Here is a 56,280-nt window from a genome sequence, read left to right on the forward strand (position 1 = left end):
CCAGCTCATCATACGACGGACGAACACCTTCCCCCACAACAAGATCATCCCACAGTCCCGTTCACAGCCCAGAAACGACCTGAACAGTCACCGAACGGGTACAACGACCCCGCCTCGGAAAACACCGGAAAGCCAATCAGGGCAACCAAAGCAGCAGGCCTCAGATAGCCACCCGCCGAGCCCGTTCGATGTCCGGACCACGGTAGAGCCGCTCAGGAATCCCCGCCAGCGTTGAAGGATGCACCTGCGGCCCCAACCCGTAGAACTTCTGGAAACTCATGATCAACGGCCGCCAGGCGTCCGGGTCGATGCGGTCCTCTTCACCCACCATCCGGATCGACTCGTGCACGAATACCCGCTGCACCCGCACCTCGAAGGCGACCACTCCCCCGTCGTCACCGACCGGGTGCACCGCCTCGACGACGGCCTCCATGGCCACCGGGCATTCCGCGACCCGGGGCGGCTGCACGGTCGACGACGCCACCGGTGTCAGCCCGGCGCGCGCGAACTTGTCCGCCACGTGGAAGTACCCCCGCCGAAGCTTGCCGTCGGGGACCGGGTCCGAGCCGGTCGTCAGGGCCAGCCGATCGACCGCCGGGGCCATCGACTCCGACGGCAGGTTCAAGACTGCTTCCCGGGTGCGCAGCAGGTTCTGCGCCGTCTTCGACCGGACGCCCAGCCCGAGCACCGCCCGCCAGCCGAGCCAGAACGCCGAGGACATCGGGGCCAGATTGGCCGAACCGTCTTCATTGGTACTGGAAATCACCACCACCGGAGTACCGAAATACAGGATACCGGGCTCGATGGGCGTGTGCGCAACAGTGTTCACCCCCCGATCGTGCCGTCCACACGGGACTCGCCGCTGGCGGGAATCGGCCATCGCGATCAAGGGGCGGCACCGGCCAGAAGTGCCGCCCCCTACCGCTTACCGCGACGCTTGCGTCAACGCCCGCCGGGTCAGTACCCGGGCGAGGTGGCGGCGGTACTCCGCCGTCGCGTGGGGCTCGTCCGGCGGGTTCGTTCCTTCGGCCGCCAATGCCGCCGCGTCCTCGATCGATGCCCCGGCCGCCAAGGCTTCCTCGGTGGCCGTGGCGCGCAGGGGCACGCCGCCCATGTTCACCAAGCCGACGCGGCCGCCCACGACCGTCACCCCGACCATCGCCCAGTCGATCGCGCGGCGGGTGAACTTCTCGAAGGCCCAGCCCTGGCCCGTCTGGGCCGGGAGACGGATCTCCGTCAGCAGTTCCGCCGGCTCCAGCGGTGTCGTGAACGGGCCGAGGAAGAACTCCGCCGCCGGAATGCGGCGCTCCCCCGACGGGCCCTGGGCCACCAGGACCGCGTCGGAGGCCAGGACCGCCGCCGGGAGGTCCGCCGCCGAGTCCGCGTGGACCAGGGAGCCGCCGATCGTGCCGCGGTGGCGGACCTGGCGGTCGCCCACCTCGCCGGACACGTGGGCCAGCAGGGGCGCGTGCTCGAGCAGCACCGGGTCCTGCACCAGCGCGCTGTACCGGGACAACGCGCCGATGGCGACTTCGCCGCCCTCCAGCCGGACGTAGCGCAGCTCGTCGAGCGGGCCGATGTCCACCAGGTACTCCGGCGCGGCCAGCCGCAGCTTCATCAGCGGCAGCAGGGAGTGGCCGCCCGCCAGCACTTTCGCGTCGTCGCCGTGCGAGGCGAGCAACGTCAGCGCCTCGTCCACAGTGGACGCCCGCAGGTACTGGAACGAAGCGGGGATCACCGGTCCACCTCCTGATCCGACGCATCGACGACGGCGCTGACGATGTTGTGGTACCCCGTGCAGCGGCAGAGGTTGCCCTCGAGCCCGGCGCGGACCTCGTCGCGCGTCGGCTTCGGGTTGTCGGCCAGCAGGGACACCGCCGCCATGATCATCCCCGGCGTGCAGAACCCGCACTGCAGGCCGTGCTGCTCGCGGAACGCGCGCTGCACGGGGTGCAGCGCACCGTCCGAAGCAGACAGTCCCTCGACGGTGGTGACGGCGTGGCCGTCGGCCTGCGCGGCCAGCACCGTGCACGACTTGACCGACTCGCCGTCGAGCAGCACCGTGCAGGCGCCGCAGGACGTCGTGTCGCAGCCGATGTTCGTGGCGGTCAGGCCGGCGGTGTCGCGCAGGAAGTGCACCAGCAGCGTCCGGTCGGGCACCTCCTCGGTCACCGGCCGCCCGTTGACCTCGATCGAGACCTTCACTGCGCGCTTCCCTTCCGAGCTTCCTCAAGTGCCGCCCAGACCCGGATCGGGGTCGTGGGCATGTCCAGGTGCGTGACGCCGCGCGCGGAGAGCGCGTCCACCACGGCGTTGTGCACCGCCGGCGTCGAACCGATCGTCGCCGCCTCGCCGATCCCCTTGACGCCCAGCAGGTTCCGGTCGGTCGGGGTGGCCATGTCGACGAGCTCGAAGTCCGGCAGCTCGACGGCGGTGATGAACGAGTAGTCCGCCAGCGTCGCGGTCGTCGGGTTGCCGTCCTCGTCGTAGGTGACGACCTCCATGAGCGCCTGCGCCGCGCCCTGCCCGAGCCCGCCGTGGCGCTGGCCGCGGAAGGTGAGCGGGTTGACGATCGGGCCGGCGTCGTCGACGGCGACGATCCGGCGCAGCTCGACCTTGCCGGTCTCGGTGTCGACCTCGACGACGGCGAGGTGCGCGCCGAACGGGAACGTCGGCGTGCCGCCACCGAACCAGACGTCGGCGGTGAGCTTGCCGTCGGACGCCGTCTCGGCGACCTGCGCCCAGCTGAGCACGGAGCTCGACGGCGCGCCGCGGACCTGCCAGACGCCGCGCTCGGCGTCCAGTTCGAGGTCCTCGGGCGCCGCTTCCAGCAGCTCGGCCGCCAGCTCGCGGGCCTGCGTGATCACCTCTTCGGCCGCCTGCCGGATCGCCGAGCCGCCCAGCTGCAGCGACCGGGAGCCGAACGTGCCGATCGCCTTCGGCACCTCGTCGGTGTCGCCGTGCCGGACGGTGATCTTCTCCAGCGGGACGCCGAGCTGGTCGGACAGCAGCATCGCCAGCGACGTGCCGAGCCCCTGCCCGTGCGGCGAACTGCCGGTCCACGCGACGACCGAGCCGTCCGGGTGGATGTCGACGCGGCCGCTCTCGCCGCCGCCGTCGCCGCCGGTGATCTCGACGTAGGCGGCGATCCCCAGGCCGAGTTCCACCGGGTCGCCCGCCTCACGCCGCCGCCGCTGCTCGGCCCGCAGCTCCGCGTACCCGGCGGCCTCCAGCGCCTTGTCCAGCGCCGCCGCGTACTCGCCCGTGTCGTAGAACGCCCCGGTCGGCGACTGGTACGGGAACTCCTCCGGCCGGATGAAGTTGACCCGGCGGACGTCGGCCGGGTCCAGCCCGAGCTCGGTGGCGAACAGGTCCATCGCCCGCTCGACGGCGGCGGTCGCCTCCGGACGGCCCGCGCCGCGGTAGGCCGCGACCGGCGTGGTGTTCGTGACCACCGCGCGGCTGCGGGTCTGGACCCGCGGGAACCGGTAGACGCCGACGGCCATCAGCTCGGTCAGCGTCGGCAGGAACAGCGTCCGCGGGTACGCGCCCGCGTCCTGGACGACGTCGAGGCGGTACGCGAGGACCGTGCCGTCGCGCTTCCCGCCGATGGTCACGGTGTTGAGCTGCGCGCGGCCGTGCGTCATCGACGTCAGGTTCTCGCTGCGCGACTCGACCCAGCGCACCGGCCGCCCGAGCCGTTTGGCGGCCCAGCCCAGCACGGTCGCCTCGGGGTCCGCGCCGATCTTCGCACCGAACCCGCCGCCGACGTCCGGCGCGATCACCCGCACCGACTCCTCGCCGACGCCGAGGCTCGCCGCCAGCTGCATCCGGGCGATCTGGGCGTTCTGCGTGGACAACCAGGCCGTCAGCCGGCCGTCCGCGCCCCAGGCGCAGGACGCGCCGCGCACTTCCAGCGGCGCGGGGGCGACGCGCTGGTTGGCGATCGTCCGCGTGACCACGACGTCGCAGTCTTCGAAGATCGTGTCGTCGAACTCCTCCGCGCCGTTGACCTGCACGATGTTGCTGCCGGTGTCCGGGTACAGCAGCGTCTCGCCGTCCAGCGCGGCGCCGATGCTCGCCACCGCGTCCAGCGGCTCGTAGTCGACGTCGACCAGCTCGGCGGCGTCGGCCAGCTGGTAGCGCTCTTCGGTGAGGACCAGCGCGACGGGCTCGCCGACGTAGCGCACCACCCCGTCGGCCAGCCAAGGTTCTTGCACCGGTCCGGCCGCGTGCGGTTCGAGGCCGAGGTCGGCGGCGGTGAACACGCCCAGCACCCCGGGTGCCGCCTTCGCCTCGCTCACGTCGATGCCGCCGATCCGCGCGTGCGCGATCGGACTTCGCACGAAAACCGCGTGCGCGGCACCGGAAAGCGCTTCCGCCCGCAGATCGTCCACGTAGGTGCCGCCCGCGGTGATCAGGTTCTGATCTTCCTGGCGGACCACCCTGGTCCCGACAATGCTCATCTGGTCTCCTGCTCGCCGATACCCCGCCGATCATGCCCTCAGGGCGAGGACGACCGCCAGGCCCAGTCCGCCGATCCCGATCCCGATCCGCAACGGCGTCGCCGGCAGCCGGCGCACGAGCGCGGACCCCAGCCACGAGCCGCCGAGCGAGCCGAGGCAGACGGCGAGCGCGGCCGGCCAGACGACCTTGCCGGTGGCCGAAAAGACGATCGCGGCGAGCAGGTTCGCCGAGCCGGTGATCAGGTTCTTCGCCGCGTTGGTGCGGGCCAGCGGCTGGCTCCAGACGCTGACCAGCAGCGCGAGCATGAGCACGCCGGCGGCGGCGCCGAAGTAGCCGCCGTAGATGCCGATCAGGAACGCGACCACGCCGGTCGCCGGGCTGAGGCCGTGGTGTTCGGCGCCTTCGGCCAGCCGGCGCAGCCGCGGCCCGGCCATCAGCACCAGCGACGCGCCGCCGATCAGCCACGGCACGATGCGGGTGAACGCGTCGGACGGCGTCAGCAGCAGGATCAGCCCGCCGCACGCCCCGCCGACGGTGGTGATGGCGCAGAGCGGGACGAGCCGGCTTCGCTGCCCGGCCAGTTCGGGACGCGCGCCGGCCGCCGCGCCCACGGTGGTGCCCAGCATGGCGACGGTGTTGGTGACGTTGGCGGTCACCGGCGGCAGGCCGGCGGCGAGCAGCGCCGGGTAGGACACCAGCGACGCGAGCCCGGCGGTCGCCCCGGTCAGGCCGGCCCCGACGCCGGCCAGCACGAGCAGGAGCAGCACCCACGGGTCGGTGATCACGTTGTCATCCCACCACGCGCCCCCGGCTGTCGATCCGGGCCACCGCCGTTCGTCTCAGCGGTGACAACCGGAACAAGCGGAAGGACAGCTTCGATGCGTTCGATCACCGTCACCATGAGCGTCACCCTCGACGGCGTCGTGCAGGGCCTCGGCCGTCCCGACGAGGACACCCGCGGCGGCTTCACCCACGGCGGCTGGGGCACGCGCTACCAGGACGACGTCCTGGCCCGGGAGATGGCCAAGGGCATGAGCCGGCCCGGCGACATGCTGTTCGGCCGACGCACGTGGCAGGACTTCACCACCGCCTGGGGCGGGCGCACCGACGGGAACCCGTTCACCACGCACCTGGACGCCGCCACCAAGTACGTCGCCTCGACCACGCTCGACGACGCCGGTGCCTGGGAAAACTCGATCCTGCTGCGGGGCGAGGCGGCCGAGACGGTGGCCGAACTGAAGGGTCGCCCCGGCCGGGACCTGTCGATCATCGGCAGCGCGTCGCTGGTCCGGGACCTGCACGCCGCCGGGCTGGTCGACCACTACACCCTGCTGATCCACCCGCTGACCCTCGGGACGGGAGCCCGGCTCTTCGGCGACGCGCCGCCCACCGAGTTCGCCCTCACGAGCTGTGTTCCCACGACCAAGGGCGTCTTGATCGCGCGATATGACCGCCGGGTATAGAGCGTTATACGAATTACTCCGGGGGTTGTCCGAAACCGGACGGGATCGCGCGCGGGGCTTGCCCGGTGGGCGGACGGCGTCCCAGAATCCGCGCTGACAAGGTTGTCAACGAGCGGAGGCGGGCATGGGCGAGCTGGACCGGCGGCGAGCGCTCCGCCTGCTGGGCGCGGGCGGAGCGGCGGCCGCGCTGGCCTCGGGGCTGCTCCCGGGCCTGGCGCGAGCAGCGGCCGGCAGCGGGCCGCCCGACCCGGTCGCCGCGACGTACCTGCGCGTCCTGCTGCGGCACACGCGCTGGGCCGAGCAGCAGTTCGACCCGGCCGCGGGCACCTACCCGGCCCGGGACTTCACCTTCGCCGTCGTGCTCGGCAACGCCGTCCTGCTCACCCGCGACGGCTACGACGCCACGATCGCCGGCGTCGACCGGGAGACCCTCCGCGCGCACACCCTGGCCACGCTCCGGCGCTTCGCCGCGTCGAACCGGCTGGCCGGCGGGACCGAGTGGGGCCGGAAGCTGTTCTTCGACACCACCTTCCAGTCGTACTTCGTGCTCGCCGCCCGTCTCTTGTGGACGGACCTCGACGAGCCGACGCGGCAGAACGTCGAACGCATCACCGCCGGGCAGGCCGCCTACACCACCGCGCTCGGCACCGGCGACGACCCGGACTCCGGCAGCTGGACCCCGCACGGCCTGCTCGGCGGCCACGTCGGCGACACGAAGCTCGAGGAGATGGGCGTCTACGCCCAATCCCTCGCCCCCGCCCTCGCGTGGGCCGCCGACGACCCGCGGGCGGCCGAGTGGCGGACGGCCTTCGGCGCGTGGAGCCGCAACGAGGCCGGGCTGCCCGCCGCCGACCTGGCCAACCCGCGGCTCGTCGACGGCCGTCCGGTCAGCGCGAACACCGCCACCAACCTCTACGACACCTTCCTCGTCGAGAACCACGGTTCGTTCGGCCCGCACTACCAGGAAGAGCTCTGGCGCACCTCCGGCCGCAACGCGATGCACTTCCTCGCCGCCGGCACACCGCTGCCGGAGGTGCTCACCGCGCAGCCGAACGGCGAACTGCTCTGGCGCACCATGCTGCTGATGACCAGCGACGCCGGCGAGCCGCTGATGCCGATGGTCGCCGACCGCGAGCACCTCTACGGCCGCGACGTCATCCCGCTGGCCTTCCGCGCCCAGGTGCTCGGCGACCGGCACGCCGCCCGCGCCGAAGCCGACCTCGCCGCCCGCCTCGAGCCCTACCAGGCCTACCCGCCGGCCGACCGGCTCACGAAGTTCTCGGGCGAACCGAAGTACGAGCCGGAGGCGCGCGCCGAACTCGCCATCAGCTACCTGCTGCACGAATGGCGCGCCGCGCACGGCGGCCCGGTCGTCCCGGTGACCGGGCGCGAGTTCGACGCCCACGCGGCCGGGGTCGCCGACTTCGGTGCCGGGCCCGGCCTGCTGGCCCACCGCTCCCCCGCCGCCTGGGCCGGGACGGTCAGCAAGCCCGGGTTCGTGAAGTTCGCCTGGCAGCCGCACCACGACGACTGGCTGTTCGTGCTCGGCGGCGCGAACCCCGTGCTGCTGCCGTCGACGAACCTCGCGGTGCGGGAACGGCACGCCACGACGTACTCGAAGGTCCGCGACGGCTTCGACGGCACCGTCGGCCTCCTGCGCTTCGCCACCGGGTACGCGGCGCTGGCCACCCTGCCGACCGGCACCGCCGTCTACGCCAGCAGCGGGATCGCCGCGGGCGAAGGCGTGCTGGACGTCTACAACCTCGCGATGCCCGGCGTCCCCGGCCTCGACGGCGAGCGCACCTACACCGCCGCCGAAGGGACCGTGACAGTGAAGGCGGGCACTGCCCCGGCCGGCGCCCGGACCGACGAGCTGACCTTTTCCCCGGTCACCGCCCGGCACGTCCGCATGCTCGGCGTCGAGCCGGACCCGCAGTACGGCTATTCGCTCTGGGCGTTCGAGGTCGGCGACGGCCCCGACCTCGCGCGAGCCGGCACCGCGTCGGCTTCTTCGTCGTCTCCGGGAAAGGAGGCCAAGTACGCCATCGACGGCGACGCCGTGACCAGGTGGGCAGTGTCCACATCGGACCGGACGCGGGCGGACAGCTGGCTGGCCGTCGACCTCGGCGCCCCGGTGACCTTCGGCCGCGTGCGGCTGAGCTGGGAGGCGGCCGCGGGCCGGAAGTACCGGATCGAAACCTCGCCCGACGGCGTGACCTGGACGCCGGCGGGGAGCTACCCGGTGCCCGCACTGCGCAGCACCGGCGGCCGGCTGGACATCGACGGCCGGGCCGGGATCACCGTCGCGGGCCCGAACCCGCTCACCGTCACCGGCGACCGGGTCACGCTCTCCGACGGCCCGCCCGTCCGGTTCGTCGCCGAGCTGCGGCCCGGTCCGCCGCAGGCGTCCGGCCGGGTCGCCACCGGCGCGGCCGCGGTCGAAGCCACCGTCACCGACGGCTTCCTCGTGCTGCTCAACCTCGGCGACGCCGCGGTGCGCGGCACCGTGACCATCCCGGGCGCCACCCGCCGGCTCTACCGCGGTGAGCAGGCCGTCACCCGGACCGGCACGGAATTCTCCTACGCGCTGGCCGCGGCGGAGGGCCGCATCGAGCCCCCGCGGTTCACGCTGACCGGCCCCGCCGGGGTCAAAGCGGTCGTCCACGACGCGAGCCGGGTGGACCTCACCGCGCCGGCCGGGCTGCTGCCCGTGCTGGTCACGGTGACCCCGGACGGCGGGCGCGCCCGGCCGGTGCTGCTGCCGCCGCGCCGGACCGTGCCGGTCGTCTTCGGCGAACTCCGCCCGTACCCGCTGGCCGACCGCGCGCTCGGGCGGACCACCTTCCCCGCCGAGCCGCTGCCGCCGGGCATGTCCGCCCCGGCCGCGGCCGTCGACGACGACCCGGCGACCGCATGGCGGCCGGGCCCGGACGGCCGGATGGTCGTCGATCTCGGGGCGGTGACGGAGGTTTCCGCGGTCGAGCTGATCTGGACCCGGGGACGCGTCCCCGCCGCCACCGTCGAAACCAGCGTCGACGGCGTCACCTACGCGACGGCGGACACCGGACCGGCCCGGTACGTGGCGGTCCGGACGCGCTGGAAGGCCGGCGACGCGAGCCTCACGCGGTTGTCGGTCCGCACTTGATCGATCTCGGACACCTCGCGCCGGGCCCGCGGGCGAGTACCTTGGCACCACGGAGCTTTCCACCCGCCCGATCGGGAGGACGGATGCGCGTCACGATCGCCGAAGTCGCCCGCCGCGCACGGGTGAGCAAGACGACCGTGTCGCGGGTGCTCAACAACAAGGCCGACGTGGACGCGGCGACCGCGATCCGGGTGCGCGAAGTGATCGCCGCGACCGGGTACATCCCCAGCGCCGGCGCGGTCGGGCTGGCCCGCGGGGTGACGCGCACGGTCGGGATGCTGGTGCCGGGACTGACCTGGCCGTGGATGGGCGAAGTGCTGCAGGGCGTCGCCGACGTCGTGGAGTCGAAGGGCTACGGCCTGCTGCTGTCCACCGCCAACCGCGGCGCCGACTCCCTCGGCGAGTTCTCGCGGCAGGTCTCGGCGAAGGCGTTCGACGGGCTCCTGCTGGTGGAACCGCCGGACGCGGTGCGGCACCTGCGCGTGCTGCACGACTCCGGGCTGCCGGTGGTGGTGATCGACGACCGCGGCCGCCGTCCGGCGTTCCCGTCGGTGGGCACGGACAACCGGCAGGGCGGCGCGTCCGCGGCGCGCCACCTCCTCGCCACCGGCCGCACCCGGCTGGCCACGGTGACCGGCCCCCGCGACTTCGGCTGCACCGCCGACCGCCTCAACGGCTTCAACGAGGTCGTCCTCGACGCCGGCCGGACCCTCGACCCGCGGTTGATCATCGAAGGGGACTTCACGAGCGAAAGCGGCGAGGCGGCGATCCTCCAGCTCCTCGAAACGGGCCCGGAGTTCGACGCGGTCTTCGCGCACAACGACCTGACGGCGGCGGGGGTGCTGGCCGGCCTGCGCAAGGCGGGCCGCGCGGTGCCGGGGGACGTCGCCGTGGTCGGCTTCGACGACATCCCCCTGGCCGCACACACCCAGCCGCCGCTCACCACGATCCGCCAGCCGCTGCGGCTGATGGGCGAGACGGCGGCCGGGCTGCTGCTGGACCGCCTGGCCGGCGCGCCGGCGCCGGCCGCCCCGCTGATCGTCCCGACGGCGCTGGTGGTCCGCGAGTCGACTCAGGAGACGGTCAGCGTCGCCGACCGCGGCACGGTGCGCGAGGAATCACCGACGTAGCCCGGCGGTCACTGGTACACCCGCACGTAGTCGATGACCATGTCCTGCGGGAGCACGGTCCCCGCTCCCGGCGGCCCGGGGAAGTCGCCGCCGATGGCGTTGTTGAGGATCAGGAAGAACGGGTGGTCGTACACCCACGGCCCGCGCGTGCTCTCGACGGTGTCCCGGTTGATCGTCTCGAACGCGTTTCCATCGACGGAGAAGGTCATGTGCGAGGCGTCCCAGTCGAGGCCGAAGCGGTGGAAGCCGGCGGAGACGTCCTGGCCGAGGTCGAGCGGTGCGCCGATACCACCGGCACCGTTGTACGCCGGGGCGTGGATCGTCGAGTAGGCCAGGTTCGGGGACTTGCCGACGTGCTCCATGATGTCGATCTCGCCGCAGTTCGGCCACGGCGTGCCGCTGAAGAAGTTCGCGCCCAGCAGCCAGAACGCGGGCCACAGCCCCTGCGTGCCGGACACCTTGATGTTCGCCTCGACGTGGCCGTAGGTGAAGCTGAACTTGCCCGCGGTGTTGATCCGGCCGGAGGTGTACTGGCAGGTACCGCTGCCGCTGATCGGGTCGACCGGGCACGCGCTGCCCGGGGTGGCTTCCCGGCGGACCTGGATGACGAGGTTGCCGCGGCCGTCCTGCTTGGCGTTGTTGTTGTTCGTGTAGTACTCGAGCTCGTTGTTGACGCCGGGGCCGGTCTCGGCGGTCCACTTGCTCGCGTCCGGGTTCGCGCCCGCGGCGCCGTTGAACTCGTCGCTCCAGACCAGCGTGCCCGGGAAGTGCGGGGCCGGCGGCGCGGGCGGCGGCTGCGTCGGGTTGCCGCCGGTGCCGTAGACGTCGAAGCCCCACAGCGAATACCCGTAGCCGTTGGACCGGGCGGTGCCGTACATGCGGACGTACCGACCCGAGCCGTTGACGGTCAGCGTCTCCTTGAAGCCCTTGCCCGTGGTCGTCGAGTAGAGCGTCGTCCAGTTCGCGTTGTCGTTCGACACCTGGAGCTGGTAGGCGACGGCGTAGGCCGGGTCCCACTGCAGGACGACCTGGTGGATCGCCGCCGGAGCGCCGAGGTCGACGGTGATCCAGCCCGGGTCGACCCAGCCGGTGGTCGCGCTGGTCGCCCAGCGCGTGGCCGGGTCGTGGTCGAACGCCTTGGCCGGCAGGCAGCCGGGGCAGTTGCCGTCGTCCTGGTACGAGGACGCCTGACCGGACTTGCCGTAGGAGAGCAGGACGTCACCGGGCTGGGTCGTGCCGCCCCCGCCGTAGACCTGGAACTCCCACAGCGAATAGCCGTACTGCGTGGCGCGCTGGGTGCCGGTCAGCCGGACGTACCGGCCGCTGCCGGTGACGTTCAGGGTCTGCGTACCGCCGGTGGCGGTGGTGGTCGAGTAGAGCGACGTCCAGGTGTTGCCGTCGGCGGACGCCTGGAGCGTGAACGCCTTGGCGTAGGCGGCTTCCCAGTTCAGCACGACCTGGGACAGCTGCTGGCTGGAGCCGAGGTCGACCTGGAGGTACTGCGGGTCGCTGAAGCCACTCGACCAGCGGGTACCGGGGTCGCCGTCGACGGCGGCGGCCGCCGGGAACGCGGCGGACTCGGCGGAGGACGCCGTCACCGGACGGCCTTGGGAGAGCAGGACGGGCGCGGCCTGCGCCACCGGTGCGGTGAGCAGGGCGGCCAGGGTCAGGGCGAGGACGGCGAGAACCCGGGTCCTCGGCATGCGGCGTTGCATGGGCACCTCCACGGCGAACCGGCGCCGGGGCGGCCTTGCCCCGGCGCGGATCGGCTCACGTGGTCTCCGGCGCGGGTGTGGGTCCCGGCCGTCGGCACGCTCTTAGTTCAAGATATAAATAAAGAGTCGTAAAATGTCAACGGCCCAGCGCCGGGCGGTCGCGGCCGGCCCCGGACATTGGTCCGGGCGAGGAAAATCCGCGCCGGAGCCTTGACTCCGCCGAACCCGGCGCTGTTAACTGCGATCTCACCGACGGAACCGGTTCCGTGACCGCCAGCCGGGACGGCTCCGCCGCGACACACCCTTTCGGGCTGACTGGTTCGCGCTCCTCGCACCACCCGGTACCGCTCTTCCGGCTCACGGCGCCGGGCGGGTGCCCGGACGCGAACCCGCCGCACCACCCGACGCCGGCGCGAGCTGTGGGGCTCGCCCGGTCCGTTTCGCACGTCCTCCCCCCGATCAGCAGGCAGGCCGATGAGATCAACGACGTTCTCCCCCGTACACCGCCTCCTCGTCATCGCCACCACCTTCGTCACCGCGGTCACCACCGCGGCGGTGGTCGGCTCCGCACCGGCGCAGGCCGCCGCGTGCGGCACCACCAACCTCGCGCAGGGCCACCCCGCGACCGCGTCCTCGGCCGAGAACGGCGGGACACCCGCGTCCGCCGCGGTCGACGGCAACACCGGGACCCGGTGGTCCAGCGCGTTCGGCGACCCGCAGTGGCTGCAGGTCGACCTGGGCTCCGCGCAGCAGCTCTGCGACGTGATGCTCAGCTGGGAAGCCGCCTACGCGAAGGCGTTCAGCGTCCAGCTGTCCACTGACGCGACCAGCTGGACCACGGCGTACTCGACCACCACCGGCGCCGGCGGCACGCAGACGGTGGCCCTCACCGGGACCGCCCGCTACCTGCGGGTCTACGGCACCCAGCGGGCGACCGGCTACGGCTACTCCCTGTGGGAAGTGGCCGTGCACGGCAGCGGCGGCGGGACGACCATCCCGCCGACCGACCCGCGCAACCCGGACCTCGGGCCGAACGTGTCGGTGTTCGACCCGTCGACCCCGGCCGCGACGATCCAGAACCGGCTGACGCAGCTCGCGAACCAGCAGCACACGAACCAGTTCGGCAACGAGCGTTACGCCGTGCTCTTCAAACCGGGCAGCTACAACGCCGACGTCAACCTCGGCTTCTACGAGCAGGTCGCCGGGCTGGGTCTCTCCCCCGACGACGTCAACCTCAACGGTCACGTCCGCGTCGAGGCGGACTGGCTGCAGCAGGGTGACAACCCGGCCAACAAGGGCAACGCGACCCAGAACTTCTGGCGGTCGGCCGAAAACCTGTCGGTGACGCTGCCGGCCGGCCAGGTCGAGCGCTGGGCCGTCGCGCAGGCCGCACCCTACCGCCGGATGCACCTCAAGGGCAGCCAGATCCAGCTGTGGAACGGCGGTGACGGCTGGGCCAGCGGCGGCCTGATCGCCGACAGCAAGATCGACGGCGTCGCCGTTTCCGGGTCGCAGCAGCAGTTCCTGACCCGCAACAGCGAGCTGGGCGGCTGGCAGGGCGGCGTCTGGAACATGGTGTTCGTCGGCTCGACCGGCACCCCGCCGGCGTCGTTCCCGAACCCGCCGGAGACCGTCGTCGGCCAGACGCCGGTGATCCGCGAGAAGCCGTTCCTCTACGTCGACGGCTCGGGCAGCTACAACGTGTTCGTCCCGGCGCTGCGGCAGAACTCGTCCGGCACCAGCTGGGGCCACGGCGCACCGGCCGGGCAGTCGATCTCGCTCAGCGAGTTCTACGTGGCGCACCCGTCCGACTCGGCTGCGACGCTCAACGCCGCGCTGGCCGCGGGCAAGCACCTGCTCGTGACCCCGGGTGTGTACCACCTCGACCAGGCGCTGAACGTCACCCGCCCGGACACCGTGGTGCTCGGCCTCGGCCTGGCGACGCTGATGCCCACCAACGGGACCGCGGCGATCACGACGTCCGATGTGGACGGCGTGAAGATCGCCGGGCTGCTGATCGACGCGGGTGCGGTGAACTCGCCGGTGCTGGTGCAGGTCGGCCAGCCGGGCTCGAACGCCGGCCACGCGGCCGACCCGACGTCGCTGCACGACGTGTTCTTCCGGATCGGCGGCGCGACCGTCGGGAAGGCCACGCAGACGCTGGTGGTCAACTCGAACAACGTCATCGGCGACCACATGTGGCTGTGGCGCGGCGACCACTCGAACGGCGTCGGCTGGAACGTCAACACCGCGGCGAACGGCCTGGTCGTCAACGGGGCGAACGTGACGATGTACGGCCTGTTCGTCGAGCACTACCAGCAGTACGAGGTGCTCTGGAACGGCAACGGCGGGCGGACGTACTTCTTCCAGAACGAGATGCCGTACGACCCGCCGGACCAGGCGTCCTGGTCCAGCGGCGGCGGCCGGCAGGGCTGGGCGGCGTACAAGGTGGCCGACTCGGTGACCAGCCACGAAGGCTGGGGACTGGGCAGCTACTGCTTCTTCAACACGAATCCGTCCATCGTGGCCAGTCATTCGTTCGAGGTGCCGAACAACGGCGGCGTCCGGTTCCACAACCTGGTGTCGGTGTCACTCGGCGGGGTCGGCACGATCGCCCACGTCATCAACGATTCGGGTGATGCCGCGAACACCGGGCACCAGGTGAGCCCGCTGGTCTCCTACCCGTAACACGGCGGCGACGTACGCGTCCGGGCGGACCAGCCAGGCTTCGCCCGGACGCGCACCCAGCGCCCCGCCCAGCGGGATTTCCACCGACCGCACGCCCACCGCCCGCACGCCCGGCGTCGTCAGGAGCAGGAACCCCTGCCGCGCCAGGTCGCGCAACCGTCCACTCGCGACGGTGACGTCCGGGAGCAGCACGCCCGGTCCCGGCGGCGGCAAGGCGCCTCGCGGCGGCCGGCCCGCGAACGGCCGTTCCGGGTCGGGCGTGGTCAGCGGCGAGTCCACGTACCAGAACGGTTCCGCCAGCCGGCCCGAGTCGACCTGCTCGCCGGCGGCCGGGTCGTGCGCCGCCCGGGTGAGGACGTCGAGCCGGTGACGGCGCCGCTCGTCGTCCTGGGGCACCAGGAAGTCCATCGTCGCGGTGGTGACGGCCGCGTTCTCCACCGCCGCCGCGTGCCGCTCGGTGTGGTAGCTCTCCAGCAGCTCCTCCCCCGCGTCGCCGCGCAGGACGGCGGCCAGCTTCCAGGCCGCGTTCTCCGCGTCGGCCACGCCGGAGTTGAGCCCGCGCGCCCCGAACGGCGCGACGAGGTGCGCGCAGTCCCCGGCCAGCAGCACGCGCCCGACGCGCATCCGGTCGACGAGGCGCGTGTGGAAGCGGTACACCGACCGCCAGAGCACCTCGTAGGGCACCGGGCCGATGATCGCCCGGATCCGCGCCTCCATCGCCCCGCCCGACTCCTCGGCCGCGAGGTCGTAGTCCTCGGGCACCTGCCAGTCGATGCGGAACCGCGAGCCCGGGCACGGGTGGATGAGCACCTGGCGGCCCGGGTTCCACGGCGGGTCGAACCAGAACCGCCGCTCGGCCGCCCAGCCCGGCAGGTCGGCGCGGATGTCGCAGATCAGGAACAGGTCCCGGAACGACACCCCTTCGAGGTGCTGCCCGAGCGCCCGCCGCACGGTGTCGCCCCGCGCGCCCGCGCAGGCGATCGCGTAGTCGGCCTCGATCCGGCACGGCCCGGCTCGCGTCTCGCACCGGATTTCGACGCACCCCGGCTGGGTGAGGCCAGTGACGCGGTGGCCGCGGCGGACGTCGATGAGCGGCTCCCGCTCGATCAGCTCGTCCAGGACCTCCTCGACGCGGGCCTGCGACAAGTTGACGAACGGCGGCAGCGCCGAGCCACCGTCGGGGAGCTTCAGCGAAAACAGCTCGGTGGCGCGGTGGAACGTCCGCGCGGTCGTCCAAGTGAGGCCCTCCTCGGCCAGGCAGCCCGCGCCGAGCGACGCCCAGACGTCCAAAGTGTCCCGTTGCTGGCAGATAGCCTTGGACCCCACGGGATCGCGCACCTCGTGCTCGTCGACGAGCACGACCGGTACACCCCGGCGCGCCAGCAGCAGCGCGGCCGTCTGGCCGACCGGGCCGCTGCCCAGGACGGCGACCCTCATCCTTGGAGCTGGTCCCAGACTTCGCGGTCGCGCTCGGCCGTCCACACGACCGGCCGTTCGATGCCGCCGAGCTCGTCCCACAACCGGGAGACGTCGAAGGGCAGGCAGTGCTCGAAGATCGGCCAGTGCCCGTACTGGTCGTTCAGGGCCGCATGCGTGCGCTCGAAGGCTTCCTTGAGCGTGCCGCCGGCGTCGCGGACCGCACCGACCTCGCGGAGCATCGTGTCCAGGAAGTGCCGGGTCTGCGCGATGGCGGCGTCGACCGCCGCGCGGCCGCGGCTCACTCCGCCGCGGCCGCCGATCAGGGTCTCGGCCCCGAAGGCGGCCACCCGGTCCAAAGTGGACGACGCCCAGTCGCGGTGGAACGCGTCGCCGGTGTACAGCGCGGCTTCCGCTTCCACGAGGTCGCCGGCGTAGAGGATCTTCTGCCGCGGCAGCCACGCCACGATGTCGCCTCCGGTGTGCCCTCGCCCGCAGTACTGCAGGACGAGGTCGCCGCGGTCGCCACCGAGGTCGATCGTGAGCCGGTCGGAGAAGGTCAGCGTCGGCCAGGTGAGGCCGGGCACCGACTCCGCGCCCTTCGCCAGCCGCGGCATCCGGCCGAACTCGCTTTCCCAATCCTCCTTGCCGCGCTCGGCGACCAGGGCGCGGGTGTTCTCGTGCGCGACGATCACGTCGGCGTCGAACGCGGACGCGCCGAGCACGCGCACGGCGTGGTAGTGGCTCAGCACCAGGTACCGCACCGGCTTGTCGGTGTGCTCCCGCAGTTTCGCGAGCCACTCCCCGGCCGCGACGGGCGTGGCCAGTGCTTCGAAGCAGACGAGGAAGTCCTCGCCTTCGATCGCGCCGATGTTCGGGTCGCCCTCGGCGGTCAGCGCCCAGACGCCGTCCGCGAGGTTCTCGAGGGTCTGCGCTTTCTCCGCCAGGTCGGCCGAAGAGGCGAAGGCTTTCTTCGTCACGGCGAGCGCTCCTTGATCGTCAAAGGATTGACTATCGGGCCAGGCTAGCCCGCCGGACCACGGCGGGGAACCCTCCTTCCCCTAACCTGTCCGGCATGACCGACCGACCGGCCGACCTCGACTACCTCTCGTTCGTCGACTACGCGATCGGGAAGACGCAGGCCGAGCTGCCCACGACCGACCCGGTGGCGATGCGCCTCGGCCTCACGCTGCACCGGCTGGCCGGCGCGCTCGTCTACGACTGGGAGTCGACGGTCCACCGCCCGCGCGGCTGGAGCTGGGCCGGCTTCCGGGTGCTGTTCGTCCTGTGGCTGGCCGGCCCGCTGGAGTCCCGCCACGTGGCCCGGCTCGCCGGGATGAGCCGCGCGGCGGTGTCCGCGCTGGTCAAGACCCTGGAGCGGGACGGCCTGGCGACGCGCACCGCGGTCCCCCACGACCGCCGCGCGGTGCAGCTGGCGCTGACCGAAGCGGGCCACACCGCGGTGACCGACGCCTACCAAGAGCACAACGAGCGCGAGCAGGCCTGGGTGGCATCCCTGACCCCGGCGGAACAGACCACCCTGATCGGCCTGCTGGAGAAACTCACCACGAGCCCCGCGGCCGCGGCGGCCCAGCGCCTTACCTGACCCTCCAGGTACGCAACCCGACCCTCCAGGCACGCGAACCGGCCGCCCGGGTACGCGGCCCGGCCGCGTGGGTCAGCTGGCCAGGCCGGGCAGGCTGAGCGTGTGCCCGGTCTGCTCGGCCTTCGCCCGCAGGTACCGGACGTTGTTCTCGGTCGCGAACACCCCCGTCGGGACCCGGTCGCGCACCGCGATCCCGGCCGCCCGCAGCTGGGCCGCCTTGTCCGGGTTGTTCGACAGCAGGTCGACCCGGTCCACCCCGAGCGCACCCAGCATCTGGGCGGCGACCGTGTAGTCGCGGGCGTCTTCGGGCAGCCCGAGCGCGGCGTTCGCGGCGTAGGTGTCGAGGCCGCCGTCCTGCAGGGCGTACGCGTCGAGCTTGTTGTACAGGCCGATTCCCCGGCCCTCCTGGCGCAGGTACAGCAGGTACCCGCCGGTCTCGGAGATCCGCGCGACGGCCTCGGCCAGCTGCGGGCCGCAGTCGCAGCGCGCCGACCCGAAGACGTCGCCGGTCAGGCATTCCGAGTGCGGCCGCACCAGTGGCACCTCGCCGGGCGTGCCCAGGACGAACGCCAGGTGCTCACCGCCGTCGGCCAGGCCGCGGAAGGTGACGGCTTCGGCGTCGACCGCGATGCCGCCGTCGAGCCGCAGCGGGATCCGCACCCGCGTCCGCACCCCGGCCGTCATGCCCTCGCCCCTGGAATCACCCACAAGATCGACCCTACACGAAGTTCAAATTCGAACACCGGCCCCCGAGCACCGTGCCTGGAGGGTCGACACGCGTGTTTAGACGGTCGACACGCGTGATCAGCAGGACGACACGGCCACTTCCCCGCCCGTGCCGTGTCGACCCGGGAATCACGCGTGTCGACCTTCTGATCACGTGTGTCGGCCCTCCGATCACGCGCGCCGGCTCGAACCGGACGGTGCGAGGCGGGAAAACCGGTGGCGGCCGGGTCGTATTCTCGGGGGCATGATCCCCGGTGCCACCGCCGCCTCGTTCCTGTTGGTCGTCGTGCTCGGGGCGATGTCGCCCGGGCCCGACTTCGTCGTCGTGACGCGCTCGGCGCTCGCCGGCGGGCGGCGGGCCGGGATGGCCGCCGGGCTCGGGATCGCGCTCGGTGTCTTCGCCTGGGTGGTCGCGATCGCCCTGGGTGTCGCCGCCGTGCTCACCGCGTCGGCGGTCGCGTTCACCGTGGTCAAGCTGGCCGGCGCGGCCTACCTGGTGGTCCTCGGCGTCAAGGCGTGGCTGGCCGTGCGCCGCGGCGAGTACCGGGACCTCACCGAGACCACCGGGACGCGCCGGCTCGAGGCCGGGGCCGCCTTCCGGCAGGGCCTGGTGACGAACCTGCTCAACCCCAAGGTCGCCGTGTACTTCCTGGCCCTGCTCCCCCAGTTCCTGCCCGCCGACGGCTCGACCCTGCAGACGCTCGAACTGGCCGCGATCGCCACCGCGGGCACGATCCTGTGGTTCGTCACCCTCGCCGTCGTGGTCGGGGCGCTGAAGCGGTTCTTCAGCGCCGGCCGCGTCCGCCGGGGCCTCGACGCCCTCCTGGGCACCGTGCTCGTCGCCCTCGGGCTGAAGGTCGCCGCCGAAACGGCGTGAGCCCGGCCCCGGGCTCACGCCGTCCACTCAGCCGAGCTGCTCCGACGCCAGCCGCGTGCCCTCGACCCGCGCCGCGATCTTCGCGAACGCGATGTCACGCGAGGTCGACGTGTCGTCGGCGAACGGCGAGAACCCGCAGTCGTCGCAGGTGCCCAGCCGGTCGGCCGGCACGTACTTCGCCGCGGTGAGCACCCGGTCCCGGACCTCCTCCGCGGTCTCCACCCGCGGGTCGATCGGGTCGATGACCCCGACGAAGACCCGCTGGTCGGCCTTGAGGTGCTCGGCGATCACCCGCAGCGCCCGCTCCGGGTCGGCTTCGCTGGCCAGCTGGACGAAGAAGCGGCCGGCCTTGAGGTCGAACAACGCCGGCAGCAGGCCCGCGTAGTCGACGTCGAGGCTGTGCACGGAGTCCTGGTCGCCACCCGGGCAGGTGTGGACGCCGATCTTCGCGCGCTCCTCGGCGGTGAACCGGTCGAGCACGGCGTTGTTGAGCTCGACGAACTGGCGCAGCAGCCCGCCGGACGGGTCGAGCTTCAGCGACAGCCGCCCTTCGGTGAAGTCGATCTGCACGCTGTCCGCGCCCGCGTCGAGGCTGCCCCGGATGTCCGCCTCGGCCTCGTTCACCAGGTCGGCGACGAACTGGTCTTGCGAGTACCCATCGATGCCGCCGGCCGGGTAGATCAGCGACACGGCGGACGCGGCGATCACCGCCTGCTTGACGGGCCGGTCGGTAAGCGTTTTCGCGCGCGTCAGGTACGAGTCGGCGTGCGTCGCGTAGCGGAACGGGCCGGCGGTCAGCCGCGGCAGCTGCCGGGTGTGCCCGTCGGCGAACGGGATGACGACGCCGTCGGGCGCCAGGGCTTCCAGCCCGGCCAGCGGGTACGTCGCGAAGCTCGGCTTGCCCTGCTCTCCGTCGGTCAGCACCGGCGAGCCGGTCTCCTCGAACCGGCGGATGGTGTCGGCCAGCGCCCGGCTCTCGAGTTCGGCGAGCTCGGCGGCGTCGAGCCGGCCCGCGGCGAACTCGCCGAGGCCTTCGACGAGGTAGGCGGGACGCGGGATGCTGCCGATCGGTTCGGTGGGCAGGGTCATGAAAGTCCTCCGGCTGGTTGACGGGCCCGGCCGGTCACCGGCACGACGGCAGGACGTGGCCACCCGGCCGCCCCCACCCGCCGTCCGGGCCGTGACCGGCGACGTTCTCGGGGCAACTTAACGTGGCCGGAGCCGGTCACAGAGCGCGGATCACCCGGTCGGACCAGAGAAAAGCACGAAATGAGAAGGCGTTTGGCGGTTCGCCAGGAGGACGATTGGGTATTCGCTACGGCGATACGGCGGGTTCGGCGCCGAAGGAGGCCCGATGCTCAGTCACCACGACCGCACCGAGCTCGAGAAGATCGAGCGCACCCTGGAGCTCAGCGACCCGGATCTGGCTGCCGCGTTGCGCGACGGCCGGCGCCCGAAGTCGCGCGGGCTCCGGAGCGCCGTCCTGATCTTCTTCGATATCACCGCCGTGACGCTGCTGGTCTTGGGCTTGGTACTGCCCGACCCGGGCGTGACGCTGTGCGGGATCATCGCGCTCACCGCCACCGTCTGGACCCACGTGGCGCGGCACCGGATCTGAGGCAGACTGGGCGGGTGAAGTGGGTCCTGCACGTCGACCTCGACCAGTTCATCGCCGCGGTCGAGATCGCCCGCCACCCGGAGCTGCGCGGGAAGCCCGTCGTGGTCGGCGGCAACGGCGACCCCGCCGAGCGCGCGGTCGTCGCGACGGCGTCGTACGAGGCCCGCGAGTTCGGCGTCCAGTCCGGCATGCCGCTGCGGATCGCCGCCAAGCGCTGCCCGGACGCCGTCTTCCTGCCCAGTGACCCGGACGCCTACCTCGAGGTGTCGGCGCGTGTGATGGCCGCGGTCCGCGAGCTGCCGGTCGTGGTCGAGGTGCTGGGCTGGGACGAGGCGTTCGTCGGCGCGGAGACGGCCGACCCCGAGGCGCTGGCCGCCGCGATCAAGGAGGCGGTGGCGCGCGAGACGGGCCTGTCGTGCGCGGTCGGGATCGGGGACAACAAGCTGCGGGCCAAGCTGGCCACCGGGTTCGGCAAGCCGGGCGGGATCTACCGGCTGACGCGGGAGAACTGGTGGGAGGTGATGGCCACCCGCCCGACCGACGCGCTGTGGGGCATCGGCGGCAAGACGGCGAAGAAGCTTGCCGAGCTGGGCATCACCACGGTCCTGGACCTGGCCGGGGCCGACCCGGCGGAGCTCGCCGCGCGGTTCGGCCCGAAGACCGGCCCGTGGCTGCGGCTGCTCGGCGGCGGCATCAGCGACGCCGAGGTGAGCGCGACCCCGTGGGTGGCCCGCTCCCGCAGCCGCGAAACAACGTTCCAGCGCGACCTGACGGACCCGGCCGAGATGGCAGCCGAGGTCACGGCGCTGGCCCAGCGCGTCGCCCAGGACGTCCTCGACGAGGGCCGCCCGGCGGCGCGGGTGGCGGTCAAGGTGCGGTTCGTGCCGTTCCTGACCCACACGCACAGCATCACGCTGCCGGAACCGACGTCGGACGCGGCCGCGCTCGACCGAGCGGCGCGGGAGGTGCTCGGGATGTTCGAGCTGACCCGGGCGGTCCGGCTGCTGGGCGTGCGGGCCGAATTCCCCCGCGAGGACTAGCTCTCCGGATCTACAGCCCGTCCGGCAGCGGCAGCGGCCGGTCCGGGTCCAGCTCGACGCCGCCCGCTCGCAGGGTGTGGTCCAGCATCGCCCAGATCGTGCCGGTGAGCTGCGCGGTCAGCTGGGGCAGGCTCAGCGCGCCCGGGTGGTCGAGCCAGCGGGTCGTCGCCGATTCGACGTAACCGACCAGGCCGAACGCGATGGTGTCCGCCGGGGCCGGGTCCAGCCCGAGCGCCGTCAGGTAGCCGGTGAACAGCCGGCTGAGGTGGCGGGCGATCGCGCCGCGGACGTCCGGGCGGTCGTCCGCGGCGCCCGGCTGCGCGCGGGCCAGGTAGCGGTGCAGGTGGGCGTGCTCGGTCAGCCAGCGCAGGTGCGTCGAGATCACCGTGGAGATCATCTCGTTCGGCGAGCCTTCGGGGTGCCAGAGCGGCGCCAGGTCGGCCGTCACCAGCTCGGCCGCCCGCTGGGCGATCGCCCGCCGGAGGTCTTCCGCGCCGTCGAAGTGCCGGTACAGGCGGGTGCGCGCGACGCCGGCGCGTTCGGCGATCTGCTCGGTGGACACGTCCGGGCCGTGCTCGGCGATGGCGGCCAGCGCGGCGTCGACGAACTCCGCGCGCCGCCGTTCCTGCTGGCCCGCCCAGCGCGTCGCCCGTCCGTCGACCTTGGTCACGGCGAAAGCCTACTCACGCGCCGCCGGGCGGTGTACGCTCCCGAAGTAGCTAGTACACCGCGTACCCCCTACTTTTTTCGGAGGCCGCCATGGGCGTCGAGGCCCAGGACCGGGACGTCACCGCGGCTCGCCTGCTCAAGAGCTCGGCGAAGAACAGCTACGACCCGCACGTCGACATCGACTGGGACGCGCCGCTCGCCGAGGGCAAGGCGTACATGCCGCTCGAGCGCGTCTCCCTCTACGGCACGGAGCTCTGGGCGAGGCTGACGCCGGAGCAGCGGATCGAGCTGTCCAAGCACGAGATCGCCAGCATCATGAGCGTCGGCCTGTGGTTCGAGATCGTCCTGATGCAGCTGCTCGCCCGGTACGTCTTCGACCTGGACGCGCGCACCGAGCACGCGCAGTACGCGATGACCGAGATCGGCGACGAGACGCGGCACTCGGTGATGTTCGCCCGCACCGCGCAGCGGCTCGGCGTCCCGCGGTACGGCGTCCCCAAGGTGGTCCACCGCGCCGCGAAGGTGTTCGGCGCGACCGCCGCCGGCCCGTCGATGTTCGCCAGCGTGCTGGTCGCGGAGGAGACCACCGACCGGCTCCAGCGGTCGATGATGGACGACGACGGCATCCAGCCGCTGATCCGCTCGGTCAACCGCATCCACGTGGTCGAAGAGGCCCGGCACGTCCGGTTCGCGAAGGAGGAGGTGCTGCGCGAGACCCCGAAGCTGTCGAAGGCGGCCCTGCAGCGGCACCGGCTGCGGACCGCACTGGTGGCGTTCGGCGTGATCGACAGCATGGTCGACGCGCGGATCTACCGCAGCGTCGGGATCGACCCGCGGGAGGGCCGCGCGGCAGCGCTGGCGAACCCGCACTTCCACGAGACCCGCCGCTGGATGGCGGAGAAGATCGTGCCGTTCCTGCGCGACGCGGACCTGATCGGCGGCCGCTCCGAAGGCATCTGGCGGCGCGCGCACCTGCTCTAAATCCTTCGCGCCGGGGTGCCGGCTTCGGCCAGGATGGCCCGGTGATCACGATCAGGACGGCCCGCACCGGCGACGAAGCCGCGCTCGCCGAGATCGACCGGCGAACCTGGACCTCGGCCATGTCCCCCGCTCCCCCGCCGCCACCCGGCACACCCTTCTTCGACGGGGACACCCGGCCCGAAGACGTCCTGGTCGCCGAGCAGGACGGCGTGGTGACCGGGTACGTCCGGCTCGCCGAAGGGTTCGCCATCCCCGCCCACCGGCACGTCCGGGTGATCGGCGGGCTCGCCGTCGACCCGCGGCGGCAGCGGCTCGGCATCGCGCGCCGGCTCGTCGACGCCGCCGTGGCCGAAGCGCGGGAGCGCGGCGCCCGCAAGCTGACGCTGCGGGTGCTGGGTCACAACACCGGCGCCCGCCGGGTCTACGAACGCTGCGGGTTCGTCGTGGAAGGCGTGCTGCGGGGCGAGTTCCGCATCGACGACACCGACGTCGACGACGTTCTCATGGCCCGCTCGCTCGCTTGACAGCCTCGCCGCGGCTTTGCCATCCTGGTTCCGGGCCGAGAGGCGCTGCGACGGAATCCTTTCCGCCACGCTCGGCCCGGAACACGACTCCAAGGGCGCCTCCCGTGCGGGAGGTGCCTTTCTCGTTGTCCGCAAGGACTTCGTGCTGCCTCCCGAGCGTTTCGCCGACGAACTCCGGAGTGCATCGAAGCATGAGTGACAAACTGCAGAACCGCAATGGCCTCGACTTCGCCGTGGCCGACCTCGCGCTGGCCGACGCCGGCCGCACCCAGCTGCGGCTGGCCGAGCACGAGATGCCCGGCCTGATGGCGATCCGCCGCGAGTACGCCGCCGCGCAGCCGCTGAAGGGCGCGCGCATCGCCGGGTCGCTGCACATGACCGTGCAGACCGCCGTGCTCATCGAGACCCTGGTGGCGCTCGGCGCGCAGGTGCGCTGGGTGTCCTGCAACATCTTCTCCACCCAGGACGAGGCCGCCGCCGCGGTCGTCGTCGGCCCGCAAGGCACCGTCGACGCCCCGGCGGGCACCTCGGTGTTCGCGTGGAAGGGCGAAACCCTCGAAGAGTACTGGTGGTGCACCGACCAGCTCTTCGCCTTCCCCGGCGGCCAGTCCCCGAACATGATTCTCGACGACGGCGGCGACGCCACGCTGCTCGTCCACAAGGGAGTCGAGTTCGAGGCGGCGGGCGCGGTCCCGCAGCCGTCCGAAGAGGACCCGGAGGAGTACCGGATCGTCCTCGAGACCCTCCGCGCGAGCGTGGCGGCCGACGGTGACCACTTCACCCGCATGGCCAAGGAGATCCGCGGCGTCACCGAGGAAACCACCAACGGCGTCAAGCGGCTCTACAAGCTGGCCAAGGACGGCGAGCTGCTCTTCCCGGCGATGAACGTCAACGACTCGGTGACGAAGTCCAAGTTCGACAACAAGTACGGCATCCGGCACTCCCTTGTGGACGGCCTGAACCGGGCCACCGACGTGATGATCGGCGGCAAGCGCGTCCTCGTCTGCGGCTACGGCGACGTCGGCAAGGGCGCGGTCGAGGCGCTGCGCGGCCAGGGCGCCCGGGTCGCGGTCACCGAGATCGACCCGATCTGCGCGCTGCAGGCCGCCATGGACGGGCTGGACGTCGTCGAGCTCGACGACGTCGTCGAGACGGCCGACATCTTCATCACCACCACCGGTAACTTCGGCATCATCTCCGCCGCCCGGATGAGCCGGATGAAGCACAACGCGATCGTCGCCAACGTCGGGCACTTCGACAACGAGATCGACATGGCCGGGCTGGCGAAGCTGCCGGGCGTCGTGAAGAACGAGATCAAGCCGCAGGTGCACGAGTGGACCTTCCCGGACGGCCACGCGATCATCGTGCTGTCCGAGGGGCGGCTGATGAACCTGGGCAACGCGACCGGGCACCCGTCCTTCGTGATGTCGAACTCGTTCACCAACCAGGCGATCGCGCAGATCGAGCTGTTCACCAAGCCCGGCGAGTACGCCACCGACGTCCACCGGCTGCCGAAGCACCTCGACGAAAAGGTGGCCCGCCTGCACCTCGACGCGCTCGGCGTGAAGCTCACCAAGCTCACGAAGGCGCAGGCCGAGTACATCGGCGTCGACGTCGAAGGTCCGTACAAGCTCGATCACTATCGGTACTGATCCAAGATTGCTCCATTCGCCGTAGTTTGGTTTATCCGGAAACTGGCCATCCTCCCCTCGAGAGAAGCGCATCCGCCCGGACGGCACGGAGCCGGGCCGGGTCTCGTGCGAAGGAGTGTGTCAAGTGATCGTTCTCGGTGTAATTCTCCTGATCATCGGGTTCATCGTCGGTATCCCGGTGCTGTACACCATCGGCATCATTCTCGCGGTGGCCGGTGTGGCGCTGGCCATCCTGGGCGGCACCGGCCGCCGGATCGGCGGGCGGGCGCACTGGTACTGATCTCGAAACTCCGCCACGGCCTGGCGCGCGTCAGCAGCAATGCTGGCCGCGCCAGGCCGTTCGGCCTTCCTGCACCGCCACCCCGGCGATCGCGAGCGAGACGAGGGGGTCGGCCCACCACCAGCCGAACAGGGCGTTGAGCAGCAACCCCGCCAGCAGGACCGCGGAAAGGTAAGCGCAGAGCAAAGTCTGCCGCGAATCCGCCACCGCACTGGCGGAGCCCAGCTCCCGCCCGGCCCGGCGCTGCGCACCCGACAGCATGGGCATCACCACGAGGGAAATGGCCGCGAGCACGATTCCGGTCCGCGAAGTTTCCGGCGAAGCGCCGGTTAAAAACGCACCGACAGCCTCCCCCGTCACGTAAATCGCGAGCGCGAAAAAGGAAATCGCGATCCCTTTCAACGCCCGCCGTTCCCGCGCGCGGGGATCGCGACCGGAAAACTGCCACGCGACCGCGGCCGCCGACGCGACCTCGATCACCGAGTCCAGCCCGAAGCCGATCAGCGCCCCGGACGAAGCCGCGGCGCCGGCCGTGAGGGCAACGACGGCCTCGACGACGTTGTAGGTGATGGTCGCGGCCACCAGCAGCCGGACCCGCCGCACCAGCACCACCCGGCGATCCGGCCCGGCCCCCGGCGGCGCGCAGCACCCGCCGGCGCAGGCCCCCGCGGCCGGTTCCGGCGTCATCGCGCCACCACTTCGTCTTCGCAGGCCGCCCGCGGTTCGACCGCCAGGACGACCTGGACGAGTTCCCGCAGCGCACGGGCCAGGTGTTCGTCGGCGATCTCGTACCGCACCTGACGACCTTCGTAGCCGGCCACCACGAGCCCGCAGCCGCGCAGGCACGACAGGTGGTTCGAGACGTTGGACCGGCTCAGCCCGAGCTCCCCGGCCAAGCGTCCCGGATAGGCGGGCCCTTCGAGCAACGAGGTCAGGATCCGGCAGCGGGTCGGGTCCGCCAGCGCGCGCCCGATGCGGGCCAGCGCCGACTCACGCGTCTCACAGGTCACCATGCACTGAACTGTACAGCCGCGGCTGACCTATCCACAACGGACACCACCGCAGCGCCACGCCACCCGGAACACCGGGAAACCCGGAAAAGAAAGGGTCCTCCGGCTCCGAGGGGGAGGGAGAGCCGAAGGACCTCGTTAGTGTTAGCACATCGCCCAGCCCCTGTACACAGCTGCATACACGATCGTGTCACCGTCTTGACGCCATCCGAACGCCGTGCAGGCCTCCCCGGCCGGTGCGGAACCCGGCCGGGAAGGCCTGGACGGATCCTGGCGGGAGGCTCAGGAAGCGTGGCGCAGCAGGGTTTTCCGCGGCGCGGTGGCGCAGCCGCACCCGCCGCCGACGCCCCGGCAGTCGACGATCAGCGCGTGCCGCACGCGGTCACCGTCCGCACAGGCCGGATCGGTGCACTCGGCGAATCCACCGTCCGGGTGGACCACCAGCGTGCCGTGGCAGTGCTCGATCCCGGCGCCACAGGAAGCACACTCCATGACCGGCCGCCTTTCCGCGCTCGTGGACGACGTGCACCCCACGGTAGATCCGGGTGGCACGCGGGCACGGTACCCGGGCGGCGTGTCGGCGCAACCACCCGTCCGAACACGACTCAGGCGGGCTTCGGCGCCCGCTTGCGGGCCGCCGGCTTCTTCTTCGCCGGTTCGCCGTCCTCTTCGGACGCCTCCGAAGAGGACTGACGAGACTTCTTCGCGGCGTCCACACTGGCCTGCAGCGCCGCCATCAGGTCGACGACGTCGGCCTTGGCGGTGACCGCGGCCGGCTTGGTCGTCTCGTCGCCGGCGACCTTGGCCTCGATCATCTCTTCCAGGGCCTCGCGGTAGTGGTCGTGGTACTTCTCGGGCTCGAACACCGGCTCGGCCAGCGAGTCGATCAGCGACCCGGCCATGGTGAGCTCCTGCGGCCGGATCTGCGGCGGGTCGTCGCGCAGGAACGGGAAGTCGGGTTCGCGGACCTCGTCCGGCCACAGCATCGTCGTCATCACCAGCACGTCGGCGTGCACGCGCAGCACCGCCATGCTCTCCCGCTGCCGGACCGCGACCTTCGCGATGGCCACCTGGCTCGACTTGTGCAGCGCGTCCCGCAGCACGATGTACGGCTTGACCGCGTTCTTCTGCGGCTCGAGGTAGTAGGTCCGGTCGTACTGGATCGGGTCGATCGACTCGAGCGGCACGAACTCCAGCACGTCGATCGTGCGCTGGGTGGTCAGCGGCAGCTCCGCCATCTCCGCGTCGGTGATCACCACCATCTCGCCGTCGGGCAGCTCGTAGCCCTTGGCGATCTCGGCGTACGGCACTTCCTGGCCGTCGATCGTGCAGAACCGCTTGTACTGGATGCGGCCGCCGTCGGCCTCGTGCACCTGGCGCAGGGAGACGTTCTTGTTCTCGGTCGCCGCGTACATCTGGATCGGAATGCTGACCAGCCCGAAGGACACCGAGCCCTTCCACATCGCCCGCATGCCCGTACCTCCGAGGTCCGCCTTCACGCTACGTGACAACCGTAACCCGAATCGTCCCTCGACGACAGTCTGATCTAGACCTCTGCCAGGTATTTCTCCCAGAGCGCCGGATCCATGAACCACTGCTCGAAGTCGGTGGGATCGCCGAATCCGTTCACGAACCGCCGGGCCACCGCCGGGTTCTGCCCGGCCACGCCGAGGATCTGGAGCACGTGCGGGGGCGGCGGCAGGAGCAGGGCGTTCGTCCATTCGGTCACGTGCCGGGCGTACTCCCAGTAGCGCTCGAACGTCGCTTCCATCCACGTCGCGTCGAACGGCCGGTCACCGTGGGAGACGATCGCGTCGAGGTAGGTCGCCGCGCAGTGGCTCGCGTTGTTCGAGCCCTGTCCGGTGATCGGGTCGTTCGCCACGACGACGTCGGCCATGCCCAGCACGATCGCCCCGCCCGGCAGGGTGCCCACCGGGTGGCGGACCACCGGCGGGTACCCGCCGGCCAGGGTCGCCTTGGCGTCGGTCAGCTCCGCGTCGCGGCAGCGGTCGTACTCCCACGGCACGAACTGCCGCATCAGGTCCAGCACCCGCCGGAAGTGCTCGTCCGGGCCCGGGTGGTCGTCGAAGCAGTCCAGCGGCCCTCCGGGCACGCCTTCGAAGAAGAGGATGTCGCAGTTCCCGCTCAGCGTGTACGCCGGGATCATGAACAGCTCGCCGACGCCGGGGACGATGTTGAACCGCACCCCCACCTTGTCCGGGTGTTCCGGGCGCCGGCCCACCCCGTGGGCGTAGACCAGCGAAAGCGCGCGCATCGGCCGCGTGTACGGCGAGCGCTCGGGCACGCGGTCGAACAGCTGGACCAGCTCGCCCTTGCCCGCCGAGATGATCACCAGGTCGTACAGCCGGGACAGCGCGTCCAGCTCGGACGTCATCACGCCGTGGATGACGAGCTTGCCGCCGCGGTCTTCGAACAGCTCCAGCCAGCCGGCCATCTTCACCCGCTGGTCCACCGACTGGGCGGGCTTGTCGAGCTCGGCGAACCAGTCGAGCGCGCGGCCGCCGTCCGGCGCGGCCACCGAGACGCCGAGGCCCTCGACGTCGACCGTCTCCGCTTCCCACAGGTTGATCCCGAGGTCACGCTCGTGCTGCAGCGCGTCGTGGAACATGCACTGCGTCGACATCACCCGCCCGGACCGGATCTCCTCCGGCGTCCGCGCGGACATCACGGTGACGTCGTAGTCCTTCGCCTGCAGCCCGAGGGCCAGCTGCAGGCCGGACTGCCCGGCGCCCACGACCAGGACCTTGCGCATGGGGACCTCTTCACCTTCCGGGGGACTCAGGCGTGCGGGGCGCTGCCGGCGAGCTCGCGGCCCACCGGACCGGAGAGCACCGCCAGTGACAACGTGTGACCGACCAGTTCGGTCAGGGTGGCGATTGTCGACGCGCGGTCGCGGGCGTCGCAGGTGACCAGCGGGACGCTCGGGTCGAGGGCGAGGGCGTCACGCACCTCGTCGAGGTCGTGCACCGGCTTGCCCTCGAACTGGTTGACCGCCACGACGAACGGCAGCTCCGAGTCGTTCTCGAAGTAGTTGATCGCCGCGAACGACTCGTCGATCCGGCTGGTGTCGACCAGCACGACCGCGCCGAGCGCGCCGCGGCTCAGGTCGTCCCACAGGAACCAGAAGCGCGCCTGCCCCGGCGTGCCGAACAGGTACAGCAGCAGGTCCGGGCGCAGCGTGATCCGGCCGAAGTCCATGGCGACGGTCGTGGTCGACTTGCCGCCGGGCGGGATCTCGTCGATGCCCTCCCCGGCCTCGGTCATCCACGCCTCGTTGCTCATCGGCGGCACTTCCGACACCGCGCCGACGAACGTGGTCTTGCCGACACCGAAGCCCCCGGCGACGACGATCTTCGCGGAGATCGTCAGCAGATCGCCCTCAGGCGGGGAGCCGCTTGAGCCCATCAAGGATCCTCTCGAGCACGTTGGTGTCGTGGTGGTAGGCGTGCGCGGTCGGGTGCACGAACACCGCGCCCTGGGTGGCGAGGTCGCCCAGCAGCACCCGCACCACGCCCAGCGGCAGGTCCAGCCCGACCGAGAGCTCGGCGACCGAGCAGCGCAGCCGGGCGCGTTCGTAGAGCGAACGCGACTCCGGCATGAGCGTGTCGCTCAGCGCGGGGTCGTACCGCGGCACCGAGATCAGCGTCTCCACCAGCAGCTGGTGGCGCGTCCCGGTGCGGCCGCCGGTGAGCGCGTACGCGCGGATCCGGCGGCTCCGGCGCGGCAACGGGGTGTCCGACGTGGACACTGCAGGCACGGGCATCACATCCTGTTGCAAGCCGGGGCTTCGCCCCGGGCCGGGGGCTTCGCCACCCGGACCCCCAAAAGACTCGTGTTGCAAGCCGGGGCTTCGCCCCGGGCCGGGGGCTTCGCCACCCGGACCCCCAAAAGACTCGTCAGGCACGGGCGTCACATCCGGGGCCGGCGTGCGGTCAGCACCTGCCGCAGCTCCGCGCGCACCTCGGGGGTGAGCGCGTGGCCGGCGTTGGTGATGAACTGGGTCATCTCGTAGGCGACCACCTTCATGTCCGCCTCGCCCGAGGTCAGCACCGCGAGCCCGGCACCGGATCCGATGCCCATGAACAGGAAGTAGCCGTGGGTGAGCCGGATGATGATCTGCTCGCAGGCGCCCTTCCCGAACAGCGCCGCGCTGTTGCCGGCCAGCGAAAGCAGGCCGCTGGCGATCGCCGCGAGCTGTTCGGCCTCGGCCTCGCCGACCGAGTCCGACGCGGTGAGCGGGAAGCCGTCCACGCTCATGATCAGCGCGTGGCTGACGCCGTGGACCTTGCGCACGAAGTCGTCGAGCAGCCAGGCGAAGTTCGCCGTGGCGGAGTGGGGAGCGCTCACCGGGCGGTTCCTCCGGGCGTCTCGTCCTGGCGGGTGCGGTTCTCCGCGAGCGCCGCCTGCTCGCCGTCGGCGAACGCCCCGAGGTCGGCGAGCAGCCGCTCGTGCCCGCTCGCGGTGGTGTCGCCGGCCGGGGGCGGCGGTGGTGGCGGTGGTTCCGGGGCGGCCCCGCGGATGCTGCCGGGCACGCGGCGCGGCAGGCCGTTCGCCGTGATCCCGCCGACGGTTCCCGCGGTGATCGGGCGCGGCCGCGGGCTGGGCTTGCGCGGCGGCTCCGGCGTCTCCCGGGAGAAGGTGCCGGCGCGGCGCCGCGGCAACCCGCCGACGGTGGCCGGCTCGCGGCCGGCTCCGCCCTCGGCCGGTTCGGCCGGGACATCGCCATCCGCGGCTCCGCCCGGCGTCGAGGGCTCCACCCCCCGAACACCCGGACCGAAGACGGTCCGGGTGCCCGACCACGCGTGCTCGGCGAGCTCGGTGACGACCCCGGTGGGCAGCAGCACGGTGGCGACCGTGCCGTGCGGGCTGCGCCGGTCCAGCCGCACGGTGACACCGTGCCGGGCGGCCAGGCGGGCGACCACGGCGAGCCCCATGTGCCGCGCCGCGGCGTCGTCGAGGTCACCGCCCGCGGCCAGGCGCGCGTTCAGGTCCCCGACGCGGTCGGCCGGGATGCCGATGCCCTCGTCCTCGATCCGGACGAGCACGCTGCCCTGCTCGGTCAGGTGCGCGCTGACGTGCACCGGCGAACTCGGCGAAGACTGGTTGGCGGCGTTGTCGAACAGCTCCGCCAGCACCCGGCCCAGGTCTTCCGCGGCGAAGCCGACGACGCCGAGGTTGACCACGCGGCCGATGGTGATCCGGGCGTAGTGGTTGATCGACGACATCGCCTCGCGCATCAGGTCGAGCACCGAGGTCGCGCGGGCGGCGTCGTCGGCGGTGTCCTGCCCGGCGAGCACCCGCAGGTTCTCCGCGTTGCGCCGCAGCCGCGTGGCGAGGTGGTCGAGCTGGTAGAGCTCGGCGAGGCGGTGGTGGTCCTCCTCCCCCGCTTCCAGCTCTTCCAGCCGCGCGAGCAGCTGGTCGAGGAGGTTGAGGTCACGCAGGGCGACGCTGGCGCAGATCTCGGCCAGTACCCCTTCGCCTTCGCCGGACGGCTCCGCGACCGGCTCCGGCCGGGTCAGCTCCACGAACGCCGGTCCCGCCGGGGGCGCGTAGCCGGGATGCTTCGGGGGCGCGGTGAGGAACTGCGCCGCGGCGACGCGCGAACGGTCCAGCAGGACGCGTGATCGATCCAGGAGTTCCCGGGCCCGGCTCGCCATGTGGTCCCACTTCTTCCGTGCTGAGGTGCGGATGCTGCGCCGGCCCACGCGGCGGCGACGCGGGACATGCAAGCAGAAAGGTTCGTGGGATGTCCACAGCCGGTCCCCGCGCGATCGCCCTGCGTGATCATGAATCCGGAGTGTCGCTGCTGGTGAGCGCAGTGGATTAGGCCATTCGGTTTATTTTTGCAAATTGCGGGTCGCAACAGAGCGCACACGGCGGCCGTCCCCGCAGCTGAGGCGGGCCCTGGCCCCGAAATCCCAGGTCGTGCCCGATTCGTCCGGAAATTGCGTGCCACGCAGTTTTTTGCGGGGCACGCAAGTTTTTCGCTACACTCCGTTCATGCCGCCGGATGAACCACCGAAGCTGACCCTCCGGGAGCGGAAGAAGCGCGAAGCCCGCCGGGCGCTCGCGCAGGCCGCGCTGCGGCTCACGCTGGAGCGGGGGCTGGAGAACGTCCGGGTGGAGGACATCGCCACCGAGGTGGGCGTCTCCCCCCGCACGTTCAACAACTACTTTTCCAGCAAGGAGCAGGCGGTCTGCTCGGTGGTCATCGATCGCCACGAGGGGATGCGCGAGGCCCTGCTCGACCGGCCGGAGGGCGAGCCGCTCTGGGAGTCCGTCAAACAGGCGGTACTGGAGCAATATTCACGTGAGGGCGAGCCGGATCGCGCGTATGTTGCGCGTATCCGGGAGCTGATGGGCCAGCTCGTGCTGCGTGGCGAGTTCCTCAACGCCCACGCGGCGGTCGAGCGGGTCCTCGCCGAAACGATCGCGAAACGGGTGGGCGGTGTGGACCACCTGCTGTGCCGGCTGATGGCCTCCTCGGTGGAAAGTGCCGTCCGCGTCGCCTTCGTCAACTGGTTCACCGAAGGCGAACCGCTCCTGCCGACCCTGGAGCGGTTGCTGGACGAGCTGGCCGCCGGGATGCCGACCCTGACCGGCGGCGCCGAAGCAACACCCGACCCGAACACCACCACTCCACTGGGGGAATCGTTGTGCTAGTCAAGCTCCTGCGCACTCACCTGCGCCCGTACCGGGGGACGCTGTGGGTGATCGTCCTGCTGCAGCTCGTGCAGACGATCGCCATGCTCTACCTGCCGACGCTGAACGCCGACATCGTCGACAACGGCCTGATCAAGGGCGACATGCCCTACATCCTGCGGGTCGGCGCGATGATGCTCGCCGTCACGCTGGCCCAGATCGTCGGCTCGATCGGCGCGGTGTACTTCGGCGCCCGCACGGCGATGGCGATCGGCCGGGACATCCGCGCCGGGGTCTTCCACCGGGTGCAGGACTTCTCGGCGCGCGAGGTCGGCCAGTTCGGCACGCCGTCGCTGATCACCCGCACCACCAACGACGTCCAGCAGGTCCAGATGCTGGTCCTGATGACGCTGACGCTGATGGTGTCCGCGCCGATCATGTGCGTCGGCGGCATCATCCTGGCGCTCAACCTCGACGTGCCGCTCTCGTCGCTGCTGCTGGTGATCGTGCCCGTGCTCGCCGTCTCGGTCGGGATCATCATCGCCAAGATGCGCCCGGCATTCCGGCTGATGCAGGTCCGGATCGACCGGATCAACCAGATCCTGCGCGAGCAGATCATGGGCATCCGGGTGATCCGCGCGTTCGTGCGGGACAAGCACGAACGGCAGCGCTTCGACGTCGCGAACGACGAGCTGCTCACCGTCTCGCTGCGGGTCGGGCGGCTGATGGCGCTGATGTTCCCGATCGTGATGCTGGTGATGAACGTGTCCAGCGTCGCCGTGCTGTGGTTCGGCGGCCAGCGGATCGACTCCGGCAGCATGCAGATCGGTGCCATGACGGCGTTCCTGTCCTACCTGCTGCAGATCCTGATGGCCGTCATGATGGCCACCTTCATGTTCATGATGGTGCCGCGCGCGGAGGTCAGCGCCGAGCGGATCAGCGAAGTGCTCGACACCGAGTCGAGCGTGCGCCCGCCGGTGTCGCCGATCCGCCCCGGCGCGGTGCACGGGCACCTGGAGCTCTCGGGCGTGGAGTTCCGCTACCCCGGCGCGGAAAAGCCGGTGCTGTGCGACATTTCGCTGATCGGGCGGCCGGGTGAGACCACCGCCGTGATCGGGTCGACCGGCACGGGCAAGACCACGCTGCTGAACCTGATCCCGCGGCTGATGGACGCCACCCGCGGCACGGTGAAGGTCGACGGCGTCGACGTGCGCGACCTCGACCCGGCGCTGCTCGCCCGCGCGGTCGGGCTGGTGCCGCAGAAGCCGTACCTGTTCGCCGGCACGGTGGCGAGCAACCTGCGCTACGGCAACCCGGACGCGACCGACGAAGAGCTGTGGCACGCGCTGGAAGTGGCTCAGGGCAAGGACTTCGTCGAAGCGATGGCCGAGGGCCTCGAAGCGCCGATCGCCCAGGGCGGCACGAACGTCTCGGGCGGCCAGCGGCAACGGCTCGCGATCGCCCGGATGCTGGTGCACAAACCGGAGATCTACCTGTTCGACGACTCGTTCTCGGCGCTCGACTACGCGACCGACGCGGCCCTGCGCCGCGCGCTGGTGTCGGAGACCAAGGACGCGACGGTGGTCATCGTCGCGCAGCGGGTCAGCACCATCCGGGGCGCCGACCGGATCATCGTCCTCGACGAGGGCCGCGTCGTCGGCACCGGCACCCACCACGAACTCATGGACGGCAACGAAACCTACCGGGAGATCGTGCTGTCCCAGCTCACCGAGCAGGAGGCGGCGTGAGTACCACGGAATCGCCCGAAGCCGCCGTCACGGAGGCCGGGGAACGGCCGACCGCGCAGCGGCACAAGAACACCGGTGCCGCGGCCGCCGGACCGGCCGCCCGCTGGATGAGCGGCGGCGCGCCGGCGGAAAAGGCCCTGGACTTCAAGGGTTCCCTCAAGCGGCTGCTGCGGCTGCTGCGACCGCAGCGGGCCATCCTGATCGCCGTCCTGGTACTCGGCGCGGCCAGCGTCACGCTGACCGTGATCGGGCCGAAGATCCTCGGCCAGGCCACCGACGCCATCCTCGCCGGCGTGCTCGGCAAGCAGGTGCCGCCGGGGGTCACCAAGGAGCAGATCGTCGCCGGCCTGCGGGCCCGCGGCGACGGCACGCTCGCCGACATCTACAGCCGGGTCGACCTGGTGCCCGGCGTCGGCATCGACTTCGACAAGGTCGGCCAGATCCTGCTGACCGTGCTGGCGCTGTTCGTGATCTCGTCGTTCTTCGGGCTCATCCAGGCCCGGCTGACGACGACGCTGGTGCAGCACGCGGTGTACCGGCTGCGCCAGGAGGTCGAGGACAAGTTCGCCCGCCTGCCGCTGAAGTACTTCGACCGCCAGCCGCGCGGTGAGGTGCTTTCCCGCGTCACCAACGACATCGACAACCTGGCGCAGTCGCTGCAGCAGACGCTGTCGCAGATCGTCTCGTCGCTGCTGACGGTGGTCGGCGTGCTGATCATGATGTTCCTGATCTCGCCGCTGCTGGCGCTGATCGCGCTGCTCACCGTGCCGCTCTCGGCGGTCGTGGCGGCGAAGGTCGGGAAGCGGGCGCAGCCGAACTTCATCAAGCAGTGGTCGACGACCGGGAAGCTCAACGCCCACGTCGAGGAGATGTACACCGGGCACTCGCTGGTCAAGGTGTTCGGCCGCCGCGACGAGTCCGCGGCGATCTTCGACAAGCAGAACGAAACGCTGTACCAGGCGAGCTTCAAGGCGCAGTTCATCTCCGGGATGATCCAGCCGGCGATGATGTTCATCGGCAACCTCAGCTACGTGCTGGTGGCCGTGATCGGCGCGCTGCGCGTCGCGTCGGGCAACCTGACGCTGGGCGAGGTGCAGGCGTTCATCCAGTACTCGCGCCAGTTCAGCCAGCCGGTCACGCAGATCGCCAGCATGGCGAACCTGCTGCAGTCCGGGGTCGCTTCGGCCGAGCGGGTGTTCGCGCTGCTCGACGCCGAGGAGCAGGCCCCGGAGCCCGAGCACCCGGAGCGGCCGGCCGAGATCCGCGGACGCGTCGAGTTCCAGGACGTCTCGTTCCGCTACCTGCCGGAAAAGCCGCTGATCGACGACCTCTCGCTGACCGTCGAACCCGGTCAGACGGTGGCGATCGTCGGCCCGACCGGGGCGGGTAAGACGACACTGGTCAACCTGCTGATGCGGTTCTACGAGCTCGACAGCGGGCGGATCACGCTCGACGGCGTCGACATCGCGAAGATGCACCGCGAGGAACTGCGCGACCAGACCGGCATGGTGCTGCAGGACGCGTGGCTGTTCGGCGGCACGATCGCGGAGAACATCGCCTACGGCGCCGACGACCCGACCCGCGACGAGATCATCGAGGCGGCACAGGCGACGTACGTGGACCGCTTCGTCCGGACCCTGCCGGACGGCTACGACACGGTGCTCGACGACGAAGGCGGCACGGTCAGCGCGGGTGAGAAACAGCTGATCACGGTGGCGCGGGCGTTCCTGGCCAAGCCGGTCATCCTCATCCTCGACGAAGCGACCAGCTCGGTCGACACCCGCACCGAGGTGCTCATCCAGCGGGCGATGAACTCGCTGCGCAGCGGCCGCACGAGCTTCGTCATCGCGCACCGCCTCTCGACGATCCGCGACGCGGACGTGATCCTGGTGATGGAGAACGGCCACATCGTCGAGCACGGCGATCACGAAACGCTGCTGCACAGCGGGGGTGCCTACGCCCGGCTGTACGCGGCGCAGTTCGCCGAAGCCATGGCCGAGACGGACTGAGGCCGGCACCCCGGTACCCTGGACGCTCTTCGAGCGGAAGGGGTACCGGGGCGGCCATGGCCGACAATCTCGAGGAATACCGCCACAAGCGAGCCCGCGACCGTACCCCCGAACCCTGGCCGGACGGCCCGCCGGTCCCCGGGGACGACAACCTCTTCGTCATCCAGGAGCACCACGCCACCCGGCTGCACTGGGACTTCCGGCTCGAGCGTGGGGGCGTGCTGGTCTCCTGGGCGGTGCCGAAGGGCCTGCCGCTCTCCCCCGGCGTGCCCCGGCTCGCCGTGCACACCGAAGACCACCCCCTGGAGTACCTCACCTTCTCCGGCGAAATCCCCGCGGGCGAGTACGGCGGCGGCCGGATGACCGTGTGGGACACCGGGACGTACGAAACCCTGCACTGGAACGACCACAACGTCGAGGTGGTCTTCCACGGTGCCCGCACGCGCGGCAAGTACCTGTTCCGGAACCGGCACGACGAAGACGGCCGCGACTGGACCCTGCGGCGTCTCGACCCCGCCGAACCCGGCCACGAAGACGCGCCCGAATTCCTCGAGCCGATGACGGCGGAACCGGGTGAGCTGCCGCCCGACGACGACGAGTGGGCCTACGAATTCGCCTGGGGTGGCCTGCGCACGATGCTGCTGGTCTGCGGCGGCCGCGTCACCGCGCACGACGACACCGGCGCCGACGTCACCGACCGCTATCCCGAGCTGCACAAGCTGGGCGAGCGGTTCGGGTCGACGGAAGTGCTGCTGGACGGCGAAATCGTCGTGATGAAGGACGGCAGGCCCCACGCCGCCGGCCTCGACCAGCGCCGGCGCGCCGACAGCGCGGCCGCCAAGCGCCTCAAGACCGGCTGCCCGGTCTTCTACTTCGCCTCCGACGTCCTGCACCTCGACGGCCGGGCGACGCTCGAGCTGCCCTACACGAAGCGCCGCGAACTGCTGGACGGCCTGGCGATCGAGGACCGGCACTGGCAGGTACCGCGCTACTACCTGGGCGGCGGCGAGGCCGTCGCCGGCGCGAGCCGCCAGCACGGTCTCCCCGGCGTCGTCGCGAAGCGGGCCGACAGCCCGTACCGTCCCGGCGGCGGCCGGGGCGACTGGCTGCTCGTCGAAAGCTGAGCCGCGGCCCGTCAGTGCGGCCGCGGCACCGCCGTCAGGTTCCCGCGGCGGGCCCGCCGCAACAGCGCGACCGCGACCGCCACGCCGGCCACGCCGCACCCGGTACAGGCGATCATGCCCGCGTGGAACCCGGCGAGCGCACCGGCCGGCCCGGGCGTCGCCGCCATGCTCGTCGCGATGATCGTGGACACCACCGCCACCCCGAGCGCGCCGCCGACCTGGAACGCCGCCACGTTGATCCCGGAGGCGATGCCCGCGTCGGGCGGGGCGACGCCGGCCAGGGCCGCCGCGGTCAGCACGACCGGGCCGACGCCCAGCCCGAGACCGAACAGGACCAGCCCGGGGAACACCGTCGTCAGGTACGCGCCGTCGAGCGAAATGCCGATCAGCAGGGCGCTGCCGATCCCGAGCAGCAGGAACGCCGCGACGGCCACCGCGCGGAGGGTGAGCCGGGCCAACGCCTTCTGCGCTCCGTAGGCGCCGACGACGCAGGCGATCGGCATCACGGACTGGCTGAGGCCGAACTCGATCGGCGTGTAGCCCAGCGAGCCCAGGGAGTACTGGGAAAGAACGACCGACATCCCGTAGGCGAGGATCGCCATCAGGACCGTCAGCACGTTGCCGCCGAGCACGACCGGCGATCGGAACAGCCGTGCGGGCAGCATCGGCGACGCCGACCGCCGGTCGACGGCGATCGTCAGCCCGGTCAGGACCAGGAAGACCACGGCGAGCCCGAGGATGGGGAAACTCGTCCAGCCCAGTTCGGGCGCCTCGACGAGCAGGTACACGAGCAGGCCGAGCGACGCCGTGCTGAGGACCGCACCGGCGACCCCGAGGGTGCGGTGTGCGGAGAGGTCCCGGCTTTCGCGCAGCAGCACCGGGCTCAGCACGAGCATGAGCACCGCGATCGGCACGTTGACGAAGAACAGCGACGGCCAGCCGAACCAGCCGAGCAGCGCCCCGCCGAGCAGCAGGCCGATGGTGGCGCCCATGGCGGCGATCGCGGACGACACGGCCAGCGCCCGGTTCCGTTCGCGGCCTTCCGGGAACATGTCGGTGAGGATCGCCAGCGCCGTCGGGGCGATCAGCGCGGCCGAAACGCCGTGCAGCGCCCGTGCGACCAGCAACAGCGCGCCGCCCGTGGCGAGGGCCGACAGCACCGACACGACGAGGAAGAGCGCGGTGCCGAGCATGAACACCTTGCGGCGGCCCAGCAGGTCGGCGGCCCGGCCGCCCAGCAGGAGCAGTCCGCCGAAGGTGAGCAGATTGCCGGAGAGGATCCACTGCGCCTCGACCGGGGACAGCCCCAGGTCCGCGGCGATCAGCGGGACACCCACGATGACGCTCTGGGCGTCGAGGATCACCATGAAGTTGGCCGCGCAGAGCAGCACCAGCGCTGCCCACCGGCGAGGATCCGCGGGCCGGGCGGCCACATCCGGCCGCCTTGGTTCCGTGAAGGTCATTTTTGCACTCCTAGTGTCGGTCCGACCTCGGTGCGTGCGTTCCGACCGTACGGATCGAGCCGACACCGGCTCGTCTTCTTCGCTGCGCACGGCACCGCGGATCGGCCGCCGGGAGCGGCGGCGCGGAACCTCCCTCAGTCGCGGCGAACCAGCGTCGCCAGGGCCAGGACCATCACACCCGGTGACCGGGGCCTGCCGCGCCGCCCTCGGTGCGCGCAGGCCCCGGCCCGGTCAGCAACCGCAGGTGTAGTACGTGATGTCCCAGTGGTTTCCCTCGTCGCAGTAGAGGTTGCCGGACGCCGCCTGCCACTGCGGGTAGCCGTCGCCGCGTACGCCGGCGTAGGAAAAGCTGTTCTTGATGTAGGCGTCGATGCAGCTGTTGTGCGCGATGTCCACCTTGTAGCCGTTCCAGTGGCTGTAGGTGCCGGACGCGTGCCCGGTCTCGGTGCCGCCGGTGATGTTGACGGCGCAGCCGCTGGCCCGCTTCAGCGTGATGACGCCGCTGACCGTGCTCTGGTTGATCTGCTCGTACGACGTGCACGTCGAGTTGCTGCGGCTGGTGCAGCCGCCGCTGGACGAGTGCGTCACGCCGGCCGCGGACAGCTGCGACGCGGCCTGCGCCTGGGTGAGCTTGGTGACCTCGACGCTCGCCGACGCGGTGCCGATGGTCGCGAACACCCCGGTCGCCGCGGTGGCGGCCAGCGTCAGTGCCGCCCGCGCCAGCATCGGTTGTCCCGGCATGAGTTGCCTCCCTCTCCTGCGACGATCCGGACGCCGGTGAGCCAAATCGGGCCGGCCATAACTTCGCCAAACTCCGGGCGCCGCATCCCCGGCCGGGACGCCGTCAGATCCTGATCTTCGTCAAGACTTCACGAGTCCGGTCGTGGTCCGGGGACGCGCTGGTGACGGCGTCGAGTTCGCGCAGCGCCCGCAGTTCCCACAGCGGGAACCCGAGCTCCCGGAACAGGCCGGCCGAGGTGCGCAGCAGCCGTTCCGCTTCACCGCCGAGACCGTCTTCGGCCTCGGTCCGCCCGAGGCTGAGCAGGGCGTACCCGGCGCCTCGGCGGTCGCGCAGCTCCCGGAACACCTCCAGCGCGAGCAGCAGGTGCCGCCGAGCGCCCGCCGGATCGCCCGCGCGGCGGCGGGCCTCGGCCAGGCTGCGGTGGGTGTAGGCGGCGGCGTGCCGGTGCCCGATCTGCTCGAACAGCACCAGCGACCGCGTCAGGAAGCCGTGTCCGTCGGCCAGTTCCCCGGCGTCGGTGTGCAGGTCGCCGAGGCTGCGCAGGACGTGCGCCTCCCAGTGCCGTTCGCCGGTGCGGACGGCGCCGCCGAGTGCGCCGGCGAGCAGGCCGGCCGCCTGGTCGCGGCCGCCGTGGCGGCGCAGGACGTCGGCGTAGCGCTTGGCGGCGTGGTCGTGTCCGCGGCCGTCGTCGCAGTCCCGGGCGAGCAGCATGCTCACCTCGAAGCTTTCGACGGCGCGCCGCACGTCGCCGACGTCCTCGGCCAGCGAGCCCAGCTGCGCCGCCGCGGCCGCCTGCCCGCGGCGGTCCCCGCACTCGCCCAGCAGCGCCAGTGCTTCCCGCAGCTCGGCCTCGGCGGCGCCCGGGTCACCGCCGTCGAGGTGGACGTCGGCGAGCGCGGCCAGCACCGCGCCGGTGCCCCGCGGGTCGGCCAGGGCGCGGTAGCGCTGCTCGGCCAGGACGAAGCAGTTCCGGGCCCGGTGCCCAAGGCCGTGCTGCCAGTGCACCGTGCCGAGGTTGTAGAGCTTCTCGGCCTCCGCGCGCGGGTCGCGGCGGCGGCGCGCCGCGGCCAGCCCGAGCACCGACACGGCGTGGGCGGCGTGGCCGAGCCACGGGCGGCCCGCCAGCGCGGTGCAGGCGTCGGCGAGCCGTTCGGTCAGCTCGTGCCAGCCGTGGGCCCCCGCCAGCCGGACGGTGGCGGCGAGGTGCCCGGTCTCTTCGGCCGCCCAGGCCGCCGGGTCGGCGGCGATCCGCCGGGCGACCGCCGGATCCGGCTTCGGCAGGCCGGGTGCCGGACGGCCACGGGCGTGCTCGGCGTACGCCAGCGCGACCTCGCACGCCCGGCGCACCGCGGCCTGATCGAGGTCCGCCGGCCGCTCGGCCAGCACCAGGCGCACGAACGGGGCCACCGCCCAGCGCACCCCGGCCGGGCCGGCCAGGTGCGTGGCGGCCAGGTCGTCGAGGCGGTCACGGGCCTCGGCGAGGGACCGGCCGAGCAGTGCCGCGGCGCACCAGTCCGGGACGGCGGCGCCGAAGGCGGCGAGCTGCCGCAGCAGCGACACCTCGGCGGCCGACCGCTCCCGCAGCGCCGAAGTCACCGCGGCGCGGACGTCGAGGTCGCCGGCGCTCAGCTCGTCGAGCCGGCGGCGGTCGTCGGCGAGCCGCGCGGCGAGGTCGCCGACGCGCTCGTTCGGCCGCGTCGCGAGTTTGACGCCGGCGATCCGGACGGCGAGCGCGAGCCCGCCGCAGTGCTCGAGAAGCCGGTGCACCGCTTCGGGTTCCGCCCGCAGCCGCACCTCGCCCGCGATCGCCGCGAGCAGCGTCCAGGCGTCCTCTGTGGACAGTTCCGGAACCGGGATCGCCCGCGCCCCGCACAGCCCCGGCAGCCGGTGGCGGGTGGTGACCAGCGTGGCGCAGCCGGGCCCGCTCGGCAGCAGGGCACGCACCTGGGCCTCCGACGCGGCGTCCTCGAACAGCACGAGCAGCCGCCGGTCGGCGGTGTAGCCGCGCCAGAGCGCGGCGAGCCCGGCGCGGTCGGCCAGTTCCGCCGGGGTCGCGCCGAGCCCGCGCAGGAAGCCGGCCAGCACGGCCGCCGGTTCGGCCGGTGTCCCGTCCGGGGCCCGCAGCGAGGCGGTCAGCTGGCCGTCGGGGAACCGGCGGCGGGCCCGCCAGGCGGCCTGGACCGCCAGCGCGGACTTGCCCGCCCCGGCGGCGCCGTGCAGCACGACCGGGGCCGGGCCCCGCAGCGCCCGGGCGACGTCGGCGAGCTCGGTCACGCGGCCGGTGAAGTCGGGCACCGCGGCCGGGAGCTGGGCGGGCGGCCCCGGCGTCGTCCACTCGGTGCCGGCGATCCGGCGGTACACGGCGACGAGGTCGGCGCCCGGCCACACGCCCGCCTCGTCCCACAGGGCCCGCCGGGTCCGGCGCAGCACCTCCAGGGCCGACTCGCGGCGGCCGACGGCACCGAGCGCGGCGGCGAGGCGGGCGGCGAACCGTTCGTCGGCGGGCCGGGCCGCGACCACCGGGTCGAGCCGCTCGACGACCGACCGGCCGTCGCCGTCGGCGAGCTCCAGCTCCACCAGCTGCAGCAGCGCGGCCGAGCGCCGGTCCTCCAGCCACAGCTTGTGCGCCTCCAGCAGCGGCCCGCCCGCGATGTCGGCGAACGCGTCGCCCCGCCAGCACGCCAGGGCCCGCTCGAGCGCGCGGCGGCGCTGGGCCCGGTCGTCGGCGCCCGAGGCGAGCAGCGCGAGGAAGTCGTCCGCGTCCAGCTCCCCCGGCTCGACGGTCAGCGCGTAGCCCCGGGGCCCGGACCGGAGCCGCTGCCCGGCCTCGGCGGCGCCGAGGCCGGGTGAGAGCGTCTTGCGCAGCTTCGACACGGTGACCTGCACGATCGCCGCGGCGCTCGACGGCGCGCCGTCCGGCCACAGCTCGTCGACCAGGGTGTCGCGGCCGACGAACCGGCCGGCGCGGGTGAGGAGGACGGCGAGCAGCCGCCGCGGCTGGGCCGCCGACGGCAGCGGGACGGAGGCCGTCAACGGGCCGAGGACCTGGAACCGCACGGCTACAACACCCCACCCGCGAGATCACCTGATCGAGCGAGCTGAATCTAACCTTCCGGCGCGCCGGCGGAACCCCGCTCACCCGGATGGCGGAAGACGTTCGCCTCAGGCGTACGCGAGCAGCTTCGCCAGCAGCGCCGGGTTCTCCTTCAGTCCTTCGCGCAGCGTGTGTTCGCGCAGCGGCGTCAGGTCGCCGTACGGCTGGTTCGCCCAGTCCAAGGGGCCCTGCGGCGGTTCGGGGTCGTATTCGATGCCGAACTGGATGGTCGTCGCGATCCGGCGGCCGGCCAGCCGCTCCACCAGGTGCAGGGCCAGGTCGATGCCGGCCGAGACGCCCGCCGCGGTGATCACCGGGCCGTCCTCGACCCACCGCCGGGCGACCGGGGTCGCGCCGAGCCCGGCCAGCAGGTCCCGGAACATCCAGTGCGTCGTCGCCTGCCTGCCGTCCAGGAGCCCGGCCGCGCCGAGGACGAGGGAACCGGTGCACACCGACGTCACCAGCTCGGCACCTCCGGCGGCGGTGCGCAACCAGGCGAGGAGGTGCTCGTCGGCCATCGCGTGCAGCGTCGGGACGGTGCCGCCGGGCACCAGCACGGCGAAGGGCGACGGCACCTCGTCGAACGTGTGGCCCGGCGCGATCCGCAACGGCGTGTCGGTGCCGACGGTGTCCTTCGTGACGCCCACGACGACGGTCCGGTACCGCGAGTCCAGCTGCGCCAACGCACTCAGCACCTGCAGCGGGCCCACGAGGTCCAGCGGCGTCAGGCCGGGGTAGACGACGAAGGCGATGGTCTTCTGCTCATCGGTCATGCCGTTCACGGTGGCGTTCGTGCGGGTGGCGGGCGGCGCGGATGTCCGAATTCCTGCGAACCACGTCCGAGCGCCGGTCCGGCTGCTAGCGTTCGATCATGCCAGGCTCACCCAGACGGGTCCTGATCGTCGGTTACGCCGACGCCGAGCTGCTGGACATCGCCTGCCCCGCCGATGTGTTCGACGCCGCCAACCGGCTCGGCGCGCGACCACCGTACGACCTCCAGCTCGCCTCGGTCGACGGCCACGGCATCCGCACCTGCTCCGGGCTGACGCTGCAGCCGCACCTGCGGCTCGACCAGGTCGCCGGCGACCTCGACACGCTGGTCGTCGCGGGTGGCTGGGGCAGTACGGCCGCGGCGGCCGACGAGCGCGTCCTGGCCCACGTCCGGCGGCTCGCCCGCACCAGCCGCCGGGTCGCCTCGGTGTGCACGGGCGCGGAGGTGCTCGCGGCGGCCGGGCTGCTCAACGGCCGCCGCGCGACGACGCACTGGCGGTACGCCGCGCGCCTGGCCCGCGACTACCCGTCGGTGATGGTGGACCCGGTGCCGCTGTACGTCCGCCACGGCAACGTCTACACGGCGGCGGGCGTGACGAGCGGGCTCGACCTGACGCTGTCGCTGGTGGAGGCCGACCACGGCCCGTCGCTGGCCCGCGAGGCGGCCCGCGCGCTGGTCACCTACCTGCAGCGGCCGGGCAACCAGGCCCAGGTCAGCCTGTTCCTGGCCGGGCCGCCGCCGGAGCACCGCGAGGTCCGCGACCTCACGGCGTACATCGCCGAGCACCTCGACGACGACCTCGGCACCCCGGCGCTGGCGGCCCGCGCGGGCATCAGCACCCGCCAGCTCACCCGCCTCTTCGACGCCCACCTCGGCACCACCCCGGGCCGCTACGTCCGCACGATCCGCACGGAGCACGCCGCCCGCCTCCTCTCGGGCACGGACCTCCCGCTGGCGACGATCGCCCGCCGCTGCGGCTTCGGCTCGACGGAGACGTTGCGCCAGGCCTTCCTCGACCACTTCGACACCCCACCGTCGGCTTACCGCCGCGTCCACGTCCGCCAGGCCTACGGCTGACCCTCGTGTCGTCCCGCCAATCACGCGTGATGCCTCTCCAATCACGCGAGGTGCGGTTCTGAGCACGGCGTTGCCGTGCGGGAGGGGACGACACACGTGATTGCGGGGACGACACGCGTGATTGGCGGGACGACACGGCGCATCGGGACGAACCGGGCCGTCGGCGGCCCCTCGCGCGGGGTGCGGAAACCCGCTGTCAGGATGTGCGGGTGGACCGCCCCGACCTCGACGACGACGAAACCGGCCCGATCCGCCGGATCACGGACGAGGTGTCCCTTTCGCCGGGCCACGGAACGTCCGGAACGCCGGGTACGCCCCGGAAACCCGCCCGCCGCACCCCGGCCGAGGGCACCCGCCGCGCGGGCGACGCCGACCGCCGCCGAGCCGACACCGGTCCCCAGCGCACCGCCCACTCCGGATCGCTGCGGGTCCCGGCCGAGCCCGGTCGCGCCGCCACCCCGCGACGCCGCGGGGACACCGGGCCGCAGCCCATCCCTGCCGACACCGCCGCACCGCGCGCACGTCCGCAGCCAGTCCCTGCCGACACCGCCGCACCGCGCGCACGTCGTGGGGACACCGGGCCGCAGCCAGTCCCCGCCGACAGCGACCGCCCCGCGGCCCGCCGCGGGGACACCGGGCCACAGCCGGTCCCCGGGACCGCCGCGCGGCCCCGGCGCAAAGCCGTGGCCGCCACTCCCGAAGCCGGACACGGGCACGGCCATGGACACGGCCACGGCCCCGCCGCCCCGGCCTCCCGGCGCGTGCGGCTGCTCCTGATCTGGCTGCTCGCCCCGCTCGCCGTGGCCACCGTCGTCGGCATGATCGTCCTCTACCCCTGGGGCAAGGCCGCCCCCACCAGCGTCGTCCCGCAGGGCACGCCCGTGCACGCCGACATCCGCACCACCGCCACCGGCCCCTGCCTCGCCCAGGGCCAGGTCCAGGTCGGCGACCAGACGGACCCGAACGCGAAACCCTGCCTGACCGTCGAACTCACCATGACCGACGGTCCGGCCGAAGGGAAACCACTGCGGCTGACCGTGCCCATCGAGCCCAGCACCCCGCGCTTCGCCACCGGGGACGCCGTCGTGCTCGCATACAACGGCGGGAACGCCGGTGATCCGGCCAGTTTCCAGCTGGTCGACTTCCAGCGCGGCACCCCGCTGCTCGTGCTGGCCGCCCTCTTCGCCGTCGCCGTGCTCGTGCTCGGCCGGTGGCAAGGCATCGCCGCTCTCGTCGCGCTCGGGCTGTCCTTCGTCGTCATCGCGCTGTTCATCCTCCCGGCCATCCTCGCCGGGGAAAATCCCCTGGTCGTGGCCATCGCCGGGGCCGGCGCGATCATGTTCATCGCGCTCTACCTGACCCACGGCCTCTCCGCGAGAACCTCCGCGGCGGTGCTCGGCACCCTCGTCAGCCTCGCGCTCATCGGGGTCCTGTCCGCGATCTTCTCCGCCGCGGCCTCGCTCACCGGGCTCGACGACAGCACCTCGACGCTGATCGGTTCGCTCGGCCACGGCATCGACGCGCGCGGCCTCCTGCTCGCCGGCGTCGTGATCGGCGCTCTCGGCGTGCTCGACGACGTCACCGTCACCCAGACCAGCGCGGTCTGGGAGCTCCGCCGCGCCAACCCGGACCTGACCTGGCGCGAGCTCTACAGCTCCGGCCTGCGGATCGGCCGCGACCACGTCGGCTCGGCGGTCAACACCCTCGTGATGGCCTACGCCGGGGCCGCGCTGCCGGTGCTGCTGTACTCGTCGATCTCCGGCGTCGGGCTCGGCGCGCTGCTCGGCAGCGAGGACATCGCGCAGGAGATCATCCGGACCCTCGCCGGCAGCGTCGGCATCGTCGCGGCCGTCCCGGTGACCACCGTCCTGGCCGCGCTGATCGTCTCCCGCGAGCCGGCTGGCCACCTCAGCACGGCGGCGAAAGCGGCCCCGGCCTCACTCAGTCCAGCGTCGCCACGAACCGGCTGACGGCTTCCATGGTGAAGCGCTGCACGTACTTGCCCGACGGCGCCACCGACGCCAGCCGGTAGAGCGGGCGCTCCGCGACGCCGGAGCCTCGGGCCTCCGCCTTCAGCTCGGCGACCAGGAGCTCGCCGAACACGATGCCGTTCGCCTCGGTGTTGTTCATCAGCGCGTTCGCCAGCTTCCGCAGCTGCATGATGCCGAGCTCGCGCCCGCCGGTCCCGGAGAAGACGGCGAGATCCACCTTCGCCACCTTGCCGCGCTGGCCGGCGTTGACCAGCAGGCTCACCGTGCGGTTGCCCCGGACGTCGCCGATGACGAGGTCGAGGCGGGTCGCGGTCGACAGGTCGACACGGCGCAGCCCCCAGGTGCGCACGAGCAGCGTCGAACCCTCCAGCCAGACGCGGCGGCGGATGCTGACCGCCATCACGTACAGCAGCGGCAGGGCGATCACCAGCGCGACGACCAGGCCGGTCACCGTGCCGCCGATCAGCCCGGCGATCCCGCCGAACGCCGCCGCGACGATCAACACGCCGATCAGGCCCGAAATGCCGCGGCGACGGCGGCCGCGCGGATCCTCCTCGAACAGCGCGATTCGCTCGGTCATCGGTGCGCCCCCGTCCCGGCGAGGAACGGGTTGCCCGCGCGTTCCCGGCCGATCGTCGTCGCCGGGCCGTGGCCCGGCAGCACCACCGTGTCGTCCGGGAACGCCGCCAGCAGGTCCCGCAGCGCCGCCGTCACGTCCCCGCGGCCGATCGACCCGGCGAACAGCGTGTCGCCGGTCAGCGCGACCCGGCCGCCCTCGGGCGTCTCCAGGCCCAGCACCACCGATCCCGGGGTGTGGCCCGGCACCGGCCGGACATCGACGTCCAGCCCCGCGTACACGCCCGGGGAAAGGGGCACGCTGTCGCCGTCGTACAGCGGTGCGTCGGCCGGGTGCAGGTGCAGCGGGACGCCGTGTTCGGCCGACAGCGCGGCCGCCGAGGCGACGTGGTCCGGATGCCCGTGGGTGGCCAGCAACGCCGCCGGGACCAGCCCGTGCTCGCCGAGCGCGGCGGCCAGCGGCGCGGCCACCTCCTGGCCCGGATCGACGACCACGCACGGCCCGCCGGCGGCCGCCGCCAGCAGGTAGCAGTTGGCCTGCAGCGGGCCGCTGCCGAACCCGACGACGAGCACCGAACGCCTCCCCGGACTTCCGCGCCGGATGGCGCCGATCACGATCGGGTTGAGACTAGCGGGCCCTGTACATGGTCCTCACAGGCTGTGCCCATACACTGCCGCTACCTCAAACGTGTGAGACGAGCGGAACCTGGGAGGGTACGGGGTGGCGACCAACCAGCAGCGCCGCGAAGCTGCGAAGCGCAAACTCGAGCGGCAGCTCGAGCGCCGACTGGAGCAGCAGAAGCGACGCCGGATGATCGGGGCTGGGGTAGTCGGCGTGGCCGTCCTCGTCGTCGCCGGTGTCGTGGTGTGGATCGTGAGCGCGAACAGCGGCGACAGCGCCAACACCGCGGCGTCGTCGTCCTCGGCCGCTCCGCCGCCGACCGACCTCCAGATCCCGACGCAGCGCACCGCGCTGCCGAAGCGGGCGACGCCGTTGCCGAACCCGACGACCTGCGACTTCAAGGCCGACGCGACGGGCAAGGCGCCGAAGAAGGTGAACCCGCCGGACGGCAAGAACGTCCCGTCGACCGGCACGGTGAACGTCACGCTCAAGAGCACCGCGGGCGACATCCCGCTGACGCTCGACCGGGCGCTCGCCCCCTGCGCGGTGCAGAGCTTCATCAGCCTCGCCCAGCAGAACTTCTACAACGACACCATGTGCCACCGGCTCGGCACCGAGGGCCTGCAGATGCTGCAGTGCGGTGACCCGTCGGCCACCGGCGACCCGACCCAAGACGGCCAGGGCGGCCCGGGCTACACGATGCCGGACGAGGCGTTCCCGGAGATCAAGTACGGCCGCGGCATCCTCGCCATGGCGAAGACGCAAGCCCCGAACTCCGGCGGCAGCCAGTTCTTCATGGTCTACGGCAGCGCCGACGGCCTCCCGGCGGACTACTCGGTGTTCGGCAGCATCAGCGACGAGGGCCTGAAGGTGCTCGACGCGGTGGCGAAGGCCGGCATCGCGAACCCGAACCCGCAGGACGGCACCGGAGCGCCGACCAAGCAGGTCAAGTTCACGGGCGTCACCGTCCAGTAGTGCCGCCCCGCTTCGAGCTGAACGGGGATCCGCTCGGCCCGGACGCCGCACTCGCGGGAATGGTCTCCTACGGCCACTTCACCGCGATGCAGGTCCGGGACGGGCGGGTCCGCGGGCTCGCCTTCCACCTCGAGCGCCTCGCCGCGAGCACCAGGCTGCTGTTCGGCAGCGAGTTCGACGTCGGCCTGGTGCGGTCCCACGTCCGGCAAGCGGTTGACGGCGAAGCCGCGCTTTCGGTCCGGGTCGTCGTGCTGACGCGGTCGTTCGACGAGCCGATGACCCCGGAGATCCTGGTCCGGACCGGGCCGCCGCGCCCGCCCGACCCGGCGCCGCTGCGCCTCCGGACCGTGCGGTACCAGCGCGATCTGCCACAGGTCAAGCACCTCGGCACGTTCGGCCTGATCCACGAAACCCGCCAGGCCCGGTTGGCCGGCTTCGACGACGCGCTGTTCGTCGATCACCAGGGCCGGATCAGCGAAGCCTCGATCTGGAACGCCGGCTTCCTCGACGGCGACACGGTCGTCTGGCCGGAAGCCGCGGTGCTGCCGGGGATCACAATGCTGGTGCAGCAGGAAGCCTTGCGCCGGCTCGGCGTCCCGCAGGAGACGCGGGAGGTCCGGCCCCCCGACCTCCGCGATTTCGACGCCGTGTTCCTGACGAACTCCGAGACACCCGGACGCGCGGTCGCGTCCGTCGACGACCTCGTGCTGCCGCCCGCCGACCACGCCGTGGCCCTGCTCGCCGAAGCGTACGAGACCGTGCCGTGGGACAAGATCTGAACCACGTCCGCACCCGCCCCGTGTAGGGGGCAACACCGGAGGCCCGCCGGGTCGCCGGGGAGAGGTGCCGACGATGGTCGAAAACCGGGTTCCCGCGGTCCGCCGCGTCCTCGGGCGGGCCGGTCAGGCCGGCTGCGCCGGAGTCCTCTTCGCCGTGCTCGCCGGCGGTCCCGCGTTCGCCCAGACCGATCCGCCGCCGGTCAAGTACTACATCGTGCCGCACGCCGACAACCCCGAGGACATCACGCTGTTCAAGATCGCCGAACGCGCGCTCGGCGACGGGCGCCGCTTCCCCGAGATCTTCCAGCTCAACCAGGGACGGCCGCGGCCGGACGGCACGCCGTTCACCGACGCCGCGGCGATCGAGCCCGGTCAGGTGCTCCAGCTGCCCGAGGACGCCGTCCAGAAGCCGGGCGTGCAGTTCGGCCCGCTGCCGGCTCCCGCACCCGTTCCTCCGGCGGCCAAGCCGGCTCCGGTGGCCAAGCCCGCGCCGGCCGAGGAGACGTCCGGTCTCGGCGTCGGCCTGGCTTCGGCCGTCAGCGGCACCGGCGGACTGCTGACCGGCCTGCTCGCCGGGCTCTGGTGGCGGCGCCGCCCGCAGCTGCTCCCGCCGACGCCGTTCGAACCGCAAGCGCGCGAAGAGGACGACTTCGGCAGCGGCTCGGTCAGCGGCACCCTGCCGCTCCCGATCGTCGTCCCCGAGCCGCGCCCGGACGTCGTGCTGCGCCCCGAGCCGAAGACCACCGAGCTCGCGATCATCGTGCTGGACACGGCGGAAAACCAGGTGATCGCCGCGGTGCGGCCGGGCTCGCGCTTCCACTTCCGGATCGGCCCGCAGCCGGACTTCGCGGACTCCGCCACCGTGCTCGTCGTCGACGGCGAAGGCGACCGGCCCTGACCCCCGGGCGTGCGTGCCCGGTCACTCTGCGCTGAACGGATCAACCGGCGCCGGAACACTGGCCATCGGGGCGCCGGGCCCGCGATAGTCGTCCCATGACCCGGGATCCGTTCGGCACCCTCCGGAAGGCGCTGTGGATCGGTGGCGCACCCTGGACCGGCAAGTCCACCGTGGCGCGGCTGCTGGCCGAGCGGCACGGCCTGACGGCCTACCACCACGACGAGCGGGCCCGGCCCGGGTCCCCGCTGCCGGACGACCTCCCGGCGGGCGACCAGCTGGCCGCGCTGCTGGCCGAGTTCGGGCACCGCTTCGACCGCGCCCTCGACGACCTGCGCGCGCTGACCTCGCCGCGGCCGGTCGTCGCCGAAGGCCGGGGACTGCGGCCGGAGCTCGTCGCCCCGCTCGTGGACTCCCCCGGCCGCATGGTGGTGCTGGTGCCGACCGAGCTGTTCCGCCAGCACCAGCTCAGGCACCGGCCGGACGCACCCGCGATCCCGCAGCAGCGCACCCGGCTCACGCGTGACCGGATGCTCGCCGCCCAAGCCGTGCGGGCGGCGCGGGACCTCGGCATCCGCGTCATCGAGATCGACGGCAGGCTCGGCCCCGCCGGTGTCACCGACGTCGTCGCCGAGCACTTCCGCGCCTACCTGGACGGCTGAGGCTCAGCGGAAGGTGAACCGCGGCGGGCGCCGCGCCAGGAACGCGGCGACCCCCTCGGCGTAGTCCTCGCCGTGCAGGGCTTCTGAGCGGATCTCCTCGACCTCGGCGTCCGGGGTTTCCTGCCCGGCGACGATCTTTTCGATGATCCGGTTCATCCCGCGGATCGACGCCTGGGACCGCGCGCACAACGTCTCCGCGAACGCCCGCGTCGAGGCTTCGAGGTCCTCGGCCGGGAAAACGTCGTTGAGCAGGCCGATCTCGCGGGCGCGCGCGGCGGTGATCAGCTCACCGGAGAGGAGGAAGTACTTGGCGTGGGCCGGCCCGACGAGCGAGACGAGCTGGCGCGTCGAGTCGAAGTGGTAGACGATGCCGAGCTTCGCCGGGGTGATGCCGAACCGCGCGCCCTCGGCGGCGAACCGGAAGTCGCAGGCGACCGAGACCTGGCAGCCGCCGCCGATGCAGTTGCCCCGGATCATCGCGACCGACGGCTTGCGCATCGCGGTGAGGGCGGCGACCGCGCCTTCGACGGCCTTGTCGTAGCTCGCCGCGCCGTCGGCCGTGGTGCGCAGCTCCCCGAACTCACTGATGTCGGCGCCGGCCGAGAAGTGCTCGCCGGCACCGGCGATCACCAGCACTTTCAGTGCCGGGTCGGCCTCCACCTCGGCGACCACGTCCGGGATCGCCGCCCACATGCCGTAGGTGATGGCGTTCATCTTCTCCGGCCGGGCGAAGGTCAGGCGGGCGGCTTCGCCGTCGCGCGTCAGGTCGAATCCGTCGGTCATGAACCGCACCCTAGCTTCTCGCCCTCAGCGAAACCGGCGGTGTGTGACGCGGTCGGGTGGCTAGTTTGGGGCCATGGCGGCGATCGAGGTGGGCGGGACGGCGTTCGGCTACGACGACGTGGGAGAGGGGCCCGCGGTCGTGCTGCTGCACACCGCATTGGGCGACCGCCGGATGTGGGACGCGCAGTTCACCGAGCTCGCCGCCACCCACCGGGTGATCCGCTACGACCGCCGCGGGTTCGGGGAAACCCGCGGCGAAACCGGTGAACACGCCCACTACGAGGATCTGCTGGCGTTGCTCGATGCCCGGGGGATCGAGCAGGCCGCGCTGGTGGGCGCGTCGATGGGCGGGGCGTGCGCGCTGGACGCCGCCCTCGCCGCACCGGAGCGGATCACCCGGCTGGTGCTGCTCGGTTCGGGTCTCACCGGGCACACCTGGCCGGACCACATGCTGGCGGACATCGCGCGGCTGACCGCTGACGTCATGCCCGCCGACCGGTACGCCCGCTACCAGGCCCGGCAAGGGGACGTCGACCCGGCGGACGTGCGGGCCATGGTGGAGGCCAACATCCGGTACCTGGTCGCCGGGCCCGCGCGCGAGGTCTCCGCGCTGCCGGGCGAAATGCTCGCGCTGGTCCGGGAAATGTGCTCGCAGGTGTACCGCCACGACTGGACTGCTCCACAGTGGACGGAGCGGATCCCGGAAACGCGGCACCGGCTCGCCGAGATCACCACGCCGGCCCTGGTGGTGATCGGGACGTCGGACGCGCCGGGGCTGGTGGAGCTGTCCACGCACCTGGCGGAGTCCTTGCCGCACGCCGAACTCGTGGAACTGGCCGACACCGGGCACCTGCCGTCGATGGAACGGCCGGACGAGGTCAACGCCCTGCTGCGGAAGTTCCTGGCCGCCCGGTTCTAGTCCGGCTCGACGCGCTCGACCAGCTGCTCGCTCCAGGACCGGATGGCCGCCGCCTGGTCGGGGGTGAGGTGGTCGAGGACGGACCGGCGGATGTTGGCGCCGTGGACCCTCGTCGCGCTGCCGGCCAGGCGGCGGCCCTCCTCGGTGAGCTCGATCCCGGTGCGCCGGCCGCCGGCCCCGTCCTCGGTTCGCGCGACCAGGCCGCGCTTCTCCATGCGCGTCAACAGGTGCGCGACCCGGCTCTTCTCCCAGCCGAGCGCGTCGGCGAGCTCGCCGACGCGCATCGGGCGCCGCAACGTCACCAGCACGCTGAACTCGGCCTTCGAGATGCCGCAGTCGCGCTGCAGGCCGCGGTCGAGCTCGCGGACGAGCAGGCGGTGCGCGCGCATCCAGGTGTCCCAGAACGCCCAGTCCTCGGAGCTCATGTCCATGCCGGGTAGTCTAAGCTAGAGTTGACGAATCAACTCTTGGAGGACGCTGATGAACACGCTCGTGCGCGGTGGCCTGGTGGTCAGCATGGATCCGGCGGTCGGGACACTCCCCCGCGGGGACGTGCTCATCGAGGACGGCCGGATCGCCGCGGTGGGCCCGGACCTGGACGCGGCCGGGGCCGAGGTCGTCGACGCGGGGGGCAAGATCGTCCTTCCCGGGTTCGTGGACACCCACCGGCACACCTGGCAGACCGCGTTCCGCGGTCTCGGTGCCGACTGGACGTTCGGCCAGTACCGCGTCGCCGTGCACGGCACGCTCGGGCCGCACTACCGCCCGGAAGACGTGTACCTGGGCAACCTGCTCGGCCGGATCGAAGCGCTGAACTCGGGGGTCACCACCCTGCTCGACTGGTTCCACCGCGCCGACCGCCCCGAGAACGCCGACGCCGCGATCCAGGGCCTGCGTGACGCGCCGGGCCGCTCGATCTTCTGCTACGGCGCCGCGGGTCCGGACATCGCGCCGGAGATCCGGCGGGTCCGGGCCCTGCTCCCGGGCGAAGACATGGCCCTCGGCCTGCGCGGCCCGGTGATGTCCACACTGGACGAAACCGCCGCGGATGTCGCGCTGGCGCGGGAACTCGGCCTGCCGGTGAGCATGCACGTCCACGGCACCGGTGGCTGGCCGCGCGGTGACCGGCCGATCGCGGAAATGCACGAGCGCGGCCTGCTCGACGACCGCACGACCGTCGTCCACGGCAACGGCCTCTCCGACGACCAGCTGGCGATGCTGGCCGACGCGGGCGGCTCCGTGTCGGTCAGCCCGGACGTCGAGCTGAAGATGGGCTTCGGACCGCTGATCACCGGCCGGGCGCTGGCGGCCGGGATCCGCCCGTCGCTGTCGGTCGACGACTGCCCGTCCGCCGGCGGCGACATGTTCTCCGCCATGCGCACCGCGCTGGCCGCCGAGCGCGGCGCCCTCACGACCCGGGACGTCCTCGCGTTCGCCACGGTGGACGGTGCCCGGACCTGCGGGCTCGGCGCCCGGACCGGCAGCATCACCGTCGGCAAGGACGCCGACCTGGTCCTGCTCGACGCCGAGGACCCGGCGGTCTTCCCCGTGGGCGACGCCGTCGGCACGATCGTCAGCGCCGGTCACCCCGGGCTGGTCGACAGCGTCTTCGTCGCCGGCACGGCGGTCAAACGCCACGGCAGGCTGCTCGGCCTCGATCTCCCGGCCCTGCGCGCGCGGTTGCTCGAGTCCCGCGACCGGATCGCCGCGGCCGCGGGCATCCCGGTCGACGGGTCGTGGCAGCCTCAGGAAGCGGACGTCACGCGGTAGACGTCGTAGACGCCTTCCACGCCGCGGACCACCTTGAGGACGTGGCCGAGGTGCTTCGTGTCGCCCATCTCGAACGAGAACCGGCTGACCGCGACCCGGTCCCGCGACGTCGTCACCGAAGCCGACAGGATGTTGACCTTCTCGTCGGCCAGCACCTTGGTCACGTCCGAAAGGAGGCGGTGCCGGTCGAGCGCTTCGACCTGGATGGCCACCAGGAACACCGAAGACGCCGAGGGCGCCCACTCGACCTCGACCAGCCGCTCGGGCTGGGACTGCAGGTCGCCGGCGTTCGTGCAGTCGGTGCGGTGCACCGAAACGCCGCCGCCGCGGGTCACGAACCCGAGGATCTCGTCGCCCGGCACCGGCGTGCAGCAGCGGGCCAGCTTCGCCCAGACGTCGCTGGCGCCCTTGACCACCACGCCGACGTCGTTGGAGCCGCGGCGGCGGGTCACCGTGGACGGCGTCGCGCGCTCGGCGAGCTCCTCCTCGGCGGCGTCGACCCCGCCGATCAGCGCGACCAGGCGCTGCACGACGTGCTTCGCGCTCGTGTGGCCCTCGCCGACCGCCGCGTACAGCGACGAGATGTCGGCGTGGCGCAGCTCGGTGGCC

General features: G+C 72.2%; 53 protein-coding genes and 1 riboswitch (1 of these 54 only partly in view). Of the genes, 24 read left to right on the plus strand and 29 right to left on the minus strand.

Annotated elements, in window-relative coordinates; genetic code table 11:
* Window positions 1-160: 160 nt before the first annotated feature.
* The 5 genes from AB0M30_RS42050 to AB0M30_RS42070 all read right to left on the minus strand — a co-directional run bounded on the left by AB0M30_RS42050 (window position 161) and on the right by AB0M30_RS42070 (window position 5,252).
* Window positions 161-829, minus strand: a complete 669-nt coding sequence (locus tag AB0M30_RS42050) for a flavin reductase family protein (RefSeq protein ID WP_364596714.1) — start codon at window positions 827-829, stop codon at window positions 161-163.
* 96 nt (window positions 830-925) lie between these two features.
* Window positions 926-1,738, minus strand: a complete 813-nt coding sequence (locus tag AB0M30_RS42055) for a xanthine dehydrogenase family protein subunit M (protein ID WP_364596559.1) — start codon at window positions 1,736-1,738, stop codon at window positions 926-928.
* Complete coding sequence (locus AB0M30_RS42060) at window positions 1,735-2,205, minus strand: (2Fe-2S)-binding protein (protein ID WP_364596562.1); 471 nt, start codon at window positions 2,203-2,205, stop codon at window positions 1,735-1,737. Before AB0M30_RS42060 ends, AB0M30_RS42055 begins: the two co-directional genes overlap by 4 nt.
* A complete protein-coding gene (locus tag AB0M30_RS42065; RefSeq protein ID WP_364596565.1) occupies window positions 2,202-4,466 on the minus strand; it encodes a xanthine dehydrogenase family protein molybdopterin-binding subunit in 2,265 nt (754 codons plus the stop codon). Before AB0M30_RS42065 ends, AB0M30_RS42060 begins: the two co-directional genes overlap by 4 nt.
* A 30-nt stretch (window positions 4,467-4,496) precedes the next feature.
* The gene (locus AB0M30_RS42070) at window positions 4,497-5,252 is read right to left on the minus strand and encodes a sulfite exporter TauE/SafE family protein (protein WP_103341553.1); all 756 of its coding nucleotides are present in this window, start codon (window positions 5,250-5,252) and stop codon (window positions 4,497-4,499) included.
* A 93-nt stretch (window positions 5,253-5,345) separates the two neighbouring features.
* Here AB0M30_RS42070 and AB0M30_RS42075 point away from each other — a divergent pair, with 93 nt between their 5' ends.
* The 3 genes from AB0M30_RS42075 (at window position 5,346) to AB0M30_RS42085 (ending at window position 10,205) form a co-directional block, all read left to right on the plus strand.
* Entirely contained in the window at window positions 5,346-5,930 is a 585-nt protein-coding gene (locus tag AB0M30_RS42075) for a dihydrofolate reductase family protein (protein ID WP_364596568.1), read from the plus strand.
* A gap of 124 nt (window positions 5,931-6,054) precedes the next feature.
* Window positions 6,055-9,075, plus strand: coding sequence for a discoidin domain-containing protein (locus AB0M30_RS42080; protein WP_364596571.1), 3,021 nt, complete (start codon window positions 6,055-6,057; stop codon window positions 9,073-9,075).
* An 83-nt stretch (window positions 9,076-9,158) separates the two neighbouring features.
* Window positions 9,159-10,205, plus strand: a complete 1,047-nt coding sequence (locus AB0M30_RS42085) for a LacI family DNA-binding transcriptional regulator (protein ID WP_364596574.1) — start codon at window positions 9,159-9,161, stop codon at window positions 10,203-10,205.
* Between the two features lie 8 nt (window positions 10,206-10,213).
* Here AB0M30_RS42085 and AB0M30_RS42090 read toward each other — a convergent pair whose 3' ends face one another.
* Window positions 10,214-11,920 carry a discoidin domain-containing protein gene (locus AB0M30_RS42090; RefSeq protein ID WP_364596577.1) on the minus strand — a complete coding sequence of 569 codons (1,707 nt, stop codon included), beginning with the start codon at window positions 11,918-11,920 and terminating at the stop codon, window positions 10,214-10,216.
* A 474-nt stretch (window positions 11,921-12,394) separates the two neighbouring features.
* Here AB0M30_RS42090 and AB0M30_RS42095 point away from each other — a divergent pair, with 474 nt between their 5' ends.
* The gene (locus tag AB0M30_RS42095; protein ID WP_364596580.1) at window positions 12,395-14,608 is read left to right on the plus strand and encodes a discoidin domain-containing protein; all 2,214 of its coding nucleotides are present in this window, start codon (window positions 12,395-12,397) and stop codon (window positions 14,606-14,608) included.
* Here the strand turns inward: AB0M30_RS42095 and AB0M30_RS42100 are convergent.
* Complete coding sequence (locus AB0M30_RS42100) at window positions 14,510-16,045, minus strand: FAD-dependent monooxygenase (protein ID WP_364596583.1); 1,536 nt, start codon at window positions 16,043-16,045, stop codon at window positions 14,510-14,512. The genes AB0M30_RS42095 and AB0M30_RS42100 overlap by 99 nt on opposite strands.
* Window positions 16,042-17,004: an MBL fold metallo-hydrolase gene (locus AB0M30_RS42105; protein ID WP_364596586.1), complete on the minus strand. Its 963-nt coding sequence runs from the start codon at window positions 17,002-17,004 to the stop codon at window positions 16,042-16,044. Before AB0M30_RS42105 ends, AB0M30_RS42100 begins: the two co-directional genes overlap by 4 nt.
* Before the next feature lie 95 nt (window positions 17,005-17,099).
* Between AB0M30_RS42105 and AB0M30_RS42110 the strand changes: the two genes are divergently transcribed.
* Window positions 17,100-17,630: a MarR family transcriptional regulator gene (locus AB0M30_RS42110; protein WP_364596589.1), complete on the plus strand. Its 531-nt coding sequence runs from the start codon at window positions 17,100-17,102 to the stop codon at window positions 17,628-17,630.
* A 72-nt stretch (window positions 17,631-17,702) separates the two neighbouring features.
* Here the strand turns inward: AB0M30_RS42110 and ribA are convergent, their stop codons facing one another.
* The gene (ribA, locus tag AB0M30_RS42115) at window positions 17,703-18,314 is read right to left on the minus strand and encodes a GTP cyclohydrolase II (protein WP_364596717.1); all 612 of its coding nucleotides are present in this window, start codon (window positions 18,312-18,314) and stop codon (window positions 17,703-17,705) included.
* A gap of 286 nt (window positions 18,315-18,600) precedes the next feature.
* Here ribA and AB0M30_RS42120 point away from each other — a divergent pair, with 286 nt between their 5' ends.
* A complete protein-coding gene (locus AB0M30_RS42120; RefSeq protein ID WP_364596592.1) occupies window positions 18,601-19,233 on the plus strand; it encodes a LysE family translocator in 633 nt (210 codons plus the stop codon).
* A gap of 27 nt (window positions 19,234-19,260) precedes the next feature.
* On the opposite strand, the gene AB0M30_RS42125 is transcribed toward AB0M30_RS42120, so the two are convergent.
* On the minus strand, window positions 19,261-20,322 hold the full coding sequence (locus AB0M30_RS42125; RefSeq protein WP_364596595.1) for a cobalamin-independent methionine synthase II family protein: 1,062 nt from the start codon (window positions 20,320-20,322) through the stop codon (window positions 19,261-19,263).
* 265 nt (window positions 20,323-20,587) lie between these two features.
* Between AB0M30_RS42125 and AB0M30_RS42130 the strand changes: the two genes are divergently transcribed.
* Both AB0M30_RS42130 and AB0M30_RS42135 read left to right on the plus strand, forming a co-directional pair.
* The gene (locus tag AB0M30_RS42130) at window positions 20,588-20,851 is read left to right on the plus strand and encodes a DUF3040 domain-containing protein (RefSeq protein WP_364596598.1); all 264 of its coding nucleotides are present in this window, start codon (window positions 20,588-20,590) and stop codon (window positions 20,849-20,851) included.
* A gap of 14 nt (window positions 20,852-20,865) precedes the next feature.
* The gene (locus AB0M30_RS42135) at window positions 20,866-21,891 is read left to right on the plus strand and encodes a DNA polymerase IV (RefSeq protein WP_364596601.1); all 1,026 of its coding nucleotides are present in this window, start codon (window positions 20,866-20,868) and stop codon (window positions 21,889-21,891) included.
* A 10-nt stretch (window positions 21,892-21,901) separates the two neighbouring features.
* Here the strand turns inward: AB0M30_RS42135 and AB0M30_RS42140 are convergent, their stop codons facing one another.
* The gene (locus AB0M30_RS42140; RefSeq protein ID WP_364596604.1) at window positions 21,902-22,561 is read right to left on the minus strand and encodes a TetR/AcrR family transcriptional regulator; all 660 of its coding nucleotides are present in this window, start codon (window positions 22,559-22,561) and stop codon (window positions 21,902-21,904) included.
* Window positions 22,562-22,650: 89 nt separating this feature from the next.
* Here AB0M30_RS42140 and AB0M30_RS42145 point away from each other — a divergent pair, with 89 nt between their 5' ends.
* The 4 genes from AB0M30_RS42145 to AB0M30_RS42160 all read left to right on the plus strand — a co-directional run bounded on the left by AB0M30_RS42145 (window position 22,651) and on the right by AB0M30_RS42160 (window position 25,997).
* The gene (locus tag AB0M30_RS42145; RefSeq protein ID WP_364596607.1) at window positions 22,651-23,541 is read left to right on the plus strand and encodes a diiron oxygenase; all 891 of its coding nucleotides are present in this window, start codon (window positions 22,651-22,653) and stop codon (window positions 23,539-23,541) included.
* 41 nt (window positions 23,542-23,582) lie between these two features.
* On the plus strand, window positions 23,583-24,065 hold the full coding sequence (locus AB0M30_RS42150; protein ID WP_364596610.1) for a GNAT family N-acetyltransferase: 483 nt from the start codon (window positions 23,583-23,585) through the stop codon (window positions 24,063-24,065).
* Between the two features lie 31 nt (window positions 24,066-24,096).
* Window positions 24,097-24,173, plus strand: a riboswitch (S-adenosyl-L-homocysteine riboswitch).
* 83 nt (window positions 24,174-24,256) lie between these two features.
* Window positions 24,257-25,717 carry an adenosylhomocysteinase gene (gene ahcY, locus AB0M30_RS42155; RefSeq protein ID WP_364596613.1) on the plus strand — a complete coding sequence of 487 codons (1,461 nt, stop codon included), beginning with the start codon at window positions 24,257-24,259 and terminating at the stop codon, window positions 25,715-25,717.
* 124 nt (window positions 25,718-25,841) lie between these two features.
* Entirely contained in the window at window positions 25,842-25,997 is a 156-nt protein-coding gene (locus tag AB0M30_RS42160) for a hypothetical protein (protein WP_086678182.1), read from the plus strand.
* Window positions 25,998-26,027: 30 nt separating this feature from the next.
* Here AB0M30_RS42160 and AB0M30_RS42165 read toward each other — a convergent pair whose 3' ends face one another.
* The 9 genes from AB0M30_RS42165 to AB0M30_RS42205 all read right to left on the minus strand — a co-directional run bounded on the left by AB0M30_RS42165 (window position 26,028) and on the right by AB0M30_RS42205 (window position 32,685).
* Window positions 26,028-26,684 (minus strand): cation transporter, encoded by a 657-nt coding sequence (locus tag AB0M30_RS42165; RefSeq protein ID WP_364596616.1) that lies wholly within the window; start codon window positions 26,682-26,684, stop codon window positions 26,028-26,030.
* A complete protein-coding gene (locus AB0M30_RS42170) occupies window positions 26,681-27,010 on the minus strand; it encodes a metalloregulator ArsR/SmtB family transcription factor (protein ID WP_364596619.1) in 330 nt (109 codons plus the stop codon). Before AB0M30_RS42170 ends, AB0M30_RS42165 begins: the two co-directional genes overlap by 4 nt.
* Before the next feature lie 279 nt (window positions 27,011-27,289).
* Complete coding sequence (locus tag AB0M30_RS42175; protein ID WP_364596622.1) at window positions 27,290-27,499, minus strand: hypothetical protein; 210 nt, start codon at window positions 27,497-27,499, stop codon at window positions 27,290-27,292.
* A 113-nt stretch (window positions 27,500-27,612) separates the two neighbouring features.
* A complete protein-coding gene (locus tag AB0M30_RS42180) occupies window positions 27,613-28,479 on the minus strand; it encodes a Ku protein (protein ID WP_103341534.1) in 867 nt (288 codons plus the stop codon).
* A 74-nt stretch (window positions 28,480-28,553) separates the two neighbouring features.
* Window positions 28,554-29,780, minus strand: a complete 1,227-nt coding sequence (locus tag AB0M30_RS42185; RefSeq protein WP_364596625.1) for a styrene monooxygenase/indole monooxygenase family protein — start codon at window positions 29,778-29,780, stop codon at window positions 28,554-28,556.
* A 26-nt stretch (window positions 29,781-29,806) separates the two neighbouring features.
* Complete coding sequence (locus AB0M30_RS42190; RefSeq protein ID WP_103341532.1) at window positions 29,807-30,433, minus strand: ATP/GTP-binding protein; 627 nt, start codon at window positions 30,431-30,433, stop codon at window positions 29,807-29,809.
* Entirely contained in the window at window positions 30,408-30,776 is a 369-nt protein-coding gene (locus AB0M30_RS42195; RefSeq protein ID WP_364596720.1) for a DUF742 domain-containing protein, read from the minus strand. The genes AB0M30_RS42190 and AB0M30_RS42195 overlap by 26 nt, the downstream gene beginning before the upstream one ends.
* 161 nt (window positions 30,777-30,937) lie before the next feature.
* A complete protein-coding gene (locus AB0M30_RS42200; RefSeq protein WP_103341531.1) occupies window positions 30,938-31,375 on the minus strand; it encodes a roadblock/LC7 domain-containing protein in 438 nt (145 codons plus the stop codon).
* Entirely contained in the window at window positions 31,372-32,685 is a 1,314-nt protein-coding gene (locus AB0M30_RS42205; RefSeq protein WP_364596629.1) for an ATP-binding protein, read from the minus strand. Before AB0M30_RS42205 ends, AB0M30_RS42200 begins: the two co-directional genes overlap by 4 nt.
* A gap of 343 nt (window positions 32,686-33,028) precedes the next feature.
* Between AB0M30_RS42205 and AB0M30_RS42210 the strand changes: the two genes are divergently transcribed.
* Genes AB0M30_RS42210 through AB0M30_RS42225 form a run of 4 tightly spaced genes read left to right on the plus strand, consistent with a single transcriptional unit; the run spans window position 33,029 to window position 38,551 of the window.
* The gene (locus tag AB0M30_RS42210) at window positions 33,029-33,691 is read left to right on the plus strand and encodes a TetR/AcrR family transcriptional regulator (RefSeq protein ID WP_364596632.1); all 663 of its coding nucleotides are present in this window, start codon (window positions 33,029-33,031) and stop codon (window positions 33,689-33,691) included.
* Entirely contained in the window at window positions 33,685-35,418 is a 1,734-nt protein-coding gene (locus tag AB0M30_RS42215; RefSeq protein ID WP_364596635.1) for an ABC transporter ATP-binding protein, read from the plus strand. Before AB0M30_RS42210 ends, AB0M30_RS42215 begins: the two co-directional genes overlap by 7 nt.
* On the plus strand, window positions 35,415-37,427 hold the full coding sequence (locus AB0M30_RS42220; RefSeq protein ID WP_364596637.1) for an ABC transporter ATP-binding protein: 2,013 nt from the start codon (window positions 35,415-35,417) through the stop codon (window positions 37,425-37,427). Before AB0M30_RS42215 ends, AB0M30_RS42220 begins: the two co-directional genes overlap by 4 nt.
* 56 nt (window positions 37,428-37,483) lie before the next feature.
* The gene (locus tag AB0M30_RS42225) at window positions 37,484-38,551 is read left to right on the plus strand and encodes a DNA polymerase ligase N-terminal domain-containing protein (RefSeq protein WP_364596640.1); all 1,068 of its coding nucleotides are present in this window, start codon (window positions 37,484-37,486) and stop codon (window positions 38,549-38,551) included.
* Between the two features lie 11 nt (window positions 38,552-38,562).
* Here the strand turns inward: AB0M30_RS42225 and AB0M30_RS42230 are convergent, their stop codons facing one another.
* From AB0M30_RS42230 to AB0M30_RS42245, 4 genes are all read right to left on the minus strand, one after another.
* Window positions 38,563-40,014, minus strand: coding sequence for an MFS transporter (locus tag AB0M30_RS42230; protein WP_364596643.1), 1,452 nt, complete (start codon window positions 40,012-40,014; stop codon window positions 38,563-38,565).
* 231 nt (window positions 40,015-40,245) lie between these two features.
* Window positions 40,246-40,755: a hypothetical protein gene (locus AB0M30_RS42235; protein WP_364596645.1), complete on the minus strand. Its 510-nt coding sequence runs from the start codon at window positions 40,753-40,755 to the stop codon at window positions 40,246-40,248.
* Window positions 40,756-40,858: 103 nt separating this feature from the next.
* Complete coding sequence (locus AB0M30_RS42240; protein WP_364596647.1) at window positions 40,859-43,813, minus strand: BTAD domain-containing putative transcriptional regulator; 2,955 nt, start codon at window positions 43,811-43,813, stop codon at window positions 40,859-40,861.
* A 105-nt stretch (window positions 43,814-43,918) separates the two neighbouring features.
* Window positions 43,919-44,623 carry a DJ-1/PfpI family protein gene (locus tag AB0M30_RS42245; protein ID WP_364596649.1) on the minus strand — a complete coding sequence of 235 codons (705 nt, stop codon included), beginning with the start codon at window positions 44,621-44,623 and terminating at the stop codon, window positions 43,919-43,921.
* Between the two features lie 98 nt (window positions 44,624-44,721).
* Here AB0M30_RS42245 and AB0M30_RS42250 point away from each other — a divergent pair, with 98 nt between their 5' ends.
* Window positions 44,722-45,699 carry a GlxA family transcriptional regulator gene (locus AB0M30_RS42250; protein ID WP_364596652.1) on the plus strand — a complete coding sequence of 326 codons (978 nt, stop codon included), beginning with the start codon at window positions 44,722-44,724 and terminating at the stop codon, window positions 45,697-45,699.
* Window positions 45,700-45,908: 209 nt separating this feature from the next.
* Window positions 45,909-47,669: a YibE/F family protein gene (locus AB0M30_RS42255; protein WP_364596655.1), complete on the plus strand. Its 1,761-nt coding sequence runs from the start codon at window positions 45,909-45,911 to the stop codon at window positions 47,667-47,669.
* Here the strand turns inward: AB0M30_RS42255 and AB0M30_RS42260 are convergent.
* The gene (locus AB0M30_RS42260; protein WP_364596657.1) at window positions 47,641-48,270 is read right to left on the minus strand and encodes a hypothetical protein; all 630 of its coding nucleotides are present in this window, start codon (window positions 48,268-48,270) and stop codon (window positions 47,641-47,643) included. The genes AB0M30_RS42255 and AB0M30_RS42260 overlap by 29 nt on opposite strands.
* A complete protein-coding gene (locus tag AB0M30_RS42265; protein ID WP_364596660.1) occupies window positions 48,267-48,839 on the minus strand; it encodes an MBL fold metallo-hydrolase in 573 nt (190 codons plus the stop codon). The genes AB0M30_RS42260 and AB0M30_RS42265 overlap by 4 nt, the downstream gene beginning before the upstream one ends.
* Before the next feature lie 148 nt (window positions 48,840-48,987).
* Between AB0M30_RS42265 and AB0M30_RS42270 the strand changes: the two genes are divergently transcribed.
* From AB0M30_RS42270 to AB0M30_RS42285, 4 genes are all read left to right on the plus strand, one after another.
* Window positions 48,988-49,863 carry a peptidylprolyl isomerase gene (locus tag AB0M30_RS42270; RefSeq protein ID WP_364596663.1) on the plus strand — a complete coding sequence of 292 codons (876 nt, stop codon included), beginning with the start codon at window positions 48,988-48,990 and terminating at the stop codon, window positions 49,861-49,863.
* On the plus strand, window positions 49,863-50,642 hold the full coding sequence (locus AB0M30_RS42275; protein ID WP_364596666.1) for an aminotransferase class IV: 780 nt from the start codon (window positions 49,863-49,865) through the stop codon (window positions 50,640-50,642). Before AB0M30_RS42270 ends, AB0M30_RS42275 begins: the two co-directional genes overlap by 1 nt.
* Window positions 50,643-50,715: 73 nt before the next feature.
* On the plus strand, window positions 50,716-51,540 hold the full coding sequence (locus AB0M30_RS42280; RefSeq protein WP_364596669.1) for a hypothetical protein: 825 nt from the start codon (window positions 50,716-50,718) through the stop codon (window positions 51,538-51,540).
* Between the two features lie 95 nt (window positions 51,541-51,635).
* Complete coding sequence (locus AB0M30_RS42285) at window positions 51,636-52,199, plus strand: hypothetical protein (protein WP_364596672.1); 564 nt, start codon at window positions 51,636-51,638, stop codon at window positions 52,197-52,199.
* A 3-nt stretch (window positions 52,200-52,202) separates the two neighbouring features.
* Here the strand turns inward: AB0M30_RS42285 and AB0M30_RS42290 are convergent, their stop codons facing one another.
* Entirely contained in the window at window positions 52,203-52,982 is a 780-nt protein-coding gene (locus tag AB0M30_RS42290; protein WP_364596675.1) for an enoyl-CoA hydratase-related protein, read from the minus strand.
* Window positions 52,983-53,055: 73 nt separating this feature from the next.
* Between AB0M30_RS42290 and AB0M30_RS42295 the strand changes: the two genes are divergently transcribed.
* Window positions 53,056-53,901: an alpha/beta hydrolase gene (locus AB0M30_RS42295; protein ID WP_364596678.1), complete on the plus strand. Its 846-nt coding sequence runs from the start codon at window positions 53,056-53,058 to the stop codon at window positions 53,899-53,901.
* Here AB0M30_RS42295 and AB0M30_RS42300 read toward each other — a convergent pair.
* The gene (locus AB0M30_RS42300) at window positions 53,898-54,332 is read right to left on the minus strand and encodes a MarR family winged helix-turn-helix transcriptional regulator (RefSeq protein ID WP_364596681.1); all 435 of its coding nucleotides are present in this window, start codon (window positions 54,330-54,332) and stop codon (window positions 53,898-53,900) included. The two genes, AB0M30_RS42295 and AB0M30_RS42300, sit on opposite strands and share 4 nt — an antisense overlap.
* Window positions 54,333-54,381: 49 nt before the next feature.
* Here AB0M30_RS42300 and AB0M30_RS42305 point away from each other — a divergent pair, with 49 nt between their 5' ends.
* A complete protein-coding gene (locus AB0M30_RS42305) occupies window positions 54,382-55,671 on the plus strand; it encodes an amidohydrolase family protein (protein ID WP_364596684.1) in 1,290 nt (429 codons plus the stop codon).
* Here the strand turns inward: AB0M30_RS42305 and AB0M30_RS42310 are convergent.
* Window positions 55,647-56,280, minus strand: the end of a protein-coding gene (locus tag AB0M30_RS42310) for a bifunctional (p)ppGpp synthetase/guanosine-3',5'-bis(diphosphate) 3'-pyrophosphohydrolase (RefSeq protein WP_360180847.1). 1,718 nt of this gene lie beyond the right edge of the window; 634 of the gene's 2,352 nt are visible here — the last part of the coding sequence; its start codon lies beyond the right edge, outside the window — the gene reads right to left on this strand; it ends in the stop codon at window positions 55,647-55,649. The genes AB0M30_RS42305 and AB0M30_RS42310 overlap by 25 nt on opposite strands.

The sequence above is a fragment of the Amycolatopsis sp. NPDC051716 genome (genome assembly GCF_040681595.1).
Taxonomy (GTDB): domain Bacteria; phylum Actinomycetota; class Actinomycetes; order Mycobacteriales; family Pseudonocardiaceae; genus Amycolatopsis.

Coding starts and splice junctions, on each gene's coding strand:
- AB0M30_RS42205 (WP_364596629.1), bottom strand. CDS start 32,685: ATGGCGAGCCGGGCCCGGGAACTCCTGGATCGATCACGCGTCCTGCTG.
- AB0M30_RS42180 (WP_103341534.1), bottom strand. CDS start 28,479: ATGCGGGCGATGTGGAAGGGCTCGGTGTCCTTCGGGCTGGTCAGCATT.
- AB0M30_RS42250 (WP_364596652.1), top strand. CDS start 44,722: ATGCCAGGCTCACCCAGACGGGTCCTGATCGTCGGTTACGCCGACGCC.
- AB0M30_RS42295 (WP_364596678.1), top strand. CDS start 53,056: ATGGCGGCGATCGAGGTGGGCGGGACGGCGTTCGGCTACGACGACGTG.
- AB0M30_RS42145 (WP_364596607.1), top strand. CDS start 22,651: ATGGGCGTCGAGGCCCAGGACCGGGACGTCACCGCGGCTCGCCTGCTC.
- AB0M30_RS42185 (WP_364596625.1), bottom strand. CDS start 29,780: ATGCGCAAGGTCCTGGTCGTGGGCGCCGGGCAGTCCGGCCTGCAGCTG.
- AB0M30_RS42190 (WP_103341532.1), bottom strand. CDS start 30,433: ATGGGCTCAAGCGGCTCCCCGCCTGAGGGCGATCTGCTGACGATCTCC.
- AB0M30_RS42245 (WP_364596649.1), bottom strand. CDS start 44,623: ATGACCGATGAGCAGAAGACCATCGCCTTCGTCGTCTACCCCGGCCTG.
- AB0M30_RS42305 (WP_364596684.1), top strand. CDS start 54,382: ATGAACACGCTCGTGCGCGGTGGCCTGGTGGTCAGCATGGATCCGGCG.
- AB0M30_RS42095 (WP_364596580.1), top strand. CDS start 12,395: ATGAGATCAACGACGTTCTCCCCCGTACACCGCCTCCTCGTCATCGCC.
- ribA (WP_364596717.1), bottom strand. CDS start 18,314: ATGACGGCCGGGGTGCGGACGCGGGTGCGGATCCCGCTGCGGCTCGAC.
- AB0M30_RS42280 (WP_364596669.1), top strand. CDS start 50,716: ATGGTCGAAAACCGGGTTCCCGCGGTCCGCCGCGTCCTCGGGCGGGCC.
- AB0M30_RS42130 (WP_364596598.1), top strand. CDS start 20,588: ATGCTCAGTCACCACGACCGCACCGAGCTCGAGAAGATCGAGCGCACC.
- ahcY (WP_364596613.1), top strand. CDS start 24,257: ATGAGTGACAAACTGCAGAACCGCAATGGCCTCGACTTCGCCGTGGCC.
- AB0M30_RS42175 (WP_364596622.1), bottom strand. CDS start 27,499: ATGGAGTGTGCTTCCTGTGGCGCCGGGATCGAGCACTGCCACGGCACG.
- AB0M30_RS42285 (WP_364596672.1), top strand. CDS start 51,636: ATGACCCGGGATCCGTTCGGCACCCTCCGGAAGGCGCTGTGGATCGGT.
- AB0M30_RS42300 (WP_364596681.1), bottom strand. CDS start 54,332: ATGGACATGAGCTCCGAGGACTGGGCGTTCTGGGACACCTGGATGCGC.
- AB0M30_RS42170 (WP_364596619.1), bottom strand. CDS start 27,010: ATGGTGACCTGTGAGACGCGTGAGTCGGCGCTGGCCCGCATCGGGCGC.
- AB0M30_RS42260 (WP_364596657.1), bottom strand. CDS start 48,270: ATGACCGAGCGAATCGCGCTGTTCGAGGAGGATCCGCGCGGCCGCCGT.
- AB0M30_RS42075 (WP_364596568.1), top strand. CDS start 5,346: ATGCGTTCGATCACCGTCACCATGAGCGTCACCCTCGACGGCGTCGTG.
- AB0M30_RS42290 (WP_364596675.1), bottom strand. CDS start 52,982: ATGACCGACGGATTCGACCTGACGCGCGACGGCGAAGCCGCCCGCCTG.
- AB0M30_RS42085 (WP_364596574.1), top strand. CDS start 9,159: ATGCGCGTCACGATCGCCGAAGTCGCCCGCCGCGCACGGGTGAGCAAG.
- AB0M30_RS42090 (WP_364596577.1), bottom strand. CDS start 11,920: ATGCAACGCCGCATGCCGAGGACCCGGGTTCTCGCCGTCCTCGCCCTG.
- AB0M30_RS42100 (WP_364596583.1), bottom strand. CDS start 16,045: ATGAGGGTCGCCGTCCTGGGCAGCGGCCCGGTCGGCCAGACGGCCGCG.
- AB0M30_RS42225 (WP_364596640.1), top strand. CDS start 37,484: ATGGCCGACAATCTCGAGGAATACCGCCACAAGCGAGCCCGCGACCGT.
- AB0M30_RS42230 (WP_364596643.1), bottom strand. CDS start 40,014: ATGACCTTCACGGAACCAAGGCGGCCGGATGTGGCCGCCCGGCCCGCG.
- AB0M30_RS42120 (WP_364596592.1), top strand. CDS start 18,601: ATGATCCCCGGTGCCACCGCCGCCTCGTTCCTGTTGGTCGTCGTGCTC.
- AB0M30_RS42125 (WP_364596595.1), bottom strand. CDS start 20,322: ATGACCCTGCCCACCGAACCGATCGGCAGCATCCCGCGTCCCGCCTAC.
- AB0M30_RS42165 (WP_364596616.1), bottom strand. CDS start 26,684: ATGACGCCGGAACCGGCCGCGGGGGCCTGCGCCGGCGGGTGCTGCGCG.
- AB0M30_RS42110 (WP_364596589.1), top strand. CDS start 17,100: ATGACCGACCGACCGGCCGACCTCGACTACCTCTCGTTCGTCGACTAC.
- AB0M30_RS42235 (WP_364596645.1), bottom strand. CDS start 40,755: ATGCCGGGACAACCGATGCTGGCGCGGGCGGCACTGACGCTGGCCGCC.
- AB0M30_RS42210 (WP_364596632.1), top strand. CDS start 33,029: ATGCCGCCGGATGAACCACCGAAGCTGACCCTCCGGGAGCGGAAGAAG.
- AB0M30_RS42065 (WP_364596565.1), bottom strand. CDS start 4,466: ATGAGCATTGTCGGGACCAGGGTGGTCCGCCAGGAAGATCAGAACCTG.
- AB0M30_RS42080 (WP_364596571.1), top strand. CDS start 6,055: ATGGGCGAGCTGGACCGGCGGCGAGCGCTCCGCCTGCTGGGCGCGGGC.